Raw genomic sequence first — 56,239 nt, 5'->3', positions numbered from 1 at the left:
CGGGCAGCCCGACAGGCGGATGCACGAGTGGTCGCCGGTGCAGGTGTCTTCGTCCACGCCGTAGCGCGTGCGCACCACGCGCAGGCCTTCCTTGAGGCGCTTCGCACGCAAGGGCTTGAGACGCCGCTGGCGCTCGAGCTGGCACTCACCTTCGGCGATCACCACCTTCAGGCCCGTGAACGGCGAGGTGATCGCTTCCTTGAGCACCTTGCGCACGCTGGCGACGCGGTAGTTGTGCACCGTGCGCATCCACTTCACGCCCATGCCCTTGAGCGTGTTCTCGATGGTGACCTCGTCGCCCGTGGCGCTCGACCCTTCGGCCACGCGCTTGGCTTCGGACGCCGGCGTGGACATCGTCTCCTGCGTGCCGGTGGCCGAGGTGTAGCCGTTCTTCATGATCACCAGCACGCCGTCGCCCTTGTTGAGCAACGCGGACGACACGCCCGACAGCAGGCCGTTGTGCCAGAAGCCGCCGTCGCCCATGATCGCCACGGGGCGGCGCGCGGAAAAGTTCTTCACCGCCGCGCTCGACGCCATGCTCATGCCGTAGCCGAGGATGGAATTGCCGAACGAGAACGGCTCGAAGGTCGCGAACGAGTGGCAGCCGATGTCGGCCGAGATGTGCAGCTTGCCGACCTCGCGCTCCACGAGTTTCAGCGCGGCGAACACCGGCCGCTCGGGGCAGCCCGTGCAGAAATTCGGCGGGCGCGGAGGCACGGGGCCGCCGAGCGCTTCGGCCGCCTGCTGGCGGGCGGCGGCAAGTTCGCCGTTGAAGTCATGGCCGGCCTGCACATCGGCCTGCGGCAGGTAGTCGCGTGCGAAAGACAGCACACCGTTCAGGATGACCTCGGCCGTGTACTCGCCGCCCATGATGAGGCGGTCCTTGCCGTGCAGCTTCGTCTGCAGGTCGGCACGGCGCAGGAGGGTGGCGACGTCCTGCTCGATGAATTCCGGCTGGCCCTCTTCGAGCACCATCACAGCCTTCTTGCCGGCGCAGAACTTCGAGATCTGCTCGGGCACGAGCGGATATACGACGTTCAACACCAGCAGCGGGATCTGGCTGTTGCCCTCGGTATCGGCCAGGCCCGCACGTTGCAGCGCACGGATGGTCGTGTTGTAGAGACCACCCTGCACGATCAGGCCCACGTCTTCATGCCGACCGTCGAACAGTTCATTGAGGCCCTCCGCTTCGATGAAGCGGCGCGCGGCCGGCATGCGCGAGTCGTACTTGAGCTTCTCGTGCGCATACGTGGCGGGCGGATGCGCGAGCCGCGCATAGCTGAAGCCGGCCGGCTCCTGCTGCAGGTTGCGGCTGGAAATGGCGGGCGCGACGTTGTCGCTGGCGGTGAAGCTGCCGCGCACGTGGCAAGTGCGGATTCGCAACTCCATCATCACCGGCGTGTTCGACGCTTCCGACAACTCGAACCCCTTGTGCACCATGCGCACGATGGTCGGCAGGTTGGGACGCGGGTCCAGCAACCACAGTGCGGACTTCATCGCGAAGGCATGCGTGCGTTCCTGGATCACACTCGCACCCTCGCCGTAGTCCTCGCCCACGACGATGAGCGCGCCACCCATCACCCCGGGCGACGCGAGGTTGGACAGCGCGTCCGACGCAACGTTGGTGCCGACCACCGACTTCCATGTCACTGCGCCACGCACCGGGTACATGATCGAGCCGGCCAGCATCGCAGCCGCCGACGATTCGTTGGTACAGGCCTCGACATGCACGCCGAGTTCGTCGAGGTAGTCGCGCGCCTGCACCATCACATCCAGCAGGTGCGAGATGGGCGAGCCCTGGTAGCCGCCGACGTAGGTCACGCCGGACTCGAGCAGGGCCTTGGTCACGGCGAGGATGCCTTCGCCGTGGAATGTTTCTCCGGCGCCGAGTTTCAGCGCCTCGATTTCATCGTGGAATGAGCGCTCCAAGAGCCGTCTCCTTCGTCGTCGTACCGGGGAGTACTGGTTTGAGGTGCGCCAATCTAGGGCGTCGCGCCCTGCTTGACCAATGGATATTCTGGATGTCCTCCATTCACGGCATGGATAATCAGGGTCAACCCTGATATCGTTTCCGAATACCCCGGGACACCGCCCGCATGAACTTCCGGCAACTCGACCTCAACCTGCTGCGCGTGCTCGCAGCCATCCACCGCACCGGCTCGGTCACGGCCGCCGGCAAGGCGTTGTCGCTGTCGCAGCCGGCCACCAGCAACGCACTGGCGCGGCTGCGCGACTATTTCCACGACGACCTGTTCGTGCGTGCCCCGGATGGCCTCAAGCCCACGCGCCTGTGCGAGCGCATCGCGCCCGAGGTACAGGAGCAGCTTCGCGCACTGGAAGGGCTCGTCACCGGGCGCGAGGAATTCGAAGCCGCGACCAGCGAGATGCGCTGGCGTCTTTCGCTCTCCGACCTCGGCGAGATGATGTTCCTGCCGCCCCTCGCAGCCGCACTGCGCGAGCAGGCACCCAATGCGCATCTCTACAACGTGGCCGTCGCGGCGGCCGACGTGCCCGCCGCGCTCGAGGCGCGCGAGATCGATCTGGCCATCGGCATCCTGCAGCCGCGCCATCAGGGCGTGCGCGCCGAGCTGCTGTTCCGCGAGCACTACGTCGCCATGACCTCGGCGCACTGGCGGCCCGCCACCGGCCGCGCGGGTTCGCGCCTGACCACGCAGCAACTCGCGGGTGCGTCCATCGTCGTCGCCGCCCCCACCGCGACCTTCCACCACACAGTGGACGACATGCTCGCGCGCCTGAAGCTCTCGGACCGCATCGTCGTGCGTGCGCGCCACTTCGGCGCGCTACCCGACCTCGCGATGAACACCGACCTGCTGGCCATCGTGCCGCAGATGTACGCCGCCAACCTGCACGAGCGCCATGGCCTGCGCGTGTGGGACCTGCCCGAGCGCGCGTCGCCCGCGTATGAAGTGCGCCTCGTGTGGCATGCGAGCACCGCGCGCGACGCGGCGCACCAGTGGATGCGCCAGCAGGTGCACCGGCTGTTCGGCCGCGCGACGGCCGGATAACCCCCCGCGCACGCCAGGCGGCAAAACCGGGAAGAATGCGGGTTTACCCGCAGTACCGTCCCGGTTTCCTTTTCATGCATCCGACTTTCCTGACCGTCGTGCTTGCCCTGATCACGATGGTCGGCCCCCTGGGCATCGACACCTACCTTCCCTCGTTCCCCGCCATCGGCGCGGAGTTCGGCGTGCCGCCGGCCGTCGTGCAACAGACGCTGTCGATCTACATCATGGGTCTGGCCGTGATGATGCTGTTCTACGGCACACTGTCCGACTCGTTCGGCCGCCGCCGCGTGATGCTCGTCTCGATGGCGTTCTTCACGCTGTTCTCGGCCTGCGCCATCTTCGCGCCGAGCGCGGGCGCGCTGATCTTCATCCGCGGCCTTCAGGGCCTGGCCGCCGGCGCAGGCATCGTGATCTCGCGCGCCATGGTGCAGGACCGTTTCAGCGGCAGCGACGCGCAGCGCATCACCTCGATGATCATGATGGTGTTCGGCATCGCGCCGGCACTCGCGCCGCTGATCGGCGGCTGGCTGCAGGCGCACTTCGGCTGGCGCGCCAACTTCGTCTTCCTCACGGCGTTCACCGCACTGCTGCTGGTCGCGGCGCTGAAGGGGCTGCCCGAAACGCTGCCGGTGTCGCAGCGCCAGCCCTTCCACCTGAAAAACATCCTGGCCAACTATGCGAAGACGCTGCGCCACGCGCGCTTCATGACGATGGCGCTGTCCATCGCACTCGTCTTCGGCGGCCTGCCTTTGTACGTGGGCTCGGCCGCGGCGTTCGTGATGGGCATCCTGCACCAGCCCGAGACGGCGTTCGGCTGGCTGTTCCTGCCACTGGTGGGCGGGCTGGTCAGCGGCTCGGCGGTGGCGGGGCGGCTCGCACATTCGGTGCGCATGGAAACGCTCATCAAGTCCGGCTTCGTGGTGATGGCATTGGCCGTCACAGGCGGCGTGGTCTACAACCTGCTCTTCACCGCGTCGGTGCCCTGGGCCGTGGTCCCGCTGGGCGTGTACACCTTCGGCGTGGCGCTGGCCACGCCCGGCATGACGGTCCGCACCATGGAAACTTTCCCCGAGATGCGCGGCATGGCGTCGTCGATGCAGGGCTTCGTGCAGATGATGCTGTTCGCCATCATCACCGGCGTGGTCGCGCCGCTCATCTTCGACAGTGCGCTCAAGATTGCTGTTGCCCATGCTGTCGTGGCATTTGCGGGCATTGCGCTGTGGCTGGCCGTGTCCAGTCGAAAAGCTGTTGCTGAGGTGCAGAGCGCCTGAATCGGGTGGCCCCGGCCCAGTCCGGAAGTGCAGGCCCTTCGGGCTGCCTTGCGCTGCTCACGACGCGGGGGGAGTCGCTGAACTCGCTTCGCTCAGACAGACGCGACTCCTTTTTCCCCGCGTCGCTCCGCTGCTCAGCTGCACTTACGGACTGGGCCGGGGCCACCCGATTCAGGCTGGTGGAGTATCGACCAAGTTTCCTGTTGCGCTGGCAGCTAACATCGCCGGAAACCAAGCCCCCAACCGACCGGTGGCGCAAGGTTTCGCACGAACGGCCCGGCCCGCGCGGAACTTCGGCCCATCCGGTACGCTCCCAACCTGCCATGAACCTGCGTCGCGCCGCCGCCTCCCTGATCGTCTCGCTCGCCGGCGCGGCGGGCCTCCTGGCCAGCCTGCCGGCCCACGCAGCCGAGCCGAACGTGGTCACCACCGAACGCGTGCGCGCCGAACTCATGGCCTACGCACCTGACGGCGTGGAGCCGGGCAAGACAGTGTGGGTGGGTCTTCACATCGCGCACAAGCCCGAGTGGCACACCTACTGGAAGAACTCCGGCGACTCCGGCCTGCCGACCGACCTGCGCTGGACGCTGCCGGTGGGCGTGCTGGCCGAAGACATCGCCTGGCCCGTGCCGCGCAAGATCCCGATCGGCACGCTGGCCAACTACGGCTACGAAGACAAGGTGCTGCTGCCGGTGCCGCTCATCATCACGCCGGACTTCAAGCCTTCGGTGCTGCGCAGCGAACTCGAGGTCAAGCTCAGCGCGTCCTGGCTGGTCTGCAAGAAGGAGTGCATTCCCGAAGACGGCGAATTCACCCTGAAGATTCCCACCCGCTCGTCCACCGCCTTCAACAAGGCCGAGTTCGACGATGCATTCGCCTCGCAGCCCAAGGCGCTGCCGCCGGGCAGCAAAGTCCAGGTGGAAGGCACGCTGCTCAAGGTGTCGGTGACCGGCCTGCCAGCCGCCTTGCAGGGCAAGGCGCTCGAATTCTTCCCCGAGACGCCGGAAGTCATCGAAACCTCCGGCCAGTGGACGCAGGCCTGGAAGGGCGGCGTCTGGACGGCCGACGTACCACTGTCCCCGCAGCGCAGCCAGAGCCCGAAGGTCATGCCGGTGGTGCTGGCGCTGCAGGACGCGAAGGACCGCACCGGCTGGCGCGCCGAAGCGCCGGTGTCGGGTGACTGGCCCGCGGCAGCCGCTGCCGGCAGCGGCGTTTCGCCCGCGCTGGCACAGGCACTCGCGCAGAACGCATCGGGCGGTGGAACGGCAGGTGGCTCGGGTGGTTCAGGCGGCGCGGGTCTGACGCTCTGGGCGGCGCTCTTCGGCGCGCTGATCGGCGGGCTCATCCTCAACCTCATGCCTTGCGTGTTCCCGGTGCTGGCCATCAAGGTGGTGGGGTTCGCGCAGCATTCCACCAATGCCGCGGCGCGCCGCACGAGCGGGCTGGCGTACACGGCGGGCGTGGTGCTGTCATTCCTTGCACTGGGGGCGCTGTTCCTCGCGCTGCGCGCGGCGGGTGAGCAGCTCGGCTGGGGCTTCCAGCTGCAGTCGCCGCTGGTGGTGGCGCTGTTGGCCGCCCTCTTCACCGTCATCGGCCTCAACTTCGCGGGCGTGTTCGAGTTCGGGCGGCTCGTGCCGTCGGGCCTCGCGTCGATGCAGGCCCGCCATCCGGTGGCGGATTCGTTCATTTCCGGCGTGCTGGCGGTGGCCATCGCGTCGCCCTGCACCGCGCCGTTCATGGGCGCATCGGTCGGCTTCGCGGTCGGCCTGCCGGCCTGGCAGGCGCTCACCGTGTTCGGCGCAGTGGGCCTCGGCATGGCGCTGCCCTATCTCGTGGCCAGCCTCGTGCCCGCCGTGGCAGGCTGGATGCCGCGCCCCGGCCGCTGGATGGAAACCTTCCGCAAGCTGATGGCCTTCCCGATGTTCGCCACCGTGGTGTGGCTGGTTTGGGTGCTGGGCCAGCAAACGGGCATCGACGGCGCGGGTGCGCTGCTGGCGCTGCTGGTCGCCATGGCCTCGGTCATCTGGGCGTTCTCGCTGCGCGGTGCGGGCCGGCTGGTGCTGGGCGGCGTGCTGACGGCGGCACTGGCAACGCTGGTCGGCATGCTGGGCCCGACCGTCACGCGGCAGGTCGACATGGTGGCCGCTGCCCCCGCAGGCACGACCGACCGCTGGCAAGCCTGGGCCCCCGGCAAGGTGGACCGGCTCGTGGCCGCAGGCCAGCCGGTGTTCGTCGACTTCACCGCCGCCTGGTGCGTGACCTGCCAGTACAACAAGAAGACCACGCTGGCCAATGGGGATGTGCTTGCCGACCTCGCGGGCAAGAACGTAGCATTGCTGCGCGCCGACTGGACGCGGCGCGACCCGGCCATCACCGCCGCGCTGGCGCAACTCGGGCGCAGCGGCGTGCCGGTCTATGTGTTCTATCGCCAGGGCAGCGCGCCGGTCGTGCTGTCCGAGATTCTGGGGGTGGACGAGGTTCGCTCGGTCATCGCGAAACTCTGACGCCGAAACCTGAAGCATTCCGCCGTTCCCGCCGTTCCATGTTCATCCGTGTTCATTTCTGATCCGACCTGAAAGGAATCCACATGCTGCGCCGTTCCGCTCTCCAATCTGCTCTTCACATCGCCCTCGCCGTCACGACGCTGGCCTTCGCTGCCGCATCGCCTGCCGCTTTTGCATCGGCCACGGTCGGGCAACCCGCGCCCGACTTCACCGTGAAGGACGCAACGGGCAAGACCGTGAAGCTGAGCGACTTCAAGGGCAAGCACGTCGTGCTCGAGTGGACCAACCCGGGTTGCCCGTTCGTGCAGAAGCATTACAACTCCGGCAACATGCCGGCCACGCAGAAGGAAGCCATGGCCAAGGGCGTCGTGTGGCTGTCGGTGAACTCCACGGAGAAAGCGGCGGGTGACTACCTCGAACCCGCCAAGCTCACGGCATGGGCGAAGGACAAGCAGTCGGTCCAGACCGCCATGCTGATGGACGAAGAAGGCACCGTCGGCAAGGCTTACGGCGCGCGCACCACGCCGCACATGTACATCGTCAATCCGCAGGGCGTGCTGGTCTATGCGGGCGGCATCGACAGTATCGCGTCGGCACGCGCAGACGACATCAAGACCGCGACGAACTACGTCCGCCAAGGTCTCGATGAAACACTCGCCGGCAAACCGGTGAGTCAGGCGAATACCCGGCCCTACGGCTGCAGCATCAAGTACAAAAGCTGAACCGGGGCCGGTCAGGCTCAGTTCGCTGGCGGCAACGGTGTCACGACCGGGCCGCCGTTCACGGCCGGCGCCGTGGGTTCTGCCGGGATCGTGATCACCTGCACGCTCTCGCGCAGGATGCCGCCCTCGTTCACGCTGCCGCTCGTCACGGTCGCGCCTTCCTGCGAGCCGTGACCCACGATGCGTGCACGGCAGGCGCTCAGTTCCTCGCCCATGAAGACGTTGCAGCGCGCCAGCGCGTTGCCGTCATAGGACGCGACTTGGGTACTCTGGTCCAGTTGACCCTGACGGGCGGCCTGCAACGCGGCACCCGCTTCGCGCAGGCAGGTCTGCTTGTCCTGCTGCGTCTGGCCGCTGTTGCAGGCGGCCACTTCCTGGCGGTAACGCTCCTGTGCGTCCTGGCTGGTTGCGTTGTCGGCCGCAAACGCGGCACCGCCACAAAGCAGGCCGGCCAGCACCAGGGAAGAAGTCAATGAAGATCGTTGCATGGTTCAACTCCTCAAGAGGTTCGTTGCAATGGATGGTTCAAGACTAGTTGCCGCATGACGCCGTGTTTGCAGGTCCGTGCCTATTCGCTTGTAGGACTTGTTCGATGCAGGTCATAAGCACTACAGCCACGCGCCGGTGCAGACGCCCGGGGCTGCGACAATTCGTGTCATGCCCGCCCCCCTGAAAAACGACACCTTCCTGCGCGCCTGCCTGCGGCAGGCCACCGACTACACCCCCTTGTGGCTGATGCGACAGGCCGGCCGCTACCTGCCCGAATACCGCGCCACGCGTGCGCAGGCCGGCAGTTTCATGGGCCTGGCCACCAACAAGGACTACGCGACCGAAGTCACGCTGCAGCCGCTCGAACGCTTCGACCTGGACGCGGCAATCCTCTTCTCGGACATCCTCACCGTGCCGGACGCAATGGGCCTCGGCCTGTCGTTCGCCATCGGCGAAGGCCCGCGCTTCGCGACACCGGTGCGTGACGAAGCCGCGGTCGACGCGCTGGCCGTGCCCGACATGGAAAAGCTGCGCTATGTGTTCGACGCGGTCACGTCGATCCGCCATGCGCTGGACGGCCGCGTGCCGCTCATCGGCTTCTCGGGCAGCCCGTGGACGCTGGCCTGCTACATGGTGGAAGGCGCGGGCTCGGACGACTACCGCCTCGTGAAGTCCATGCTCTACAGCCGGCCTGACCTGATGCACCGCATCCTGCAGGTCAATGCCGACGCGGTGGCCGCGTACCTGAACGCGCAGATCGAGGCCGGCGCGCAGGCCGTGATGATCTTCGACAGCTGGGGTGGCGTGCTGGCCGACGGCACGTTCCAGGCCTTCAGCATGGCCTATACCGCGCGCGTGCTGGCGCAACTCAAGCGCGAGCACGAAGGCGCGCGCATCCCGCGCATCGTGTTCACCAAGGGCGGCGGCTTGTGGCTGGAAGAAATGAACGCGCTGGACTGCGACGTGCTCGGCGTGGACTGGACGGTGAACCTCGCGCGCGCCCGCGCGACCGTCGGCCACGGCAAGGCGCTGCAGGGCAACCTCGACCCGAACGTGCTCTTCGCAGGCGCGGCGCAGATCGAGGCGCAGGCCATCGCCGCACTGGAGAGCTTCGGCACGCCGCACACCGGGCCGGGTACGGGGCCGACCCACATCTTCAACCTGGGCCATGGCATCAGCCAGCACACGCCGCCGGAAAGCGTGGCCGTGCTGGTGGACGCGGTGCACGGGCATTCGCGCAAGATGCGGGCGGCTTCCGCGGGGTAGTTCCCCACGGCCCGCAAACCACGGCATGGCTCAGGAATCACCCCCTTGCGACGCGCCTGTCAAGCGGAAAAACTTGCATGCGGCCACTTGGGCGCGCTTGACTTATGCACAAAAGTTGTGTTGCGGCGCGCAAAAAATCCGATGGCTGGCGCACTGTTGCTACAAAACGAATAGCGAACCTAAGTCATTGATTCATATGGATTTAAAAGGCTGCTCTTTTTGAAGGCAATCCAGTGAAAGCCTTGATTTTCAAGGCTTTGGCGCGCGTGCCTGCAACATATCAACAAAGTTATCCACAGATTGTTTGAATGGCCTGCAAAGCACTTTCAAATCAACGACTTAAACGGCTTTTCGCCAAGCTTCTTTAAGAAGAACTCTCAACATGGAAGGTGCATGACCTGCTGGCTGTCCATTGCGGTGCAAACGCCCGCGCACAGCGCGCTTTCGGGGCTGCTTACTTACAGGAGTGAGTTGCCACTCGCGCCCGGCACCTTGGTACGCGTACCGCTGGGCAAGCGCGAGACGCTGGGCGTGGTGTGGGCGGTGCCGGAGGAAGCGGCGGACGGGCGGCTGGAGCTCGAAACCCGTCCGGTGACGAGCGTGTTCGACGCGATCGCGCCCCTGAACGAAACATGGCGCGAGCTCGTGTCGTTCAGCGCACGCTACTACCAGCGTTCCATCGGCGAAGTGGCACTCGCGGCGTTGCCGCCGCAACTGCGCGAGCTCGACGCCACGCAGCTCGCACGCCGCCTGCGCCGCGCAAAGCCGGGCACTGCAGACGAAGAAGACGCGTCGCCGCCGTCCCGCGCCGCACCCCTGCTCACGCCCGAGCAGGCCGAAGCGCTGCGGCGATTCGAATCCGAATCCGGGCCGTTCCTGCTGTTCGGCGCCACCGGCAGCGGCAAGACCGAGGTCTATCTGCAAGCCGTGGAGCGCATGCTCGCGCGCGACCCGGACGCCCAGGCGCTGGTGATGGTGCCCGAGATCAACCTCACGCCGCAGCTGGAAGCGCGCTTCCGTGAGCGCTTCGTGCCCCGCTACGGCGAAGCGAGCGTGGTCTCCATGCACAGCAGCATGACGCCGCCGCAGCGGCTGCGCGGCTGGCTGGCCGCGCACGCGGGCAACGCACGCATCGTGCTCGGCACACGCATGGCGGTGTTCGCGTCCATGCCTGCGCTCAAGCTCATCGTGGTCGACGAGGAACACGACCCGAGCTACAAGCAACAGGAAGGCGCGCGCTACTCGGCCCGCGACCTCGCCGTTTGGCGCGCCCGGCAGGAAGGTGCGAAGGTGCTGCTGGGCTCGGCCACGCCGTCACTCGAGAGCTGGCACCACAGCCGCGATGCCACCATCCATGCGCCCGGCGCGGAAGGCAGCGATGACGGCCATGCGCGCGCGCCGCGCTATGCGCGCCTGACGATGCCCACGCGTGTGGGCGCGCAAGGCGAAGCGCCCACGCGCGTGTTGCTGGTGGACATGAACCATCAGCCGAAGAAGACCGTGTTCTCGCCGCCGCTGCTGCAGGCCATGGCCGCACGCGTGCAGCGTGGTGAGCAATCGCTCGTGCTGCTCAACCGGCGCGGCTATGCGCCCGTGCTGCACTGCGCCGACTGCGGCTGGAAGAGCGAATGCCCCTACTGCAGCGCCTACCGCGTGTTCCACAAGATCGACCGCACGCTGCGCTGCCACCACTGCGGCTTCACCGAACGCGTGCCGCGCGCGTGCCCGTCGTGCGGCAACGTGGACATCACGCCGCTGGGCCGCGGCACCGAACAGATCGAGGAGCAACTCGCCGCGCTGCTGCAGGATTTGCGCAGGCCCGATGGCGGCCCCGTGCGCATTGCGCGCATCGATGCCGACACGACGCGCCTGAAAGGCGAGCTCGAAGCGCAGCTCGCGCAGGTGCATTCGGGAGAAGTGGACGTGCTCGTCGGCACGCAGATGATCGCCAAGGGTCATGACTTCCGCCGCGTCACGCTCGTCGCGGCGGTGAGCCCCGACAGCGCGCTGTTCTCCAGCGACTTCCGCGCGCCCGAGCGTCTGTTCGCGCTGCTGCTGCAGGCCACCGGCCGGGCCGGCCGCGACGCCGCCTACCTGGCTGCACAAGGTTCCGCCAGCGAGATGTGGGTCCAGACCTTCCATCCGCAGCATCCGCTGTTCGCGGCATTGAAGAAGCACGATTACCCGGCATTCGCAGAACAGCAGCTCGCGGAGCGCGAGGCCGCTGCCATGCCGCCTTTCGCCTTCCAGGCGCTGGTGCGCGCCGAAGCCCGCACGCAGGAAGCCGCGCAGGCTTTCCTGAATGCCGCGAGCGCAGACGCGCAGGCGCAGGAAATCGGCGGCAGCGACATGGTCACGCGCTTTCCGGCCGTGCCGATGGCGATCCAGCGGGTGGCCAACATCGAGCGCGCGCAGATGCTGGTGGAAAGCGGCTCGCGCGCCGCGCTGCAGCGCTTCCTGTCCGAGTGGCAGCCGCTGCTGCATGCGCGCCGCGACCGCAGCGTGATCCGCTGGGCAGTGGATGTGGATCCGCTGGCGATCTAGTGGCGCTGCGCATCAGCGCATCAGCGCGACCGCCCCCGAGAACGTGAAGAATGCCACCACCGTCGAGACGAGGATGATGCGCGCCACACGGCCGTTGTCTGCGCCATAGCGCTCGGCCAGCATCGAGACGTTGCTCGCGCTCGGTAGCGCAGCCACCAGCACCATCACGGTGATGGTGAACGGCTCGATCGGCACGCCGAGGTAGCGCGCACCGCTGGCCACGGCCAGCACCAGCAATGGATGCACGAGCAGCTTGATCAGCGCGACGAGGATGTAGTCGCGCGAATCCGGCGTACCCTGCCCTGACGCGCGCTTGTCGGCCGCCAGCTTCTGCGAACGCGCGATCACCGCGCCGATGGTGAACAGCGCCACCGGCGACGCGGCCTCGGCCAGCAGCGCAATCGTCTTGTCCACCGGGCCGGGCAGCTTCAGGCTGGCGGCCGATGCGGCCGCACCCAGCAGGATGGACCACGGCAGCGGGTTCACCAGCATGCCGGCCAGGGCCTTGCGCGCGGCGATCGCCATGCCATGCTGGTCAGCCGCGTCCAGCCGCGACAGCGCGATGCACAGCGAGGTGGTCACCACCATGTCCAGCAGGATGGTGAGGATGGTCGGGCCCGCTGCCTGCGCGCCCAGCAGCGCGACCAGCAGGGGCACGCCCATGAAGCCGGTGTTGGGAAACGCCGCCACCAGCGCGCCGAACGATGCGTCGTTCCAGCGGATGCGCTCGTTCAGCGTGAGCGCGATGGTGAGGCCGACGATGGCCAGCGCGCACAAAAGGTAGAGCACCACCAGCGTGCCGTCCAGCAGTTGCGCGATCGGCGTGGCCGCGCCGAAACGGAACAGCATGCACGGCAGCGCGAAGAACAGCACGAAGCCATTGAGACCTGGGATTGCCTCGAGCGGCAGCATGCGCCGCGTCGCGGCGAGATAACCGCAAAGCACAAGGGCGAAAAAGGGAAAGGTGACGGAGAAAATCTGCAGCACAGCGCCGGGATTGTCTCATTCCCCTCCCCGGTTCATTCCGCCCGCGCGCCCGTCGACTTCGCGATGACGGCCCAGCGGTCGGAGTCCTTCTTCACCATGGTGGCGAGATCTTTCGCGGGCGCGTACTGGATCTCCGCGCCGCGCTGCCACATCTGGCCGCGCATCAGCGTGGCTTCGGTGACCGACTTCACGTCTTCCTCGATCTTGCGCACGATGGCGGGTGGCGTGCCCACCGGTGCGAACAGGCCGTACCACTGGTCCGCCGCGAAGCCGGGGTAGCCGCCCGATGCAACGGTGGCGACGCCGGGCAGCCGCGTGGTGGGTTGTGCGCCCGTCACCGCGAGCACGCGCAGGCGTCCGCCTTCGACCAGCGGCAAGGCGGAGACGATGATGTCGAACATCATCGTCGTGCGGCCCGCGACGAGATCGGGCAAGGCCTGCGCGCTGCCCTTGTAGGGTACGTGCGTCACCTTGAGCTTCGCTTCGCTGAAGAACCATTCGGCCGTGAGGTGCGGCAGCGAGCCCGCACCGTTGGATGCATAGCTCAGCTTGCCGGGCTCGGCGCGCGCTGCGGCCACGAGGTCCTTCATCGTCTTGTACGGCGAATCCACCGGCACCACGACGACCAGCGGCGAGGTCGCGAAGCCGGCAATGGGCACGAGGTCGGTGATCGGGTTGTAGCCGAGCTTCGGATAGATGTGCGGCGCGATGGTGATGCCGGCGGGGATGCCCATCACCAGCGTGTAGCCATCGGGCGCGCTCTTCACACCGGCTTCGGTGCCGATGGTCGAGCCCGCGCCCGCGCGGTTCTCGAACACCACGGGCTGCTTCCATTTTTCCGCGAGCGCAGTGCCGATGGCGCGCGCGGCGTAATCGGTCGCCCCGCCGGCAGGAAAGGGGATCATGAGCTTCACCGGCTTTGCGGGGTACGCTGCCTGCGCCATCGACGGCAGCGCGAGAACTGCGGGTGACAGCGCGGCGGCTTGCAGCAGCCGGCGCTTCGTGGCGACGAGGTCATTCACGGGCTTGCTCATGTTCGTTTTCCTGTACATGGTTGTGCATTTATTCGTACATGTTTTCTGCAAGCTCCGTGCCACCACTGCATCGTGAAATGCCGCGCCGTTATGATTCGACGCGCGGTCTGTCTTCTCCGGCAGGCCGCTTCTTTTTCCTCCACCCGCCCTCCGTTTTCCCCGCAGTCCCTTCATGTCGTCAGGTCTGAATCTCGCCCAGCAGGAAGCCGTCAATTTCATGCACGGTCCCTGCCTGGTCCTGGCGGGCGCGGGCTCGGGCAAGACGCGCGTGATCACGCACAAGATCGCGCGGCTCATCCAGTCGGGCGTCGCGCCGGCGCGCATCGCGGCCATCACCTTCACCAACAAGGCCGCCGCCGAAATGCGCGAGCGCGCGAAGGACCTCGTGGGCAAGCAGGCGAAGGAGGTGCTGATCTGCACCTTCCACGCATTGGGCGTGCGCATGATGCGGCAGGACGGCGAGGTACTCGGTCTCAAGCCGCAGTTCAGCATCCTGGACAGCGACGACGTCACGAGCATCCTCAAGGACGCGGGCGGCACCACGGATGCCGCCACGGCGCGCACCTGGCAGTGGACCATCAGCCTGTGGAAGAACATGGGTCTGAACGCCGCGCAGGCCGAAGCCCAGGCGAAGGACGACAACGAGCGCGTCACCGCGCGCATCATGGCGCGCTATGAAGAACGGCTCACCGCCTTCCAGAGCGTGGACTTCGACGACCTGATCGGCCTGCCGCTCAAGCTGCTGCGCGACTTCCCCGAAGTGCGCGGGAAGTGGCAGGCGCAGCTCGGCCATGTGTTGGTCGACGAATACCAGGACACCAACGCCACGCAATACGAACTGCTCAAGCTGCTGGTGGGTGAGCGGGGGCGCTTCACTGCCGTGGGCGACGATGATCAGTCCATCTACGGCTGGCGCGGCGCGACGCTGGACAACCTGCGCAAGCTGCCGCAGGACTACCCGCAGCTGAAGGTCATCAAGCTCGAGCAGAACTACCGCTCCACCGGTGCCATCCTGCGCGCGGCCAACAACGTGATCGGCCCCAACCCCAAGCTCTTTCCCAAGACGCTGTTCAGTGAACTCGGCGAAGGCGAGCCCGTGCGCATCGTCGACGCCGACAACGAGGAGCATGAGGCCGAGCGCGTGGTGGCGCGCATCCAGTCCAGCCGCGCGAATTCGCAGTGGAAGGAATGGAAGGACTTCGCCGTGCTCTACCGCGCCAACCACCAGGCGCGCGTGCTCGAGCAAGCGCTGCGAAAGGCGCAGATCCCGTACAAGGTGTCGGGCGGCCAGAGCTTCTTCGACCGCGCGGAAATCCGCGACCTGTGCGCGTGGTTCCGGCTGTGGATCAACAACGACGACGACCCGGCATTCCTGCGTGCGGTGACGACGCCCAAGCGCGGCATCGGCCACCAGACGCTGCAGCAGTTGGGCGTGTTCGCCAGCCAGTACAAGCTGAGCCTGTTCGAGGCGCTGTTCGCCAGCAGCCTGCCCAGCGTGCTGTCGTCGCGCGCCGTGGGCAGCCTGCACGAGTTCGGCCGCTATGTGAACGACCTGGAATACCGTGCGCGCCAGACGCTCGGCGCGGAGGACGCGCGCGCGTTCCTGACCGACTGGCTCAAGGAAATCGGCTACGAGAAGCACCTGTACGACAGCGAAGACAACGAGCGCCTGGCCGCTTCGCGCTGGACCAACGTGATGGAGTTCTGCGACTGGATGGCGCAGCGTTGCGGCGGGCAGATCGACGACACGGCGGGGGTCATCCTCGCCAACGAGACGAAATCGCTGCTCGAAGTGGCGCAGACCATCTCGCTGCTGTCCACCATCAGCGAGCGCGAGAAGGACCAGAACGTGGTGACGCTGTCCACGCTGCACGCCTCCAAGGGCCTCGAGTGGCCGCACGTGGTGCTGGCCGGCGTGACGGAGGGCATGCTGCCCTTCAAGCTCGACGAGGACGGCCCCGACGGCCTGGAAGGCACGATGCTGAAGCTGCAGGAAGAGCGGCGCCTGATGTACGTGGGCATCACCCGCGCCCAGCGCACGCTGGCCGTGAGCTGGACCCGCAGGAAGAAGAAGGGCCGCGACATGGTGGCTGCGCAGCCCAGCCGCTTCATCGGCGAGATGGCGCTGGACAAGGCAACCGTGAAGGAAGACCCGCGCGAGAAACTCAAGGCGCTGCGCGCCGAGTTCGCCCGCAAGGCGCAGGAGTCGGCGGCGGCTCAGGCTGCGCAGGCGGCCGACGGAGAGCGCGCATGAAGCTGCGCCTGTTCTGCGCGCTGGCCCTGATGCTGGTGCAAAGTTCGCAAGCAATTGAAAAAGCCGCGCCGGTGGCTGGCGCACATCCTGCATGCACGGCGACAATGCCCATCGCGCTGCCGCAGCTGTACGGCCTGTGGCGCGCGCAGTTCGAGGGGCTGGACCAGGGAGCGCTGGTGCTGCTGGAGGCGCATCCGGAATATCCGGGCTTCACCGGTGGCGTGTCGCGCAGCGGTGTGAAGTCGCTGCTCGCCGGTGACCTGGATCAGGGCGTCGTGGGGCTGGAAGAGTCCGACGACGGGACGCGCATCAGCGCCAGTTGGCAGGGCGAACTCGTGGAGCAGTCGTGCGGCAAGGAAATACGCGGAACATGGACCAACGAAATCACCGATCGCAAATACCCGTTCGTGCTGCGCAAGCTGCCGGGCTGACACTGCTCGCGTTCAGCTTTCCGGCGCTCGCGCAGACGTCCGCCACGCCGCAACCGGCAACGTGGCAGCAATGCGCCGCCGTGCCCGAAGGCTCGGCGCGGCTGGCGTGCTTCGACAACTGGGCGCGCACGCAGGCTTCCGGCGTTCCGGCCGCGTCCGCATTGACGACGCCCGCCGCACCCGCCCAGCCCGCCGAACCGGTCAACGCGCAATTGCCTGCCACGCGAGTGATCGAAGTCGCCAGCACCGAAGGCTGCAAGGACACGCAGTACTCCGCGCTCTCGCGCTTCTGGGAACTGGAGGAAGGCAGCGATTGCGGCACCTTCAACTTCCGCGGCTACCGCCCCATCAGCCTGTCGTGGATCGCGTCGGACACGGTCAACACCGCGCCGAGCTCGCCCTCGCCCGGCCACACCGCCGCCTTCACGCCCTACCAAACCAACGAGTTGCGCCTGCAGCTTTCCGTGCGCACCAAGATCGCCCAGGGCCTGCTGACCGGCGGCGACCCGTCGCGCAAGGACTCGCTGTGGCTCGGCTACACGCAGCAGTCGTACTGGCAGTTCTTCAACGGCGAGATCTCGCGCCCGTTCCGCACGACCGACCACGAGCCGGAAATCGTCTACGTCTACCCGCTGGACCTGCAGTTCGGCAACGGCCTGCGCTTGCGCTACGGCGGCGTCGGCCTCGTGCACCAGTCCAACGGGCAGACGCTGCCGCTGTCGCGCAGCTGGAACCGCGTGTACCTGATGGCGGGCCTCGAGTCGGGCAACAAGTGGAACGTCAACGCCCGCATCTGGCGCCGCATGAGCGAGAGCAGCGGCAACGACGACAACCCGGACATCAGCAGCTACATCGGCCGCGCCGAACTCAACGGCAACTGGTTCGTCAACAAGGACAACACGCTGTCGGCCACGCTGCGCACCTCGCTGGGCAAGGATTCCAACGGCTCCGTGCGCCTCGAGTGGCTGCGCGCCCTCGGAAGTACGGAAGGCCGCAGGAGCGGCCTTCATTTCCATACCCAGTTCTTCAGCGGCTACGGCGACAGCCTGGTGGACTACAACCGCCGCCGCAACGTGCTGAGCGTCGGGCTCAGCCTGCTGGACTTCTGATCGCGCAGGCCTCTCCGTTCACTGCGGCGTGTAGCCCGCCGCCTTCATCATCGCCAGCGAAGCGGCCGACGAGGCCTGGATGCGCTGGCCCAGCGCTTCGGGCGTGCTGCTCACGAGCGTGATGCCCAGGCTGCTCAGGCGCTCCTTCATCTCGGGCGCTGCCACGGCAGCCGCAATGGCCGCGTTGTAGCGCGCAATGATGTCGGCGGGCGTGCCGGCCGGCACGATGACCGAGGTGAAGATCTGGTCGTCCAGGCCCTTCAGGCCGAGTTCGGCGTAGGTCGGCACGTTGGGAATGCTCGACACGCGCTGCGTGCCGTTCACCGCCAGGATCTTGACCTTGCCCGTGGCCACTTGCGGCAGCATCACGCCGACCGAGCCCACGCCACCGGCGATCTGGCCCGCAACCAGGTCCTGCGCGACCGGGCCGTCACCTCGGTACGGTGCGGATTTCAGGTCGGCAGCGAGTGCCTTGGCGATGCCCGAGACCACGAAGTCCGGTGCGCTGGCAGGTGCCGGCACGCCGACGTTGCCCTTGCCCGCGTTCTTCTGGGCCCAGGCCGCGAATTCCTTCAGGTCGGCCGGGTTGCCGGCAACCGTGGTGCTCACGGCGAACACGTCGGGGTTGAACGCCACCAGGCTCACGGGGGCGAAGTCCTTGGCCACGTCGTAGCCGGGCGCCTTCAGCGTGTGCGGGATCATGGTGATCGCGTGGCTGTTGGTCAGGAAGATGGTCAGGCCGTCGGGCTTGGAGCCCTTGAGCACCTGTGCGGCGATCTGGCCACCTGCACCGGCCCGGTTCTCCACCACCACCGGACGGCCTAGCGACTTTTCCATGCCCAGCGCGAGGCTGCGGGCGATGGCGTCGGTGCTGCCACCGGCGGGGAAGCCGACCAGCATCTTGATGGGCGTGGTGTCCTGGGCGAAAGCAGGGGCAGTGCCCAGTGCGCCGACAGCCAGCACGGAAACCGCCAGCGCACGGCGCAGCGGGGAAGCAAGGAATCTGACAGAGTTCATGGAGAAGCGTCCTTTCTTGATCGCGTGGCATGCCTGTTGCAAAAAGCATGCGCATGCGACGGAAGATACAGCACTCTACTGACGCCGGACAATTGCTAATCGAGCGCCGGGCGCATTCACCAGGGAATCAGCGCCAGAAATAGCGCCAGCCGACCGAGGCTTCCGTCTCGCTGCCCAGCGACCTGTGCTCCACCGCGAACACGATGGCCTGGCGCGTGGCGATGGGGTAGACCAGCCGCGCGTGGATGCTGGTGTTGTCCGGGTCGGGGCTGTAACCCACGCCGACGTTGAACAGCATGCCCAGTGCACCGGTGTCGCGATACAAATCCAGCGACAAGGCCTTGCTCGTGCCGCCCAGTCGCGAATCACCCGAATACAGGGTGCCGGTCACGCTCCAGTAGCGGGCGATGTCCACCCCCAGGCCCAGATGGGTGAGCCGGTTGTGCCACGCGTCGGCACCGAAGCCCTGGCGCACGCCGCCGTACCAGCGCACGCCGTTGGCGATGGGTGAACCGAGCGCCAGCTCGACGCGATGTTCTTCGGGATTGAACCGGCGTTCGCGGTATTCATAGGCCACCGACCAGGTCAGCCCGTAGGTGGGCTGCGACTTGTAACCCACGCGCGCCATCCACGAAGGCAGCGGCGTCGGGTCGATCAGTTGCACCGATGGCAACTCGCGACTGTTGCGCGCGAGGCCGAACTCGAGCTGGTCGGTATCGCTCAGGTTCACGCGCAGGCCGGCGTTGGCCGACGTGGCGTTGCCCGCCGACAGGTTGTAGGTGCCCACGCCCAGGTCGAGCTGGTAGCGCCAGCTCTGCTGCAGTTGCAGCAGGCCCTGCTGCGCTTCGGCATTGCCGGGTTGCGCGGCCAGCGCCGCGTCGAAGCCGCGTTGCGCGTCGTCCAGCCGCAGGCCGGCCAGGTTCACCCAGGCCAGGCCGTTGATCGCATCGACGTCGCGCGCATCCCGCGCGAGCATGCCTTCGTAGATGGCGCGCGCATCCTGCCGCCGGCCTTCGGCGCGGGCCACGCGGGCGCTGCCGAGCAACGCGGGGCGCGAAGCGGGATCAGCGCGCAGCACCTGTGCGTACAGCGCGCGCGCGCGGGCAGGTTCGCCGTCCCACTCATGCACGACCGCCAGGTCGAGCGCGGGCGAGGCTTCGTCCGGTGCGAGTGCACGCGCGCGCTGCAATGCGGTGCGCGCTGCGTCCAGTTGCTGGCGGTCACGCGCGTGCACACCTTGCAGCCAGTACACGCGCCAGTCGTCCGGCGTGGCGCGGGCGCAGTCGGCCAGCAGGGCGGTGATGCGCGCGTGCGGCGGCGACGGCTGACCCATGAGCTGTTGCGCTTCGCCGATCCGGCATTCCGGCGCCGGTTGCGCATTCGCTGCGACGGCCGCCAGCAGCAAGGCGGAAACGAGGAGGGTGGACTTCCTTTTCTTCATAGGTACATCGCAATCAAATGGCACACCACCACGATGCCCACCGCCGCGACCAGCGTGAGCACCTCCATCCGGGCGAGTCGTTTCTCGGCTTTGCGGTCCTGCGACAGCATCATCTCGAACTCGACCTGCTGGATTTCCTTTAATTGAGTATGCGGGCCTTTCCGGATTTTTCTGTCTTCTGCCATTGCAGTCCTGTCTTGCGGAATTCCGCGACATAAGAAGCGAGGGTGATGGCGCACAGCACGGGGCCGTAGCCGATGATCAGCAGCAATGCGTCACGTAGCCAGCCGGGAATGCCGGCCTTGTCCAGCCGGTACAGCAGCCATGCGGCGAACATGCTGAGGCTGGTCCACGAATAGACGAAGAGCATCACGAAATCGGTGCGGCCGAGTTCGGTGCGCGGGCCGCTGCTCAGCATCTCCGGCGGCAGCCTCGTCTCGGGGACGAACGAGAGCGCCATGATCACCAGTGCGACGAGCCCGGGGAAGGTGAGCCCCTCGAACCACGCACGGCGCGCAGTACCGGGGTCGATGGCGAACGAGAAGAACGCCACGAAGAAGTGCGTTGCCACGTTGATGCCCCAGAAGGTGGACAACGCCGTCCATGCCCACGCGGGGTTGAGCAGGTACAGGCCGATCAGCCCGACCGTGGCGAGGATCATGTACACCGGCATCAGCATGATGCTGAACCAGATGAGCCCGAACAGCGGCGACGCGAGCCCGGTGCCCAGCTTCCGCCGGAACCACAGTTGCCGGAAGATCCGCGTGAGCTGCAGGTTGCCGCGCGCCCAGCGCAGGCGCTGCCGCCACAGGGCGTCCAGGCTGGCCGGCTCCTCGGCCCACACCACCGCGTTGCCGTCGAACACCACACGGTTGCCCGCGAGTTGCGTGCGGAAGGTGGTCAACGTGTCTTCGGCCAGCGTGGTGGTGTCGATCTCGCCGCCGATGGATTCGAGGTTGGCGCGGCTGTGCAGTTGCGCGCCGCCCGCCAGGCAGGCCATCGCGCCCAGCACGTTCTGCGCGCGCCGCGACGCGGCCTGCGCGGTGATGTATTCGAACGCGATGAACCGCGACACCAGGTTGCCCGGATGGCTGCCCTCCTTGATGTACGCGGTGACCGCACCGACCTCGGGGTCGGCGAGGTGGCGCGCCATGCGGCGCAGCGTCGGGCGCTCGAACAGCACGTCGGCGTCCATGATCATCACGGCCTGCGCCCAGTCGTCTGCCAGCACGGCGCGCAGGCCGTGGTTGAGGGTGTGGGCCTTGCCCTCGCCGCCGCGCTCGCGGCGCAGGTGGAACACGTTGCCGGGAAACTGCCGCTCCTTGGCCTGCACCACATCGGGCGTGTTGTCGGTGCTGGCATCGTCCACCACCACGATGCGCAGCGACTCGCGCGGATAGTCCATGCGCATCAGCATGTCGATGCTGGCCTCGATGACGTTGCCCTCGTTCCACGCCGGAACGACGATGGCCACGCGGGGCATGTAGTTGGCGCAGCGGGCGTAGTGGTCGTTGCGGCTGTGCCAGCCCACCATCAGGAACTGGATGAGCGAGCCCACCACGGGCATGGCGCCTGTGATGACGAGGGTGACGAAAAAAGTTCCCAGTATTTCGGCGGACAGGCTCATGACTGCGTGGGAAGCGAGGCTTCGGGCGAGGCTTCGGATATACCACATGAACCCGGAACGGCTCTGCTTCATCCAGGCTTTACGCATTCGTTACACGAACGACAGGCGAGCCGAGCACAATGCTGCCGAGAGTTTCGGAAGAAGCCTTGGAAGAAGCCCCGGAGCCCATCAACGACAAATGAAAATCATGCTCACCGGCGCGGGAGGCCCCGCCGCCATCAGTGTCTGGAAAAGCCTGGACGCTGCCCACACGCTGTATATGGCCGACATGGACGCCAGGGCACCCGGCCTGTACCTCGTTCCTGCCGACCGGCGCCTGGTAGTGCCGCGCGGCGACGACGCATCGTTCCCGTCTGCCGTGTTGAAAGCGTGCCGGGAACGCGGCATCGAGGCACTCATCTCCACCGTCGATGCAGAGCTGGTGCCGCTGGCGCTGGCGCGCACGGAATTCGAGGATGCCGGCATCCGCCTGCCGCAGGCTTCGCTGGAAACGCTGCGCCTGTGCCGTGACAAGCTTGCACTCCTCGAACACCTGAAGTCCGTCGTGCCGGTGCCCGCGTATGCGGTGCTGACCGAAGCGACACCTGCCCTGCCCGCACCATTCCCCTGGTTCGCCAAGCCGCGCGGCGGTTCGGGCTCGCGTGACTTGACGCTCATCGAAAACGCCGACGCGTTGAACGCCGTCCCGCGCGACGGTTCGATGCTGATCCAGGAATACATGCCGGGCGAGGAATATTCGGTCGACGTGTTCGTGCGCGCCGACGGCCGCTGCATCGCCGCCGTGCCGCGCGAACGCATGAAGACGGACTCGGGCATCGCCATCACCGCGCGCACGGTGCACGCGGCGGACGTGATCGACGTCGCGGTGCGCGCGGCGCAGGGCGCGGGCATCCGCGGTGTGGCGAACGTGCAGTTCCGCCGCGCCGCCGACGGCGTGTTCAAGCTGCTTGAAATCAACCCGCGCTTTCCCGGCACGCTGCCGCTCACCGCAGCGGCGGGCGTCGACATCCCGAAGTTGCTGGTGGACGAGATCGAGGGCAAGCCGTTGCCGGACACGATGATGCCGTTCAGTGAGCTGATGTCCGTGCGCTACCTGACCGAAAAATTCGTGGACCCGCAGGAATGGCGGGACCTGGCGGCATGAAACCGGACATGAAGGTCTGGCTGGTACGCCATGGCGAGAGCACGGCCAATGCCGGCCTGCCCTCCACGAACCACGCCGACGTGCAGCTCACGCCGCGCGGGCGCGAGCAGGCCGAAGCGGTCGCACAGCGTATGCAGGAGCCGCCGGGCCTGCTGATCGTCTCACCCTTCCTTCGGGCGCGCGACACCGCTGAAACCATCCGCCGCCGCTGGCCGGCCGTGCCGGTGGAGACCTGGCCCATCGAGGAATTCACCTATCTCAGCCCGCAACGCTGCCGCAACACCACGGTGGAGATGCGCAAGCCCTGGGTCGCCGAATACTGGCAGCGTGCAGACCCGGCGCATGTGGACGGTCCCGGGGCCGAGTCGTTCGCGCAGTTCATGCAGCGGCTGCGCGAATTCCGCACGCGGCTGGTCGAGCGCAGCGAAGATCCCAAGGAAGAGCTGGTGGTGGTTGTGGGCCACGGCCAGTTTTTCCGCGCGCTGCTGTGGGGCGCACCGCACGACTTCGAGTCCAGCCCCGCGCGCATGGTGGAGTACCGCAGTGCCGAAACCGCGCGTCCCATGGCCAATGGCGAAATCATCGAATGGCGACCGACGACATGAACAATCCGCCGCACCTGGAACGCCTGGACGGCCTGGACGTCCCCCGCGCGCTCGAATTCCTAGACGGCGACGCAGCGCTGTTGTCCGAGCTGTTGGCCACCTTCATGGTGGACGCGCCGGGCGAACTGCGCAACTTCCAGGAGGCTTTGCAATCGCGCGATGAAACAGCCGTGCAGAAGTACCTGCACCGCGCCGCACCCACGCTGGCCATCATCGCGAGCGAAGGCCTGGCCAACGACGCACGCAAGGCCCACGAGCAATTGCGCGCCGGCAAACAGACGCTGGAAGAACTGGCCCCGTCGCTGGGCGCGCTCGCGCTGTGCATGGACAAGCTGCTCACGCAAGCGCAGGCGTGGCTGGCGCAGAACCCCGGCACCCCTTTCCAGGGATCGCGCTGAAGGCTCAAGAGTCGCGCTGGCGCACCACTTCCATCGGCTCGGCCAGCACATAGCCGGCGAAGCGGCCCCAGTAGCGGGCCGTGGCGCGGATCAGGTCTTCCTTCAGGTAGGCGCGCTGCGACGTCTGGCTGCGGTACGCGGCGATGGCGGCGAGCTTGGCATCGATGTGGTTGCTGATATCGATGAACAGGTGGGGCCGGAACTCCACCATGCTCGACGGTGACTGGTAGCAGTACAGGTTGGGCACGTCCCGCGCCGCGACGATGGTGGCGTGGTGTGCGTTGCGATGGTCCTGGTGGCTGTCGTACTGGGAGTGCGTGTAAACGTGCGTCGGCCGCAGCTGGCGGATCACGTCCTCGATGACGGAGATGGTCATCGCGCCCTCGGGAATCTCGGTGTCCAGCAGACCGCCCCAGCGCAATTGCGCCCCCAGCAGTTCGGCAGCGTTGCGGGCTTCCTGGTTGCGCGTCTTCGGGTCGCCGCCGGACATGCCTTCGCTCAGCGTGAGGATGATGATCGAGTCGCCCTGCATGCGGTGCTTTTCCAGCGTGCCGCCGCAGCCGATCTCCACGTCGTCCGGGTGCGCGCCGATGGCCAGCACCAGCTTGCGCTCGCGCGCGCGGCGGGCCAGCGCAGAGATGACCAGTTGCATGGCCGTCGTCAGGAATTCATTGCGCGGGAAGGGTTTGAAGAGCAGGCCGTCGGCGCGGTTCTGCAGCGCCTTCTGCGCGTACTCGACGCTCTTGTGCGCTGTGATCACGAGCACCGGCGTCCACGGATCGCCGGCCTTCACGGCGCTGAGCAGTTCGAGGCCGTCGAGCCCCGGCAGTTCGACGTCGGTGACCACCAGATCCCACACACGCGAGCGGGCCAGCGTGGCCCCGCTGGTGCCGTCGGCCGCGTGGGTGACGGCGATCTTTCTGTCTTCTTCGAGCCAGCGCCGCATCATGAGCGCGTATTCGGGGCTGTCCTCGATCAACAGGACGTGCAGTTGTGAAGATTCTTCGCCGGTTGCCATGCGGCAACGATACACGACGAAGGGAACGGTCCATGTAGGATGTCTCCATGAATGGACCCGACCTCGACGAACTCCAGCGCTTCGCGGTGGAAGCCGCAGGCCTGGCGCCGTGGGAATGGGACATCACCACACAGCGCGTGTATCTGAGCCCTCAGTGGCGGAACCTGATCGGCGAGCAGGACGCGGGGCGCGACTGGCTCATGGACGAACTGCTCGCGCGCATCCACCCCGATGATGTCGAGGGCGTGAAGATCCGCATGGAGGAGGTGCTGCTGGGCTTCAAGTCGCGCTACATGGCCGAGTTCCGCATCCGCTCCGGCCGGGGCGACTGGCTGTGGACCGAGGGCCTGGGCGTGGTGACGCAGCGCGACGCCGACGGTACGGCCCTGCGCATGGTGGGCACCAACTCCGACATCTCCACACGCCGCCGCGCGCAGGAAGCGCTGGTCACCGCGCGGCAGGCCGCCGAGGACAGCAACCGCGCCAAGGGCGACCTGCTGGCCAATGTGTCGCACGAATTGCGCACGCCGCTCAACGCGATCATCGGGCTCAACAAGCTGCTGCTGCAGTCGCCGATGAACGACGAGCAGAAGAACTTCCTGCACCTCATCGACAGCTCGGCTGTGTCGCTGCTGATGCTGCTGAACGACGTGCTCGACTTCTCGAAGATCGAGGCCGGCAAACTGCTGTTCGAGAACGTACGCTTCGACGTGCGGCGCTGGGCGCAGGAAGCTGTCGCGCCGCACGCCGTGGCCGCCGAAAAGAAAGGCCTGCAGGTCAAGCTGAACATCGCCGACGAACTGCCCCGCACGCTGGTGGGCGATCCGGGCCGCCTGCGCCAGATCGTCTCGAACCTGATGGCGAACGCGGTGAAGTTCACGCAGCGCGGCGGCATCTCGGTGTCCCTGCGCCCGTCGCCCGACCAGGACGACGTGGGTACCGAAAAACTGCGCCTGCTGATGGAGGTGCGCGACAGCGGCATCGGCATTCCGAAAGAGAAGCAGTCGGCCATCTTCGAAGCCTTCACGCAGGCCGATGCATCCACCACGCGCCAGTACGGTGGCACCGGCCTCGGCCTTGCAATCTGCGCCAAGCTCGTGGCGCTGATGGGCGGCGGCATCTCGGTGGCGAGCGAGCCCGGCAAGGGCAGCGCGTTCCGCGTGTCGGTGGTGCTGAGCCAGGTGGACGACAACGACGGTCCGCACACCGTTCCCATGACCGCCGAGGACATGCCGCTCACCGGGCTGAAGATATTGCTGGCCGAGGACAACGCCGTCAACGAACTGCTGATGCGCCGCATGCTCGGCCAGATGGGCTGCGACGTGGACGTGGCGCACGACGGCGAGGAGGCGCTGCAGATGTGGCGACAGGGCCACTACGACCTCGCGCTCATGGACGTGCAGATGCCCAAGCTCAGTGGCTTCGACGCGACCGCGCACATCCGCAAGATGGAGCAGCGCACCGGCGCGCACCTGCCCATCGTTGCGCTCACCGCGCACGCGATGGTGGGCGACAGGGAAAAATGCCTCGCCGCCGGCATGGACGCCTACGTGTCCAAACCCGTCTCCGCCGAAATGCTCACGCAGGCCATGCGCGACGCGTTGCGCACCGCCGCTGCGACCAGCGAGCGCCCGCAGGAAATGCTGGCCGATGTGGACATGAGCGCCAGCGGCAAGTTCACGCTGCCCCTGCCTTCAGCAGCACCGGCAGCACCGACATCGCCTGCGGCTCGACTGCTCGCACGCCTGCAGACAGCGGTGGCCGCACATGACGGCGACGGCATCCTCGTCAGCCTGCTGGAACTCAGGCCGCTGCTGCAGGCACAGGGGCTGGACACCGCACTCACGCTGGCCGGTAGCCTGGAATACGCCGCGCGGCAGGAACGCTGGGCTTTGCTGGAGCGCGCCTTGCCGCTGTTCATGAAGGAAGCGGAGCGGCCAAATTCATCGTCATAAGTTGCGTTCGCCTATGGCGAGTGGCTGGCAGGGTTGCCATAGGTGGCCAGCCACGCCAGCAAAGGCTCGCGCACGGGTGTGAGCCCCCGATAATCCAGCACCTGCGGGCTCATGCTCGCGATGGCTGCATGCAACTGCGTAGCGCGCGCCGGCGTATCGATGGCTTCGGCCAGCGGGCACACCTCGACGTGGATGGTGAACACCGCCTGACGCATCTGCGGCACCGGAATAAAGGTCTGCCGCTCGGTGCGCCACCAGGCATGCGCCACGTCCACGCCTTCCCAGCGTCGCGCGGCCAAGCGGCGCGGGTGTGCGTCGAGGGCTCCGTGCGGGCTGACGGTCCAAACGAAACGCTCCCAGCGCTCGTCGCCCGTCACCAGTTGCGCCAGCCCTTCGGCGGCGCGCAACAACATGGCGTTGTCGGCAACGGGCGCGTGCACCTCGGTGAAAAGACGCCCCACTTTCTCTTCGGGCGCCCAGTGCGAGGGCAAGGCCACGGCCAGCCAGGGAATGCGCGTGCTCCGGCCATCGAGCACGGCGAAGTCTTGCGCGAACGCCAGGCTCAACAAGCCGGCGAGACGCCACGCCGCAGGCAAAGCTTCAAGACAGGCCACGAGTTCATGCGACGCTGAAGGGCCGGCGTGCACATGCCCCTCATCGCCTGCAAGGCCTTCTTCGACCGCCATGTCCAGCAGCGCGGCCCGTGCCACGCGCCCGTCCCATTGCCATGCATGCGGATGCTCGGCCGCCGCGTGACTGCACAACGCGTGCACGGCCGGCAACGCGTTGAAGCCCGCATCGCAACACAAGGCCTGGTTGGCATGCGACGCCAGCACGGCGAGCTTGGCGTGCTGATGCGGCGCACCGACGGCCAGCGGCGTCAGGTGCGTGGCACCGGCTGCCACACGCCGCAAACCCGGCTGCATGCGGAACGGGGCCTGGACTGCGGCGTCGAAATCGAACGACATCGGCGCATTGTGGGGCTGGCGACTCAGTGGCGCCGCATCTCACCCCATTGCGGTGGAGAGAATCGCTGCGGCGCGCCGTTGCACATCCATTTCGGCGCTGGTGATCGAGCGCGCGACGATATCGAAATGACAGAGCGTGCCGATGAAGCTGCTGTCGGCGGACAGCATCGGGAACCCCACGTAGCTGGCAATCAAGGATGACATCACCGGCGGAAGCGGCGTGCGTGAGATGCGGATGTCGTTCCTCGACTCCTCGACATAGAAGCTGCCGTCACGCAAGGCAAACTGGCAGAAGCTGTCGCCCAGCGGAATGTGTTCGAGGATGGCGAGCGGGCGATTGCCGGACGCGTCGAAGTAATGCGTCAGGTGCAGCTTACTTCCTGCAAGCCGGTAGATGGCGCTGGAACGATGCTCCACGCGGGTATTCAGGAAAGCGAGCGCAGCGTCGATGCCACCGACAGCGAGAAGCTCCTCGGTCCAGCCGATCGGATCGACCTCTGGAAGTGTCGCGGAGCGACGCCGGTCGCCATAGCTGAGGACGGGGCCTGATGCGTGCATGTCTGAAACCATTCATCGAACGCCGCGGTCGCCATTGCCGCCGGCTGCCAAGAGAGCATCAGGGACCATCCACAGCGCCGATGTAGGAGAAGAGGAGGTGTCACGGTAGGCGGAACGATGGGGTCGTCGTCCCTCAGCCTGTAAAGACCATGTAGATTCCAAGCGCCAGCAGGCTCAGCAGGAAACACCGCTTGAACATCGCCGGTGACGGCCGTGATGCCGCCCGTCACCACGCCACCATCGCGCCGACAACGCCTTCCCTGCGTACGGGCACGGACAAGGTGGCGCCGCCTCGCCCCACGACGCTGACGCCACCCCCTTCACCAGCCCCGCCAGCACAAACACCAGTACTGCAAACCACAGATCAGTCATGGGTGCACTCTGGCTGTACGCCGCACACCTTGCGTCGGCCAGATGCGAAGCCGCGACGTAGCGCAGGGAGCGGTAGCGCAAGGGAGCAGGTGGAGAAGGTGCAGCTGGATTTTGTGAATCGGAGGGACGAGCCGAACAACAAGATCACTTGCCGCGCGTGAGGCTAGTTCAGATGACTCGCCTTTCGAGAACTTGCTTCAACGATTCGACACTGACCCACCTTTTCTCCGCAACCATCAGGCGGTGAAGTAACCGATGGCAGTTCGCGCATAACAACGCCACATCTGCAAGCTTGGTCGCCACGATGCCCGTTGTTGCCAAAGGCCGAACGTGATGACATTCAAACTCTGCATCCTCTAGGTTGGGCAGCGAAGGCGCGTGCCCACATGCCTCGCAGCACAAGTGCCCAACTTTGCGTCGATTTGCGATGACTTTGTGTCGCAGGCTTGCTTTGCGCTCCCGCCGCAAATGCACGGCGGTCACGGTGCGACCCTCCCAAAACTCGATGTCTTCCGGTTCTGCAGCCACTTCATCTTTCAACTCTTCAGCGCCGGATTTGATTGCCTCTACCAACTGCTTGACGAGATCTGGTCGTTGCCCAAAGTCACGCCACACCTCGCGATCGACTGTCGAAACGTTCTTTAGCCCGCCTTCGCCATCTACGGCCTTTAAGTTCTTCATTTTGAAAGCCACGCCCGCAGCATTTCTGAAGGTTTCTAATTTCTGATTCTCAGCATAGATCGGTAGTGCCCGAAGCAACTGTGAAAGCTCTTGGACATCAGGGTCCTCTGGACCCGGTGCATTCATTCCTCGTCGCTGAAGCAAATCCAGCGCAAGGATAGTCTCGTCCCTTGTCCATGGCGGGTTGCCATGACCTAACGTTTTCGCCATTCCATTCCCCAATTTTTTGGGGACGATAGCAGTCAGCCCGGAGAAATGCCAGCCGACTCACGCGAACACGGTTCGCTTACCGGTCCGCAACCTTGCCAGAAGGGAAAAGGAGCTCGTCGGCACGCAACTCCAACGCTTGCGCGATACGTTCGAGGTTGTCGAGGGAGATATTGCGAGCTTGCCGCTCAACGTGAGCAATAAATGTCCGATGAAGACCTGCGGCAAAGGCCAACTCTTCTTGAGACCAGCCCCGCTCGGCCCTGAGCCGGATCATGTTAATGGCCAACACCTCCCTCGCATTGGGTACGCGTTTCTTGGGCGTGGCTGCGGCGCGAGACATCTGAAAGAAGTCTCGACAAATGATGCATTTGAGTCAGCCGCTTTTACGTCACAATGTAGCGAGAATTGTTATCCGACCATGGATTGAGGAAGTTCAATGAACAAGGCCACATGTCAAACGCGCTACGGACCAGAGAAAATTTTTCAAGACGCCCTCGCGCACGCAGTTGAAGTCAGAGGATGGATTCCCGAAAGCTCTTCAGTTGAACGATGTCCAGCCGTCATTGTCAATCCGGATGCCAACCCGCTTTCACTGCTCTCCTGGGGGATCGATCAGCTTCAGCAATGCAATGCGCTTCTGAAAATGCTGGGCGATGTCGAGGAATCGCCCGCTCATGTGGGCAGGCTTGCCGATAGCGCTTTACATTTCTTGCTGCAAGCAGAGACTGTGCTGCATGCGGGCATCGAGATGCTGGTCGCGCAGCAGTCTATGAGTGCCCCGGTGAGCGAGTACGGAAAGTAAATGAGCGGCGTGCAATTTGAGGGGTTCGGCTCCCGGCGCAGCATCCGTTCGATCGATTCGCCCTTCCTCGCGCCTCGTCACGGACTGCGCGGCCGGCCGCTCACGATTTGATGTCGACGACCGCCTCGAAGCCGCCAAAGATCATGCGCTTTCCGTCAAAGGGCATGGGCGGGTTGCCGGGTTTGGACGGATCCATGCGCGGGTCTTCCATCATCTTCTTCATGCCGGCGTCGCGCGTTGCCTTGTCCGGCCACTCGACCCAGGAGAATGCAACCGTCTCTTCGGCCGTGGCCTGTACCGCGCGGCGAAAGTCGGTCACTTTGCCGTCGGGGACGTCGTCACCCCACCCCTCCACCACACGAATCGCGCCCAGTTCGAGGAATATCGGGTCCAACTGGCGGGCGTGTTCGATGAACTTCTCACGGTTGGCCGTGGGAACAGCCATGACGAAACCATCGATGTACGACATTCCTTGTCTCCTGAAAAGTTGACCTGTCTGTGCGCCGGGCAACTGCGCTGGTCGACTGGCACTTGCATTCCGGCTGCCGGCCATCGCCTGAGGAGCGAGCATGCACGCCGCGGCGGGTCCGGTGTGTAGGACAGACTCCAATCCTCCAGACGCGCTTAACCGCGGTTAAGGACAAGCGTGGTGAATTTCTGGGCCTGTTCACCCTTGAATTCAAGGGCGAGTTGCAGTTCTCAACGGCTCCATGCCTGTCACGCTGAAGCTGCTGGAGACGGTGAAATGACGCGGCCTCTGATTTAACCTGCGTTAATGCGTTGCGGCAGCAATGCGCGCAACATCGGGCCAACCTCCGCGTGACAGCAGAGCTGCCTCAGCCCGTGCAGTTCCGGCGGGCTGGGGCATTTTTTCTGGTCGGTCTGGAGGAGTCATGCACTACAACGACACCCGCACTGGCACTGCGACGCTCGGCTCATGGACTCTCGAGTTCTTCGAGACAACGGGCGTGGCAGGCTACCTGTGCTCGTCGGTCGAGATTTCCTTGAACGACGAGCGCAAAGCCAGACTGTCTTTGACACGCCCCAACCTGCCCGTGGACGATGTCAACCGTCAGCTGACGACGCGCGCAGAGCAATGGATCACGGAGTACCAGGAACGCAAGGGCGAAGCTTCCACCGGCTTCGGTTTGCTCTGAGTCATGCACCGCCGGTGGCGCGCCGCGCGACACGTTCGCTGAGATACAGATAGTCGGGCTGGAAATTTCCGGCCGCCACCAAGCCTTTCAGATTCGATATTTCCACCCTTGAAGAACGGAAGGTGCAAAGCCCGAGCTCGCGGAGCTGCCTGAGCACACGACAGACGTGCACGTTGGTCAGGCTGCAAACTTCACCGATTTCAAGCTGCGTCAATGGCAGGGAGAATCCGCTCTCATCGGCCGCGTCGATGGCCAGCATGCGAGCATTCATCTCGCAGAAGAAATGCGCGACGCGCGCCAGCGCGTTGAGGCCGGACACCCTGTAGAGCCACTGCCGGTGCATGGCAGCGTCCAGCAGCGACAGGAACCAGAGCCGCTTGGTGATGCCGGGGTGATCCACAAGAATGCGATCGAGCTCTTCGTGAGGAATCAAGCCGACAGTGATGTCGGTCAAGGCGCCCACATCGTGGTCCAGCTTCCTGAGTGCGTAGGCGTGAAGATCGACGAAGTCGCCCGGAAGATGCACACCCACCAGATGCCGCTTTCCATCGCGCGTGTCGATATGGCGCGACATCAGGCCATCGATCAGCAGTGTGCTGATGCTCACCTCGACGCCATGGCGCACCACGGTGTTTCCGGCCCGGAACGTACGGGTTTCAGAAATCGCAGTTTCCAGGATGTCTCTTTCGGCATTCGACAGCTCGCCGATGGATCGGTTTCGCAAAAGGTTTCGCGTGATGCGAGGTGCAGTTTTTGTAACCGGCGATGATGCGTGAAGCACGGTCATGCCTGCATTAACCTGTGTTAATCCAGAGAGGCGCATGACCCGTGCTTCGTTTGGAGAGGGTCAGGTCAAGCCGCAGACGCGACCTCGCCCATGAGCTCCTCCTTGCGGGCTTCGAGGTCGCCGCGCATGGCCACCAGGTCGAGCTTGCGGGACGAGCGGGCCTTGGGAAAGATGTCGTTGCGCTCTTCCTTGACATGGTGGTCGATGTACTCGCCGAGCACCTTCACCTTCGCGTCGAATGCTTCATCGAGTTCGCCGGAAGACAGGCCTTCCTCGATCTGTGCGATCAGGTCTTTCGCGCTGGCATGCTCCACTTCCGCCTCGGCAAGCAGGTCCGTTTCCTTGATGGCTTCGCGCAGCGCAGGGTAGAAGATTTCCTCTTCGATCTGCGCGTGCACGGTCAGCTCGGCGCAGATCTGCTGCGCGATCTCCGTTTTTTGCGCGACGGCCGTTCTGGCCCGGGAGCCGGAAAGTTCGTCGTAGGCCTTGAACAGTTTTTTGACAGCGCGGTGATCGGCGTCGAGCAGGTCGCAAGCGTCTTTTTCTGTCTTGGTGGTCATGGTGTTTTCCTTCGTGGGTTTTGACTTGGGGATTCCGATTTCACGCTTTACGCGGTACGCCCGAAGTAGGACAACGTCACGATCGCCACCGCAATGGCGACAGGATGTTATCGGCCCGCGGGTAACGCTTTGTTCGCTTCATGCTGTCCTACGCCGTCCACGAAGCGCGGCGCTGCACGATGGCGCTTTCGCCATCTGCCCCGGAGCAAATCATGAAGAAAGTGAACGACCGTTCCACCGACCGCAGCGACGCCGCACGCGCTGAGGAGACCGCGCGCAAGCAGCAGCGCATCCAGCAAGATCAAGACAGAAAAGATCGCGCAGCGAAAGACGCCGCAAAGCCCGAAGCCAAGGGCGAGCCGAAGACAGCAAAGGCGAGCGCCCGAAAAGAACCGATGCCACCGCTGCCGCGCCAGCACCTGATCAAGCCGGGACTGGAGGCAGACATGGAGTTGAAGCCGAAGTTCGCAGCACCCGACTACCGGGGCAGCGGCAAACTCCAGGGCTTTTCCACACTCATCACGGGCGGCGATTCGGGCATTGGCCGCGCGGTGGCGGTCTTGTTCGCGCGCGAGGGCGCGGACGTCGCGATCGTGTACCTCGACGAGCATGAAGATGCGCAAGAAACGAAGCGCTGGGTCGAGAAGGAAGGCGGGCGCTGCCTGCTGATTCCCGGTGATGTCAAGGACGCGGCATTCTGCCGCCGCGCCGTGGCCGCGACCGTGAAGGAGTTCGGCACGCTCAACGTGCTGGTGAACAACGCGGCATTCCAGGAGCACGCGAAGTCGCTGGCCGACATCACCGAAGAGCGCTTCGATGAAACATTGCGGACCAACGTCTATGGCTACTTCCACATGGCGCAGGCCGCGCTGCCTCACCTGAAGGCAGGCGACTGCATCGTGAACACCGGCTCGGTGACGGGGCTGCACGGCAGCAAGCAACTGCTGGACTATTCGACCACCAAAGGCGCGATCCACGCGTTCACCAAAGCGCTCGCCGCCAACCTGGTGGACAAGGGCATCCGCGTGAATGCAGTAGCGCCCGGCCCGGTATGGACGCCGCTGAATCCCGCCGATCGCGAGGGCGAAGAAGTAGCACAGTTCGGCGCGCAGACCGATTGGGGACGCCCGGCACAGCCGGAAGAACTCGCGCCGTCGTATGTGTTCCTCGCAGCGCCGTGCTGCTCGAGCTACATCACCGGGATCGTCCTGCCGATCACGGGCAAGGCAGGTGACGGCGCCTAGGTCCATGCGGGTGATGCTGGCATCAGAAAATACCGCCTATGCCAGTAAATGAAATTTACCGCTCATTCCGGTATTGCAAATTTACTGGATAAACCACTACAATTTGTTTACCGGAATAGGCGGTAAACATGCTCAATCGAACCCAACCCATCGTCACCTCCGCTCAGCTTGGAGCGCTGCTCGTGAACGTGCGCAAGAGCCGCAAGCTCACGCAGGCTCAGTTGGGTGCCCGCCTGGGCCTGAGCCAAAAGCGCGTGTCCGAGCTGGAGCTCGCCTCAGGTACGCTGAGCGTTGACCAGCTCCTGGCAATTTGCGCCCAGCTCGGGTTACAGCTGAACCTGCAACTCCGCGATGACACCCCGCCTGCGCGGAGCTCGGCAACGGCTTGGTAAGCCATGGGACGACGCGCGCACTCTCGCCCGCTTTCCATCTGGACCAATGGTGAGCTCGTCGGCCACTGGACTCCGGCCGGCAACCAGCCCATGCGGCTGGCCTATGCCGACAGCTGGCTCAAATCCGACACCGCGCGGCCGCTATCGCTCTCCCTCCCGCTGCCGCTGCTCGACAACAACCCAGTGCGCGGCGAGCTTGTAGAAAACTTCTTCGAGAACCTGCTGCCGGAAGGCAGTGCTATCCGACAGCGCCTGGCGCAGCGGTACGCTGCGGGTTCTGAGGGCACCTTTGACCTGCTGGCGGCCATCGGTCGCGACTGTGCGGGCGCCGTGCAGCTGCTGGACGCAGAAGAGGAGCCCAAGGGCTTCGACCGCATCGAAGGCGAGCCCTTGAACGATGAGGCCGTTGCAGCCGCGCTTCGCAGCGCGGTGACCGTGGCCCAGTTCGGCAAGTCGGATCACGAGCAGGACTTTCGCATCTCCATTGCCGGCGCCCAGGAAAAGACGGCAGTGCTGTGGCACCAGGGCCAGTGGATGCGCCCGCTGGGCGCCACTCCGACGACGCACATCATCAAGCTGCCGCTGGGGCTCGTGGGCAACATGAAGGCCGACATGCGCACCTCGGTTTACAACGAGTGGCTGTGCCTGAAGCTGATGGGGGCACTCGGGTTCGACGTGGCCCACGCAGACATTGTCACGTTTGCAGACCATGCTCCAGTGCTTGTGGTCGAGCGATTCGACCGCAAGCTACACCCGTCGGGAGAGTGGATTCTTCGCCTTCCTCAAGAAGACTTCTGTCAGGCCTACGGGGTGAACCCGGCCATCAAGTACGAGGCCGACGGGGGCCCAGGCATCGAGCAACTGGCGCAGGTGCTACACGGCTCGCAGTACGCGCGCGCTGATTTGCGCACGCTACTGGCCAGCCAGATCGCCTTCTGGCTGATGGCCGCAACCGATGGTCACGCGAAGAACTTCAGCATCCGGCTGCACGCCGGCGGTGTGTACGCTCTGACACCGTTGTACGACGTGCTCTCAGCCTGGCCCATCATCGGCAAAGGCAAGAACCAACTGGCCTGGAAGAACGCCAAGCTGGCCATGGCAGTCTCCGGAAAGAACCGCCACTACCACTTGGCAACCGTCATGCGACGCCACTTCAACGCGACCGCCGCGAAGTGCGGTTGGGGCGACAACGCCGAGGACATCATCGGCGAGTTGCTTTCCAGAGTGGAAGGAGCTGTCGAGTCCGTCGCCAAGCAACTGCCACCCGGCTTCCCGGAAGATGTGGCCGCCGCGATCTTCGAGGGCATGCGCAACCAGGCCAGACGCCTGCAGGAGCAGCCTGCGATTTAGTGTTTGCGTCTGCGAGGTATCCGCCCACAGACGTTCGAAGCATGGTTGAGCAGTCATGCTGCCCATGCGACTGACTCTGTGGCACCTGCAAACGCCATAGCCCGCACTGCCGCTGTCCAGATTATTTTCTCCAGGATGCAGGAAGGAATGATCGAGTTCGTTCTGACCTATACTTTTTGCAAAATGGCTTTTTCTGCAAAAAGTAAATGGCAACGAAGATGCGAATGCGTCAACCCAGATGGCACATACTTTAGACAAAAGGGTGATTTTTGCCTAAGATATATGGCAAATGGCTCGCACATTTCAACGCCCCTTTCCGTCAGTCACCAAGCAAGCTCAAGAACTCGGTGAGCGGATGAGGCTTGCCCGCTTGCGCCGCAAGCTATCAACCGTAATGTTCGCGGAGCGCATGGGCATCTCGCGCGAAACACTGCGCCGGCTCGAAGCGGGCGATCCCAATATCGCCTTGGGCACCTACATGCGGGCTCTGCGCGTCCTCGGGCTCGACAAGGACATCGACACCATCGCGAGCGATGATGCCCTCGGCCGCAAGCTGCAGGACGTCGCGGCATTGGCGGCGACGCCGCGACCGCGAGGCTCGACAAGCCGTCCGGCCAATACAACCAAGGGGGCCAAGGACCACCCTCCTCCGGGAAAAGATGATGGCCCCAAAGCGTGAAAGGCCCACCATCGAGGTCTATCTCGATGCACCGGAGTTGGTCCCCTCGCAGCAGGTCGGCACCCTGTACCGGCACGATGTGCGTACGGATCTGGGCTTTTCCTTCGAGTACGCCCCCTCCTGGCTGAAAGAAGAGAACGCGTTCCTGCTGGACCCGCGCCTGGAGCTTTGGGCTGGAGAACAGCACCCGCCACATCCAGCGAGCGCTTTTGGCATTTTCCTGGACTCCGCCCCCGACCGCTGGGGCAGAGTCCTCATGGAACGCCGTGAGGCTGCGGCCGCCGAACGTGAGCAACGGCCGATGCGCGCACTGCAGGAGGTCGACTTCCTGCTGGGCGTCCATGACTTCACCCGCATGGGCGCGCTGCGTTTCAAGGAACCAGGGGCCGGCCACTACCTGGACAACAGCGCCAACGCCGCGCCGCCCGTGACGGACCTTCGTGAACTGGCCGCTATCAGCCGACGCATCGAGGAGCCGGGCGTCGAACGACTCCCGGAATACGAGCGGTGGCTTGCGATGCTCATCGCACCGGGGACCTCACTGGGAGGTGCCCGCCCTAAAGCCAACTTCCGCATGCCGGGCGACGAACTGTGGCTCGCGAAATTCCCTGCCAAGGACGACCGATACGACGTCGGCGGGTGGGAGTTTCTCGTCCACCAACTGGCCCAGCGGGCAGGCATCTGGGTGCCTGCAGCCCGGCCCGAGCACCTCACGGATCGCTACACGACCTTCTGCGTGGCCCGCTTCGACCGCCGCCGCGAGTTCAGGCGCATGTACGCCTCCGCCATGACGATGCTCGAGCATCAGGATGGGGAAGACGGCGCAAGCTATCTGGGGCTGGCTCTGTTCCTGCAGGATCAGGGAGCCCAGGGGCACATCGACGGGGACCTGGAGCAGCTGTACCGCAGGGTCATCTTCAACGTCATGGTGGGCAACCGGGACGACCATCTCCGCAACCACGGCTTCATCCGCGAGCCATCAGGATGGCGCCTTTCGCCCGCATTTGATGTCAACCCGAACCTCGCGAAGGCCGACCATTCGCTCACCTTCGACGGCAAGAGCGCCGCCCCCAGCCTCAAACTGGTGAAGGAAACGGCGGACTTCTACCGCTGCGAGGATAGGGCACAGCAAATCATCGACGAAGTGCACACGGTCGTTCGCGAGTGGCGCCAAGAAGCGCAGCGTCTTGGCTTGCCCGCCATCGAAATCAAACGCATGGAATCCGTGTTCCAGCAAGCCTGAACCTCTTGCCGCTTGTCCCACATACCCATGAAAGAAGCCCGCACGTGCCGGGCTTGTATTTGGAGGTGATCTCGCCCATTCGCAAAGGCTGCTGGCGCACAAGAATCGAAAGATGACCGAGCACTACATCAAGGCACGGATCGGCGAGCGCGTAAAGCTGTTGGATTACGCTGAACCCTGATCCATCTTTGTACCCAAATCGACGAGATATAGATGCGCCCACAAGCAAAAAGCCCTTGAATCCGTTAAGAATCAAGGGCTTGCATTGGTGGTGGCCTGGGGCGGAATCGAACCACCGACACGCGGATTTTCAATCCGCTGCTCTACCAACTGAGCTACCGGGCCAGAGCCAGCGATTATACATCACCCGCCGTTGCGCTTTCCGCGGGACAGGTCGACGCCCAGTTGCTTGAGTTTCCTGTAGAGGTGGGTACGTTCCAGGCCGGTCTTTTCGGCCACGCGGGTCATGGATCCGCCTTCCTTGGCCAGGTGGAATTCGAAGTACGCCTTCTCGAAGCCGTCACGGGCGTCGCGCAGGGGCTTGTCCAGGTCGAAGCTCTGGCGGGCGACGGGGCCGGTTTCCTGCAGCGGGGGCAGCGGTTGCGCGCCGGTCATGGCGGCTTCCACGGTCAGATCTGCGGCGGGGGCAGCCATGACGGTGGCGGGGGCTGCTGCGCGGCGGGCGTCGCGGGCGAGACCGTTTTCCACGGCCTTCAGCAGCTTCTGGAGGGTGATGGGTTTTTCAAGGAAGGCGTGGGCGCCGATCTTGGTGGCGTCGACGGCAGTGTCGATGGTCGCGTGGCCGCTCATCATGATGACGGGCATGGTGAGCAGGCCGGCGGTGGACCATTCCTTGAGCAGGGTGACGCCGTCGGTGTCGGGCATCCAGATGTCCAGCAGCACGAGGTCGGGCCGGCTTTGCGCGCGGGCGGCGCGGGCCTGGGCGGCGTTCTCGGCCAGGTCCACGGTGTGGCCTTCGTCGTTCAGGATCTCGGAGAGCAGGTCACGAATGCCGAGCTCGTCGTCGACCACCAGGATGTTTGCCATAGATATTAGATAAAGCCTGGAATGCGCTGGCTCCCGTGGGAGGGAGTCAGATGTGTTGTGAAACCGATACGGTTTTGTCCAGCGCGAATGATAACGATACTTGGGCACCCTGAATCACCCCATCCGTAACACGGTTGGACAGGTCGACGCGGGCGCCGTGTTCGTCGGCAATCTTCTTGACGACGGCCAGGCCCAGGCCGGTGCCTTTGGCCTTGGTGGTCACATAGGGTTCGAAGGCGCGCTTGAGGATGTTCTCGGCAAAGCCGGTGCCGCAGTCCAGCACGGCCAGGCGCACGCGCTGCCCGGTTTCAGACAGGCGTGTGCGAATGACCACTTCGCCACGCGGCTTGCCGCCGTCTGCGGTGGATGCGGCTTCGGTGGCGTCCTGCGCGTTCTGCAGCAGGTTGTGGATGACCTGGCGCAGTTGCTGCGCGTCGCCGCGCACGGCGGGGCAGCGCTCGTCCAGTTCCATGCGCACGGGTACGACGGCGTTCTCTGCGTTGTAGAGCTGCATGACGTCGGCCACCAGCGCGTTCAGGTCCACGGGTTTGAGCTCGGCGGCGGGCAGGCGCGCGTAGTCGCGGAACTCGTTGACCAGCCGCTTCATGGCGTCCACCTGCTCGACGATGGTCTTGACGGACTTGGTGACGATGGCCTGCTCGGGCGGCGCCACCTTGCCGGCGAGCTTGAGTTCCAGCCGCTCGGCCGACAGCTGGATGGGCGTGAGCGGATTCTTGATCTCGTGCGCCAGCCGGCGGGCCACCTCGCCCCACGCCTGCGCACGCTGGGCCGAGACGATTTCGGAGATGTCGTCGAAGACGAGCAGGCGGGCGGGGCCGGAGGTCTGGTCTGGCAGTTGCGCGCCGCGCGCGACGACGCTGATGGCGTCCTGCCCTGCGTCGGGCTGGCCGCCGAACTGCGAGTTGCCGTTCTGGCCAGCGCCGAGTTCGAAGGCCTGCTGCCAGTGGTCCACCCGGTGCAGGCCCTGCTCGCGCTCGGCGTCGAAGTTCTCGAACTGCGCCTGCACCGCTTCGCCAAAGTCCGTGAGGCCTGGCACGTCGGCCAGCAGTTGCCCTTCATACACGGCCAGCGGCGCACGCAGGATGCGCGTGGCCCCGGGGTTGCTGGAGACGATGCGCCCCTGCGCGTCGAGCACGATCACGCCGGCGGTCAGGTTGTCCAGGATGGTCTGCAGGTTGGCGCGGGCTGCATCCACCTCGCCCATGCTCTTTTCGACCGCGCCGCGTGCGTCGGCCAGTTGCTGCGTCATGTCGGCGAATGACCGCGTCAGGCCGCCGAGTTCGTCCTTGCCCTGCAGCACGGCTTTGGGCGTGAGGTCGCCGGCGGCCACCTGGCGCACGCCGTCGGCCAGCAGCAGCAGCGGCCGCGCGAGCTGGTTGCCCAGCAGCACCGCCAGGATGACCGCGCCGAACACCGCCAGGAACAGGCTGAGCGTGAGCGTGCCGATGTACATGCGCTGCAGCCCGGTGCGGGCAAGCGCGCGCTCCTGGTATTCGCGATACGCCTCTTGCACGGCGATGGCGTTGGCCACGAAGCTGGGCGGCAGCGCCTGCGTGACCTGCAGGTAGCGCGGCTCGGCCAGCAGCCCGAAGCCCGGGCCGGGCACGACGGCAATGGCCTTGATGCGCCCGTTGGTCACGGCGCTCAGCGGGTTGTCTTCCAGCCCTTCCACCTGCGCGACGACGCGTTCGGCACGCACGGTACGCAGGAACTGCGCCGTGGGCCGCTCGGGCGTGATCTGCAGGCGCGACGCGCCGGTGCTGGCCAGCAGCTGGCCGCCCGGGCTCCAGAGAACGGCGTCGTTGGCAGAGAGCTGGTCGCGCACGCGTTCGAGCACGAGGCCGGCGCCGGCATCCGACACCTCGGCCAGCTGGCCGGCTGCCACGCGCGTCTTGTTGGCCAGGTCACGCGTGAGTGCATCCAGCGTGGCGCGGCCCAGGTTCACGCCGGCGTCGAGCGCACCTTCGACCTTCACGTCGAACCAGCTTTCGATGGAGCGCGACACGAACTGGTAGGACACCACGTAGATCAGCATGCCGGGCACGAAGCCCACCAGCGCGAAGATGGCCGCGAGCTTGACCAGCAGCCGGCTGCCGAAGCGCCCGCGCTTCAGGCGCAGCACCAGCCGCACGACGATCCAACCGATCACGCCGAGCAGCAGCAGCGCCACCACCATGTTCACCACGAACAGGTAGAGGTAGTTGCGCTCGTACATCTCGCGGTTGTTGGTGGCCTGCGCCAGCAGGAACAGCAGCACCAGGCCGATGGCCGACATGGCGGCAACGCCCACGCCCACCGCCCAGCGCAGCGAGCGCGCACGCGCCTGCGCGGGGGTCTTGGGGGCGGAGGTCATCGCGGCGTTCCTACCTGCAGGCGCTGGCCGCGCACGACGGAGATGTTCCAGTCCGCCTTGCCGACCACGCCGATCTGGAACGGGCGCGGCAGTTGCGACACGTCGAGCCGGAAGCGGAATTCGACGTTGTATTGCGTGTCGGCCTCGACGTCGGCGGCGTCGGCGATCTTCCAGCGCGAAATGCGCTGCACGGCGGCCAGCGCGTCGGGCAGCGCGTCGAACGACTGGCCGAGCGACAGGCCCAGGCCCGTGTTGGTGATGGGGCCGGGCGCCATGTTCAGCCGCCAGCGGCGGGTGAGCGGCTGGTAGGCCAGGCGCATGTGGCGCGCGGCTTCGGCCACTTCCTTGTCGTACCAGTACCAGCGGCCGCGCAGCACGGACGCCTCGGCCACGAAGTGCATGGGCACGCCCTTGAGCAGCGCGTCTTCGACGATGGCGGGCAGGTCGAACATGACGTTGGTCGACAGGAAGACGCCTTCGTCGTTGCGCTCCAGGCGCAGGGCATCGGTTTCGACGGGGGTGTCGGCGCGGACGGCGGGGGCCATCAAGCCGATGAGGATGAGGACGGCGGCCTGGGCGATCAAGGCCAGCAGGCCGGCAGCCCAGGCCCGGCGGCGGGCGGGATCAGGGTGCCTGTTTCTGTAGCACTGCGTAGAAGAAGCCGTCGTGATCACCTGACTGATTGTCCCGGACGGCGTCATCCTTTGCCCCGGTATGGGGCTTTAAATGCCCCGGTGCAGGCCGGATTGAGGCATCTTTGTTGTGTGCAACAAACGTTTGTATCTGGCTTTCGCCCTCTGAACGGAACACCGAGCAGGTGCAATAGACCATACGTCCGCCCGGTTTGAGCAGCGGCCACATGGCGGCCAGCAGGTTGGCCTGCACGACGGTGAGCTGCTCGACGTCGCTCTCGCGGCGCAGCCAGCGCACGTCGGGGTGGCGGCGCACGATGCCCGACGCGGTGCACGGCGCGTCCAACAGGATGGCGTCGAACAGGTGGCCGTCCCACCAGCCGGCGGGGCGCGATGCGTCACCGGTGACGACGCGGGCGCGCAGTTGCAGGCGGTCGAGCGTCTGCTGGATTCGCTGGGTGCGCTGCGGGTCGATCTCGAGCGCGGTGACGTCGGCGTCGACCAGCTCCAGCAGGTGCGCCGTCTTGCCACCGGGGGCGGCGCAGGCATCGAGGATGTGGAGCTTGCCGCTTTCAGGCTCTGCCAAGTCGTGCAGCAGCAATGGCGCGGCGAGTTGCGCGGCGGCATCCTGCACCGAAACCACACCATCGGTGAAGCCGGGGATCTGCTGGACCGGCACAGGCCTGTCGAGCACGACGCCATGCGCGCCCACGGGGGATGCGTCGATGCCGGCATCGTCCAGTTGCTTCAGGTAGTCCGCCACGCTGGCGCGCCGCACGTTGACGCGCAGCACCAGCGGCGGTTGCGTGTTGTTGGCGGCGAGGATGGATTCCCAGTCGCGCGGCCAGTCACGGCGCAGGCGCTCGATCCACCAGCGCGGGTGGTTCCAGGTGGCGACGGGCTCGCCTTCGGTTTCGGCCACGAGGTCGTCGCGCTCACGCAGGAAGCGGCGCAGGCACGCGTTGACGAAGCTCGACTGCATGCGCGTGGTCGGGTTGCGCTTGGCGGCTTCCACCGCCTGGTTGACGACGGTGAAGGGTTCGTAGGTCTGCTCGTCATTGCGCCAGAGCAGTGCGAGCGCGGTGCACATCAGTGCATCGACCTGCGGCGACGGCGTGCGTTTGGCGAGGTGACGGCGCAGCGCCTCGGCCATGCCGAGCCAGCGCAGCACCTGGAACACCAGCGCCTGCACGCCGGGGCGCAGCTCGGCTTCCACACGCGCGAGCGCAGGCGTGGCCGACTCGCCGCCGCGAATGGCCACCAGCACGGCGGAGGTGGCCTGCAATTGCCGCCAGAGGGGAACCGGTGTGTTGCTCAAGTCAATGTGTCTCGTGTGTTCACAACTTGCTGGCAAGGCGCATGCCAAACAGCCAGGCAAGCAGCACGGCGGGGAACTGCCGCACCGCTGCGTTGTATGCGCCGACAGCGGCGTTGAACTGCTCCACGGAAGTGCCCACGATGCGCGAGAGTTCAGCCCAGCGGGCCTGGACGGCTTCGGGCATGGGTGCGCCGGCCAGGTCATGGCCCTCGCGCAGCACGCGGGCCCAGGCGTGGTCCACCACGCTGCGGGCAGTGTTGAGCGCGGCCACGGCTTCACCGTCGAGCCCACGCCCGCGCGTGGCGGCGAGCACGGCGTCGAATTGCGAGAGCGCGGAGCGCAGGCTGCGCCATGCGAGCGCGGGCGCATCGAGCAACGCGCCAGCCTCGGTGAGACCTTCGTCGAGAACGCTGTCTTGTGTGGGGAGTGCGGAGGCGGCAAGCTCGGCCTGCCGCACGAGCTCGACATCGAGCGCGGCGTAAGCCTGGTGCACGGCCGCACGCAGGCGCACGAGGCGGTTGTACGCGCCCACACTCCAGAAGATGAGCACGGCGGGCAACAGCCAGAGCAGGATGTCAAACCAGGTCATGGGTTGCCATCATCACGCAAAAGAAAAGGCGCCCCGCACCGTTGAGGGTGCGGGGCGCCTGGCCAGGGCATGAAGACCCTGGGTGGTCACTCGGCCTCGGGGGCGTCAGCGGCGGGCGCTGTGCTCTCGGAGGCTTCGGCCAGTTCGGCAGCTTCGCTGTCGGCGATGGCACGGCGCTCGGCGTCGTCCATCTGTTCCTTCACCTTGCGGGCCTGGTGGTAAGCCATGCCGGTGCCGGCGGGGATCAGGCGACCCACGATGACGTTTTCCTTCAGGCCACGCAGCTCGTCGCGCTTGCCCATGATGGCAGCCTCGGTGAGCACGCGGGTCGTTTCCTGGAAGGAAGCGGCAGAGATGAACGAGTCGGTGGACAGCGATGCCTTCGTGATACCCAGCAGCAGGTTGCTGTAGGTCGCGGGGATCTTGTTGTCCTTGCGCAGCGCATCGTTGGTGTCCAGCATTTCCGAACGCTCGACCTGCTCGCCCTGGATGTAGCCCGACTCGCCCGGGTTCTCGACCACGACGCGGCGCAGCATCTGGCGAACGATCACCTCGATGTGCTTGTCGTTGATCTTCACGCCTTGCAGGCGGTACACGTCCTGGACTTCGTCGACGATGTAGCGGGCCAGTTCTTCCATGCCCAGCAGGCGCAGGATGTCCTGCGGATCGGCCGGGCCGTCCACCACGGATTCGCCCTTGTTCACCACCTGGCCTTCGTGCACCAGGATGTTCTTTTCCTTGGGCACGAGGTCTTCCCAGACCTTGCCATCCGGATCGGTGATCTGCAGGCGGATCTTGCCCTTGGTCTCCTTGCCGAACGACACGGTACCGGTCATTTCGGCGAGCAGGCCCTTGTCCTTCGGCGAACGGGCTTCGAACAGCTCGGCAACACGCGGCAGACCGCCGGTGATGTCGCGGGTCTTCTGGCCTTCGACCGGGATGCGGGCCAGCACTTCGCCGGGGCCCACGTCCTGGCCGTCACGCACCTGGATCAGCGCACCGACCTGGAAGCCGATGGTCACCGAGTGGTCGGTGCCGGGGATCTTCACTTCGGCGCCGGAGGCGTCGATGAGCTTCACCTGCGGGCGAACCACCTTGGCGGAGCCGCGGCGCTTCGGGTCGATCACGACGAGCGTGGACAGGCCGGTCACTTCGTCCACCTGCTTGGCGACGGTGAGGCCTTCCTCGACGTTCTCGAACTTCGTCTGGCCTGCGAATTCCGTGATGATCGGACGGGTCAGCGGATCCCAGTTGGCCAGGATCGTGCCGGCCTTGATCTGCTGGTCGGCCTTGACCGTCAGCGTCGCGCCGTACGGCACCTTGTGGCGCTCGCGCTCGCGGCCGTGTTCGTCGTGGATGACGATTTCGCCGGAGCGGGCGATCACCACGAGGTCGCCCTTGCTGTTGGTCACGTAGCGCATCGTGGCGTTGAAGCCGATGATGCCGCTGGACTTGGCTTCCACGCTGGAGGCGATGGCCGCACGCGAAGCAGCGCCACCGATGTGGAAGGTACGCATCGTCAGCTGTGTGCCGGGTTCGCCGATGGACTGCGCGGCAATCACGCCGACAGCTTCACCGTTGTTCACCAGGCCGCCGCGGCCGAGGTCGCGGCCATAACAGAGCGAGCACAGGCCGAAGCGGGTCGCGCAGGTCAGTGCGGTGCGCACCTTCACTTCGTCGACGCCGGCGGCTTCGAGCTCCTCGATCACGTCTTCGTCCAGCATCTGCGTGGCCTTGACCAGCACGGCGCGGGTTTCGGGATGCAGCACGTCTTCGGCAGCGGTGCGGCCGAGGATACGGTCGCGCAGCGATTCGATGACTTCACCGCCTTCGACGATGGCGCGCATGAGTGCGCCGTCGGTCGTGCCGCAGTCCTGCTCGACCACCACCAGATCCTGCGTCACGTCCACCAGGCGGCGGGTGAGGTAGCCGGAGTTGGCGGTCTTCAGCGCCGTGTCGGCCAGACCCTTGCGGGCGCCGTGGGTGGAGATGAAGTACTCCAGCACGTTCAGGCCTTCGCGGAAGTTCGCGGTGATGGGCGTCTCGATGATGGAGCCGTCAGGCTTGGCCATCAGGCCACGCATGCCGGCCACCTGGCGGATCTGCGCGGCAGAACCGCGGGCACCCGAGTCGGCCATCATGTAGATCGAGTTGAAGGATTCCTGCTCGACTTCCTTGCCATGGCGGTCGGTGACCTTTTCCTTGGACAGCTTGGCCATCATGACCTTGGACACTTCGTCGCCGGCCTTGCCCCAGATGTCCACCACCTTGTTGTAGCGCTCGCCAGCGGTCACGAGACCGGAGACGTACTGCTGCTCGATCTCCTTCACTTCCTTGGCCGAGCGATCGATGATGCCGTGCTTTTCAGCGGGCACCAGCATGTCGTCGATGGCGATGGAAATGCCGGCCTTGGTGGCCAGGCGGAAGCCGTTCTGCAGCAGCTTGTCTGCGAAGACGACGGTTTCCTTCAGGCCGCACTTGCGGAACGAGACGTTGATGAGCTTGGAGATTTCCTTCTTCTTCAGCGCCTTGTTGATGTTCGCGAAGGGCAGGCCCTTGGGCAGGATCTCGGACAGCAATGCACGGCCCACCGTGGTGTCGACCAGCTTGGTCGAACCGGTGAACTCGCCGGTGACCTTGTCCTTGGTGTACTCGGTCAGGCGCACGGCGATCTTGGCCGTGAGTTCGACCACGTTGGCGTCGAGCGCGCGCTGCACTTCACCGATGTCGGAGAAGACCAGGCCTTCGCCCTTGCCATTGATGCGCTCGCGCGTCGTGTAGTACAGGCCCAGCACCACGTCTTGCGACGGGACGATGGAGGGCTCGCCGTTGGCGGGGAACAGCACGTTGTTGGAGGCCAGCATCAGCGTGCGGGCTTCCATCTGCGCTTCGACCGACAGCGGGACGTGGACGGCCATCTGGTCGCCGTCGAAGTCGGCGTTGAACGCCGCGCAGACGAGCGGGTGCAGCTGGATCGCCTTGCCTTCGATCAGGATGGGCTCGAAAGCCTGGATGCCCAGACGGTGCAGCGTCGGAGCGCGGTTCAGCATGACCGGGTGCTCCTTGATGACCTCTTCCAGGATGTCCCAGACCACCGGCGTGCCGGATTCGACTTCCTTCTTGGCGGCCTTGATCGTCGTCGCGATGCCCATGGCTTCGAGGCGCGAGAAGATGAAGGGCTTGAACAGTTCGAGCGCCATCAGCTTGGGCAGGCCGCACTGGTGCAGCTTGAGCGTCGGGCCCACCACGATGACCGAACGGCCCGAGTAGTCGACGCGCTTGCCCAGCAGGTTCTGGCGGAAGCGGCCGCTCTTGCCCTTGATCATGTCGGCCAGCGACTTCAGCGCGCGCTTGTTCGCACCCGTCATGGCCTTGCCACGGCGGCCGTTGTCCAGCAGCGAGTCGACGGCTTCCTGCAGCATGCGCTTTTCGTTGCGCGCGATGATTTCAGGCGCCTTCAGTTCGAGCAGGCGACGCAGACGCGAGTTGCGGTTGATGACGCGGCGGTACAGGTCGTTCAGGTCGGAGGTCGCGAAGCGGCCACCGTCCAGCGGCACCAGCGGACGCAGGTCCGGCGGCAGCACGGGCAGCACGTCCATCACCATCCAGTTGGGCTTGATGCCGGACTTCTTGAAGGCTTCCAGCACCTTCAGGCGCTTGGAGTTCTTCTTGACCTTGACTTCGGAGCCGGTCAGGTCGCCACGCAGGCGTTCGATCTCGGTGTCGAGTTCGATGCCTTCGAGCAGGTCCTTGATGCCTTCGGCGCCCATCTTGGCGGTGAACTCGTCACCGTATTCCTTGCGCTTGGCGTCGTAGTCGTCCTCGGACATGATGCTGAACTTCTTCAGCGGTGTCATGCCGGGGTCGGTGACGACATAGGCCTCGAAGTACAGCACGCGTTCGATGTCGCGCAGCGTCATGTCGAGCACGAGGCCCAGGCGCGACGGCAGCGACTTCAGGAACCAGATGTGCGCACAGGGAGCGGCCAGGTCGATGTGACCCATGCGCTCGCGGCGGACCTTGGTCTGCGTGACTTCAACGCCGCACTTCTCGCAGATGACACCGCGGTGCTTGAGGCGCTTGTACTTGCCGCACAGGCATTCGTAGTCCTTGATCGGGCCGAAGATCTTGGCGCAGAACAGGCCGTCGCGCTCGGGCTTGAACGTGCGGTAGTTGATCGTCTCGGGCTTCTTCACTTCGCCGAAAGACCACGAACGGATTTTCTCGGGCGAAGCCAGGCCGATGCGGATGGCATCGAAATGCTCATCCGGCGTGAACTGCTTGAACAGGTCGAGTAGTGATTTCATTTAACTCTTTCCCCTTTTCAATTACGAGCGCTCGAGCTCGATGTCGATACCGAGCGAACGGATTTCCTTGACCAGCACGTTGAACGACTCGGGCATGCCCGCGTCGATGGCGTGCTCGCCCTTGACGATGTTCTCGTACACCTTGGTGCGGCCCTGCACGTCGTCGGACTTGACGGTGAGCATTTCCTGCAGGGTGTACGAAGCGCCATAGGCTTCCAGCGCCCACACTTCCATTTCGCCGAAGCGCTGGCCGCCGAACTGGGCCTTGCCGCCCAGCGGTTGCTGCGTGACCAGCGAGTACGGGCCGGTGGAGCGGGCGTGCATCTTGTCGTCCACCAGGTGGTGAAGCTTGAGCACGTGCATGTAGCCCACGGTGACCGGACGCTCGAACTGGTCGCCGGTGCGGCCGTCGAACAGGTGCGCCTGGGTACGCGTGGCGGTGAGGCCCTTGAGCGCGGCGATGTCGTCCGGATAGGCAAGCTTGAGCATGGCGCGGATTTCATCTTCCGACGCGCCGTCGAACACCGGCGTGGCGAACGGGACACCCTTGGACAGGTTGTCGGCCATTTCGATCACGTCTGCGTCGGACAGCTGGGTCAGGTCTTCCTTGCGGCCAGTGCTGTTGTAGAGCTGGTCCATGAACTTGCGCAGCTCGGCCACCTTGGCTTCCTGCTGGAGCAGGTCGCCGATGCGCTGGCCGATGCCCTTGCCCGCCCAGCCCAGGTGCACTTCGAGCACCTGGCCCACGTTCATGCGCGAAGGCACGCCCAGCGGGTTGAGCACGATGTCGCACGGTGTGCCGTCGGCCATGTGGGGCATGTCTTCGACCGGGACGATCTTGGACACGACGCCCTTGTTGCCGTGGCGGCCGGCCATCTTGTCGCCGGGTTGCAGGCGGCGCTTGACGGCCAGGTAGACCTTGACCATCTTGAGCACGCCAGCCGGCAGCTCGTCGCCTTGCGTGAGCTTCTTGCGCTTTTCCTCGAACGCGAGGTCGAAGCTGTGGCGCGTCTGCTCCAATGAGTTCTTGATGGACTCGAGTTGCGTGGCGACTTCGTCGTCGGCCGGGCGGATGTCGAACCAGTGGTACTTCTCGACGGAGGCGAGGTACGCCTTGTCGATCTTCGTGCCCTTGGACAGCTTGGCGGGGCCACCGTTGGCGACCTTGCCATTGAGCAGCTTCTCGATACGGTCGAAGGCGTCGGCCTCGACGATGCGCAGCTGGTCGTTCAGGTCCAGGCGGAAGCGCTTGAGTTCGTCGTCGATGATCTGCTGGGCGCGCTTGTCGCGCACGATGCCTTCACGGGTGAAGACCTGCACGTCGATGACGGTGCCCTGCGAACCCTGGTCCACGCGCAGCGAGGTGTCCTTCACGTCGGACGCCTTCTCGCCGAAGATCGCGCGCAGCAGTTTTTCTTCCGGCGTGAGCGTGGTCTCGCCCTTGGGCGTGACCTTGCCGACCAGCACATCGCCCGGCTGCACTTCGGCGCCGACGTAGATGATGCCGGACTCGTCCAGGCGGTTGAGCTGCTGTTCCGACAGGTTCGGGATGTCGCGCGTGATTTCTTCCGCACCGAGCTTGGTGTCGCGCGCCATGACCACGAGTTCCTCGATGTGGATCGAGGTGTAGCGGTCTTCGGCGACGACGCGTTCGCTGATGAGGATCGAGTCTTCGAAGTTGTAGCCGTTCCAGGGCATGAACGCGACCAGCATGTTCTGGCCGAGCGCGAGCTCGCCCAGGTCGGTGGAAGCGCCATCGGCCACCACGTCACCCTTGGCCAGCACGTCGCCCTTCTTGACGATGGGACGCTGGTGGATGTTGGTGTTCTGGTTGGAACGCTGGTACTTGATGAGGTTGTAGATGTCCACACCCACTTCACCGGCAACGGCTTCGGCGTCGTTCACGCGCACCACGATGCGGGTCGCGTCGACATAGTCGACCACACCGCCGCGGGTTGCCGTGACCACGGTGCCGGAGTCGACTGCGGAAACGCGCTCGATGCCGGTGCCGACGAAGGCCTTCTCGGGACGCAGCACAGGCACGGCCTGACGCTGCATGTTGGCGCCCATCAGCGCGCGGTTCGCGTCGTCGTGCTCGAGGAACGGCACGAGCGAGGCGGCCACCGACACGATCTGCGCAGGCGACACGTCCATGTACTGGATGCGCTCGGCGCCGACGAGGATGGACTCACCCTTTTCACGGGCGGAGACCAGTTCACCGGTCAGCTTGCCGTCCTTGTCCAGCGCCGCGTTGGCCTGGGCGATGACGTACTTGCCTTCCTCGATGGCGGACAGGTAATCGATCTGCATCGTCACCTTGCCATCCACCACGCGACGGTACGGCGTTTCGATGAAGCCGTATTCGTTCAGGCGGGCGTACAAGGCCAGCGAGTTGATCAGGCCGATGTTCGGGCCTTCCGGCGTTTCGATCGGGCAGACGCGGCCGTAGTGGGTGACGTGCACGTCGCGCACCTCGAAGCCGGCGCGCTCGCGGGTCAGGCCGCCCGGGCCGAGGGCCGAGACGCGACGCTTGTGCGTGATTTCGGACAGCGGGTTGGTCTGGTCCATGAACTGCGACAGCTGCGACGCACCGAAGAACTCCTTGAGCGCCGCGGAGATCGGCTTGGAGTTGATCAGGTCGTGCGGCATCAGCGGCTCTTGTTCAGCCTGGCCGAGGCGTTCCTTCACGGCCTTCTCGATGCGGGCGAGACCGGTGCGGTACTGGTTCTCGGCCAGTTCACCGACGCAACGCACGCGGCGGTTGCCCAGGTGGTCGATGTCGTCGACTTCGCCATTGCCGTTGCGCAGGTCCACCAGGATCTTGACGACCGCCAGGATGTCCTCGTTGGTCAGCACCATCGGGCCGGTCGCTTCGTTGCGGCCGATCTTGGCGTTGAACTTCATGCGGCCCACACGCGACAGGTCGTACGTGTCCGGGTTGTAGAACAGGCGCTGGAACAGGGCCTGCACGGCGTCTTCGGTCGGCGGCTCGCCGGGGCGCATCATGCGGTAGATGGCAACGCGGGCAGCGAATTCGTCCACGGTTTCGTCGATGCGCAGGGTCTGCGACATGTACGCGCCCTGGTCGAGTTCGTTCGTGTAGATGACCTGCAGGTCCTGCACGCCGGCGGCGCGCAGCTTCTTGAGCAGCGCTTCGGTCAGCTCGTCGTTGGCCTTGGCGATGATTTCACCGGTGTCGGCATCGACGATGTTCCTGGCAACCACGCGGCCGACCAGGAAGTCTTCCGGCACGCTGATGAAGTTGGTGCCCGACTGCTCGAGTTCACGCGTGTGACGTGCGGTGATGCGCTTGTCCTTGGCCACGACGACCTTGCCCGACTTGTCGGTGATGTCGAAGCGCGCCACTTCGCCGCGCAGGCGTTCGGAGACGAATTCCATCTGCGCGCCGCTGTCCATCAGGCGGAAGTTGTCGTTGACGAAGAAGTTCGCCAGGATGGACTCGGGGTTCAGGCCGATGGCCTTGAGCAGGATGGTGACCGGCATCTTGCGGCGGCGGTCCACGCGGAAGTACAGCACGTCCTTCGGGTCGAATTCGAAGTCGAGCCACGAACCGCGGTAGGGAATGATGCGAGCGGAGAACAGCAGCTTGCCCGAGCTGTGGGTCTTGCCCTTGTCGTGTTCGAAGAATACGCCAGGCGAACGGTGCAGCTGCGACACGATGACGCGCTCGGTACCGTTGATGATGAACGAGCCCTTTTCAGTCATCAGGGGCACTTCGCCCATGTAGACCTCTTGCTCCTTGACTTCCTTGACCACCTTGGATTGCGAGGTGGAGGACTCACGGTCATAGATGATGAGCTGCACGCGTGCGCGCACGGCGGACGCGAAGGTCAGCCCGCGCGTCTGGCATTCACGGACGTCGAACGCAGGCTTGGCCAGCGTGTACTCGACGAACTTCATTTCCACGAAGCCGTTGTGCGAGACGATGGGGAAGGCAGAGTCGAATGCGGCTTGCAGGCCCTCGATCGTGCGTTTTTGCGGGGCGGAATCTGCCTGCAGGAACGCGGTATAGGCGTCCTTTTGCATCTGAAGCAGGTAGGGAACTTCGAGCACGCTTTCGCGGCTCCCGAAACTCTTGCGGATTCGCTTGCGTTCGGTATAGGTATAGGCCATGAGAACTCCGGGCTATGAGGTCCTAGGCGACTGATCCATTGAGCACCACACTCAACAATCTTGGTGGTTGGCCACTACCAACCATGGCGGACGGCTGCGCATTGCACGCAGCCCGAACCAAGGCATCTTCTGCAGTCGGGGGCCAGAAGACACTCAAAAGCATCGTATCGAACGGCGCTTTTGGGTGCTCTCTGTAAGCACCAAAGGCTGGAGGCCCCTGGGGACACTCCAGCCTTCAGGAAAAAACCCAATTACTTGAGTTCTGCCTTTGCGCCGGCTTCCACCAGCTTCTTGACAGCAGCTTCGGCGTCGGCCTTGGGGATGGCTTCCTTGACGGGCTTCGGAGCGCCGTCCACCAGGTCCTTGGCTTCCTTGAGGCCCAGGCCGGTGATTTCGCGCACGGCCTTGATGACGGACACCTTGTTGGCGCCGGCTTCGAGCAGAACGACGTTGAATTCGGTCTTCTCTTCAGCGGCCGCAGCAGCAGCACCGCCGCCGCCACCAGCAGCGGGAGCAGCCATGGCGGCTGCGCTCACGCCAAACTTCTCTTCGATGGCTTTCACCAGGTCGTTGAGTTCCAGGACCGTCATGCTGTCGAGCGCGGTCAAAAATGCGTCTTTGTCGAATGCCATTTTGATTTCCTAAAAATTGATGTCGGTTGATTGGCCGCGCTCAGGCAGCCGCTGCCTCAGGTGCCGCTTCGGGTGCCGCAGCACCTTCGCCCTTCTTTGCCGCCAGGGCGCCCAGCACGACGGCCGTACGCGAAATGGGCGACATCAGCAAGCCACACAGCTGGGCCAGCAACACTTCCTTGGACGGGATGTTGGCCAGTTGCTTCACGCCATTGACGTCCAGGGCCTTGCCACTGAATGCACCACCGCGAATGACCAGCTTGTCGTTGGTCTTCGCAAAGTCAGCCACCACTTTCGCGGCAGCCACTGCATCCGTGGAGAAGCCATAGATCAGCGGGCCGGTCATCTGGTCTGCCACCACTTCAAACGCGCTACCAGCGACAGCACGGCGGGCCAGGGTGTTCTTCAGAACACTCAGGTTGACGCCCTTGCTGCGCGCTTCGTTGCGCAGTTTGGTCATGTCAGCGACCGTGATGCCGCGGTATTCCGCCATCACCAGCGTTTGAGCTTGAGCGGCGAGGCCGGTCACTTCGTCAATGACCGCTTGTTTCTCACTGCGATTCAGACTCAAGGTCTACTCCTTAAAATGTGTCTTCGGGTTGCCCCTGCGACACGCCTTTCTTGCAGCGACCGACTGTTTTCAGAAATCCGGAAATTTCTTCTGCAGCGGGATCGCCATCTGCGTTGGCTTTCACTGATTAAGCATGGTTGCCCATGCACCAACGGTCCTGGATGGCCTGCCGCAGTCTTGCGGCTGCGACAGCCCACCACACCGGGTCCGCTTTGCAGCAGACCCAATTCTTTCGTCAGGCCGACAGGGTTTGCGTGTCCACACGGACACCGACACCCATGGTCGACGAGACAGCCACCTTGCGCAGGTAGACACCCTTGCTCGAAGCAGGCTTGGCCTTGTTCAGGGCTTCGACCAGCGCAGCGAGGTTGCCCTTCAGCTTGTCGGCGTCGAACGAACGACGGCCGATCGTGCTGTGCACGATACCGGCCTTGTCGACGCGGAACTGGACCTGGCCGGCCTTGGCGTTCTTCACGGCGGTCGCGACGTCGGGCGTCACGGTGCCGACCTTCGGGTTCGGCATCAGGCCGCGCGGGCCCAGGATCTGGCCCAGCGTACCGACCACGCGCATGGCGTCGGGCGCGGCGATGACCACGTCGAACGGCATGTCGCCAGCCTTGACCTGGGCAGCCAGATCGTCCATGCCGACGATGTCGGCACCGGCGGCCTTGGCTTCTTCAGCCTTGGCGCCCTGGGCGAACACAGCCACGCGCTTGGTCTTGCCGGTGCCGTTGGGCAGCACGACCGCACCGCGAACGACCTGGTCGGACTTCTTGGCATCGATGCCCAGTTGCACCGCAACGTCGATGGACTCGTCGAACTTGGCCGTGGCGGCCTCTTTCACGATGGCCAGTGCGTCAGCCAGCGCATACAGCTTGTTGCTGTCGACCTTGCCTTCGAGGGCCTTTTGCTTCTTGGTGAGCTTGGACATTTACACGCCCTCCACATTCACGCCCATGGAACGGGCAGAGCCGGCCAGCGTACGGACGGCAGCGTCCACGCTGGCAGCGTTCATGTCCTTCAGCTTGGTCTTGGCGATCTCTTCGAGCTGCGCGCGCGTGATCTTGCCGACCTTGTCGCTGTGCGGCTTGGAAGAGCCCTTGTCCAGCTTGATGGCCTTCTTGATCAGGACCGTCGCGGGCGGGGTCTTGATGATGAAGGTGAAGCTCTTGTCCGCGAACGCGGTGATCACCACCGGCAGCGGCAGACCCGGCTCGACGCCTTGGGTCTGGGCGTTGAACGCCTTGCAGAACTCCATGATGTTCAGACCGCGCTGGCCCAATGCGGGACCGATCGGCGGGGACGGGTTGGCCTTACCAGCTGGCACTTGCAGCTTGATGAAGCCGACGATTTTCTTCGCCATGCTTGACTCCTTGCGGGTTCTAACGCCTTGGCCTTCGCCAGGGCTCCCCGGGGTTAACGGCTCTCCTCAACGCCTGCGCACCGAGCCGGAACGCGCACAGGCCAGAACGGGAACTGGACGCTCAGGTCTTCTCGACCTGGGCGAACTCGAGCTCGACAGGCGTCGCTCGGCCAAAGATCATGACCGACACGCGCACCTTGCTCTTTTCGTAGTTGACTTCCTCGACCGTGCCGTTGAAGTCCGTGAACGGGCCTTCCTTGACGCGCACGTATTCGCCGACAACGAACTCCACCTTGTGGCGGGGCTTGTCGGTGCCTTCCTGCATCTGGTTGACGATCTTCATGACATCGTCTTCCGAGATCGGGGCCGGGCGATTCTTGGCGCCGCCGACGAAGCCGGTCACCTTGTTGGTGTGCTTCACCAGGTGCCAGGTGTCGTCGTCCATCACCATTTCCACCAGCACATAGCCGGGGAAGAAACGGCGCTCGGTCGTGCGCTTCTGGCCGTTCTTGATTTCCACCACTTCTTCTGTGGGAACCAGGATGCGGCCGAACTTGCTTTGCATGCCGGCGCGGTTGATGCGCTCGGTGATGTTGCGCTCGACCGCCTTCTCCATGCCCGAATAGGCATGCACGACGTACCAGCGCAGATCGGGGTTGGTCGGCGCGGGCGCCGCGCCTTCGGCGGAGGGAACTTGCACTTCTTCAGTCATCATCGTTTCCATCCGAGCAACAGGTCATAGAACACCCACTCCAGCGTCTTGTCGGTCAGCCACAGGAACAGGGCCATGACCACGACGAAGGCGAACACGTACAACGTGATCTGGATGGATTCCTTGCGGGTGGGCCACACCACCTTGCGCACTTCACGCCAGGCATCGCGGCCGAAGGCGATGAACTGGCGACCGGGTTCGGAGGTCAGGAACACGCCCACAGCTGCGGCCAGCGCCACGATGAGCGCCCCCCACTGGGCCACAGCACCCTGCTTGCCCAGCATGTAGAAAGCCGCAACGGCACCGATGACCAGAGCGATCGCGAGACCGATCTTGGCCTTGTCGGCACCCGTACTGACTGTTTCAACCTGAGATGTCGCCATGTGGCTGTAATCCTGCTTGCAATTCAACGCGCCTTCTCAGACGCCAAACCCGCCGTGCTGCGGCGGGTTTCTGGAAGCCCTGCGCGGACTGCTGCGCGGGGCTTTCGGGGGCCACTCTTTAAGTGGCAGGGGCAGTAGGAATCGAACCTACAACCTTCGGTTTTGGAGACCGACGCTCTGCCAATTGAGCTATACCCCTGTGGCTTTACTCCATGATCTTGGCGACGACGCCGGCGCCCACGGTCTTGCCGCCTTCGCGGATGGCAAAGCGCAGGCCTTCTTCCATGGCGATCGGGGCGATCAGCTTCACCGTGATCGTCACGTTGTCGCCA

The 56,239-nt window shown here is 65.1% G+C and carries 49 protein-coding genes, 2 tRNA genes and 1 pseudogene (1 of these 52 cut by a window edge); 20 read left to right on the top strand and 32 right to left on the bottom strand.

The genetic code is table 11. The features are described from left to right. Positions 1-1,929: the 5' portion of a thiamine pyrophosphate-dependent enzyme gene (locus ACO2Q9_RS11350; protein ID WP_423311349.1), read on the bottom strand. 219 nt of this gene lie to the left of the window's left edge; only the first 1,929 of its 2,148 coding nucleotides appear in the window; the start codon lies at positions 1,927-1,929; its stop codon lies off the left edge, out of view. Positions 1,930-2,096: 167 nt separating this feature from the next. On the opposite strand from ACO2Q9_RS11350, the gene ACO2Q9_RS11345 reads away from it, so the two are divergent. The 4 genes from ACO2Q9_RS11345 (at position 2,097) to ACO2Q9_RS11330 (ending at position 7,523) form a co-directional block, all read left to right on the top strand. Next, positions 2,097-3,026, top strand: a complete 930-nt coding sequence (locus ACO2Q9_RS11345) for a LysR family transcriptional regulator (RefSeq protein ID WP_423311347.1) — start codon at positions 2,097-2,099, stop codon at positions 3,024-3,026. Positions 3,027-3,100: 74 nt separating this feature from the next. Next, positions 3,101-4,297, top strand: coding sequence for a multidrug effflux MFS transporter (locus ACO2Q9_RS11340; protein WP_423311345.1), 1,197 nt, complete (start codon positions 3,101-3,103; stop codon positions 4,295-4,297). A gap of 323 nt (positions 4,298-4,620) precedes the next feature. Further along, entirely contained in the window at positions 4,621-6,801 is a 2,181-nt protein-coding gene (locus ACO2Q9_RS11335) for a protein-disulfide reductase DsbD family protein (protein ID WP_423311343.1), read from the top strand. Between the two features lie 83 nt (positions 6,802-6,884). Continuing rightward, positions 6,885-7,523, top strand: a complete 639-nt coding sequence (locus tag ACO2Q9_RS11330) for a thioredoxin family protein (RefSeq protein WP_423311341.1) — start codon at positions 6,885-6,887, stop codon at positions 7,521-7,523. Positions 7,524-7,540: 17 nt separating this feature from the next. Here ACO2Q9_RS11330 and ACO2Q9_RS11325 read toward each other — a convergent pair whose 3' ends face one another. After that, positions 7,541-8,011: a hypothetical protein gene (locus ACO2Q9_RS11325; protein ID WP_423311339.1), complete on the bottom strand. Its 471-nt coding sequence runs from the start codon at positions 8,009-8,011 to the stop codon at positions 7,541-7,543. A gap of 169 nt (positions 8,012-8,180) precedes the next feature. On the opposite strand from ACO2Q9_RS11325, the gene hemE reads away from it, so the two are divergent. Continuing rightward, positions 8,181-9,278, top strand: coding sequence for a uroporphyrinogen decarboxylase (gene hemE, locus ACO2Q9_RS11320; RefSeq protein ID WP_423311337.1), 1,098 nt, complete (start codon positions 8,181-8,183; stop codon positions 9,276-9,278). Positions 9,279-9,671: 393 nt separating this feature from the next. Continuing rightward, positions 9,672-11,822 carry a replication restart helicase PriA gene (gene priA, locus ACO2Q9_RS11315; RefSeq protein ID WP_423311335.1) on the top strand — a complete coding sequence of 717 codons (2,151 nt, stop codon included), beginning with the start codon at positions 9,672-9,674 and terminating at the stop codon, positions 11,820-11,822. A 12-nt stretch (positions 11,823-11,834) separates the two neighbouring features. Here priA and ACO2Q9_RS11310 read toward each other — a convergent pair whose 3' ends face one another. Further along, a complete protein-coding gene (locus tag ACO2Q9_RS11310; RefSeq protein ID WP_423311333.1) occupies positions 11,835-12,809 on the bottom strand; it encodes an AEC family transporter in 975 nt (324 codons plus the stop codon). A 32-nt stretch (positions 12,810-12,841) separates the two neighbouring features. Further along, the gene (locus ACO2Q9_RS11305) at positions 12,842-13,843 is read right to left on the bottom strand and encodes a Bug family tripartite tricarboxylate transporter substrate binding protein (protein WP_423311331.1); all 1,002 of its coding nucleotides are present in this window, start codon (positions 13,841-13,843) and stop codon (positions 12,842-12,844) included. Between the two features lie 172 nt (positions 13,844-14,015). Between ACO2Q9_RS11305 and ACO2Q9_RS11300 the strand changes: the two genes are divergently transcribed. The 3 genes from ACO2Q9_RS11300 to ACO2Q9_RS11290 are packed head-to-tail and all read left to right on the top strand — an operon-like array spanning position 14,016 to position 17,637. Further along, on the top strand, positions 14,016-16,097 hold the full coding sequence (locus ACO2Q9_RS11300; RefSeq protein ID WP_423311329.1) for an ATP-dependent helicase: 2,082 nt from the start codon (positions 14,016-14,018) through the stop codon (positions 16,095-16,097). Then, the gene (locus tag ACO2Q9_RS11295) at positions 16,094-16,528 is read left to right on the top strand and encodes a hypothetical protein (protein ID WP_423311327.1); all 435 of its coding nucleotides are present in this window, start codon (positions 16,094-16,096) and stop codon (positions 16,526-16,528) included. Before ACO2Q9_RS11300 ends, ACO2Q9_RS11295 begins: the two co-directional genes overlap by 4 nt. Continuing rightward, positions 16,468-17,637 carry a phospholipase A gene (locus tag ACO2Q9_RS11290; RefSeq protein ID WP_423311325.1) on the top strand — a complete coding sequence of 390 codons (1,170 nt, stop codon included), beginning with the start codon at positions 16,468-16,470 and terminating at the stop codon, positions 17,635-17,637. The genes ACO2Q9_RS11295 and ACO2Q9_RS11290 overlap by 61 nt, the downstream gene beginning before the upstream one ends. Positions 17,638-17,655: 18 nt before the next feature. Here the strand turns inward: ACO2Q9_RS11290 and ACO2Q9_RS11285 are convergent, their stop codons facing one another. The 4 genes from ACO2Q9_RS11285 to ACO2Q9_RS11270 form a co-directional block, all read right to left on the bottom strand. Further along, positions 17,656-18,654, bottom strand: a complete 999-nt coding sequence (locus ACO2Q9_RS11285) for a tripartite tricarboxylate transporter substrate-binding protein (protein ID WP_423311323.1) — start codon at positions 18,652-18,654, stop codon at positions 17,656-17,658. A gap of 127 nt (positions 18,655-18,781) precedes the next feature. Further along, the gene (locus tag ACO2Q9_RS11280) at positions 18,782-20,095 is read right to left on the bottom strand and encodes a tetratricopeptide repeat protein (protein ID WP_423311321.1); all 1,314 of its coding nucleotides are present in this window, start codon (positions 20,093-20,095) and stop codon (positions 18,782-18,784) included. Continuing rightward, positions 20,092-20,280: a hypothetical protein gene (locus ACO2Q9_RS11275; protein ID WP_423311319.1), complete on the bottom strand. Its 189-nt coding sequence runs from the start codon at positions 20,278-20,280 to the stop codon at positions 20,092-20,094. The genes ACO2Q9_RS11280 and ACO2Q9_RS11275 overlap by 4 nt, the downstream gene beginning before the upstream one ends. Then, entirely contained in the window at positions 20,235-21,722 is a 1,488-nt protein-coding gene (locus ACO2Q9_RS11270) for a glycosyltransferase (protein WP_423311317.1), read from the bottom strand. The genes ACO2Q9_RS11275 and ACO2Q9_RS11270 overlap by 46 nt, the downstream gene beginning before the upstream one ends. 178 nt (positions 21,723-21,900) lie before the next feature. On the opposite strand from ACO2Q9_RS11270, the gene ACO2Q9_RS11265 reads away from it, so the two are divergent. From ACO2Q9_RS11265 to ACO2Q9_RS11255, 3 genes are read left to right on the top strand one after another with little or no spacing between them, the layout of a single operon-like run. After that, the gene (locus tag ACO2Q9_RS11265; RefSeq protein ID WP_423311315.1) at positions 21,901-22,866 is read left to right on the top strand and encodes an ATP-grasp domain-containing protein; all 966 of its coding nucleotides are present in this window, start codon (positions 21,901-21,903) and stop codon (positions 22,864-22,866) included. Continuing rightward, positions 22,863-23,471 (top strand): histidine phosphatase family protein, encoded by a 609-nt coding sequence (locus ACO2Q9_RS11260; protein ID WP_423311313.1) that lies wholly within the window; start codon positions 22,863-22,865, stop codon positions 23,469-23,471. The genes ACO2Q9_RS11265 and ACO2Q9_RS11260 overlap by 4 nt, the downstream gene beginning before the upstream one ends. After that, positions 23,453-23,869, top strand: coding sequence for a hypothetical protein (locus ACO2Q9_RS11255; protein WP_423311311.1), 417 nt, complete (start codon positions 23,453-23,455; stop codon positions 23,867-23,869). Before ACO2Q9_RS11260 ends, ACO2Q9_RS11255 begins: the two co-directional genes overlap by 19 nt. Positions 23,870-23,873: 4 nt before the next feature. Here the strand turns inward: ACO2Q9_RS11255 and ACO2Q9_RS11250 are convergent, their stop codons facing one another. Beyond that, on the bottom strand, positions 23,874-24,887 hold the full coding sequence (locus tag ACO2Q9_RS11250; RefSeq protein ID WP_423311309.1) for a PIG-L family deacetylase: 1,014 nt from the start codon (positions 24,885-24,887) through the stop codon (positions 23,874-23,876). Positions 24,888-24,934: 47 nt separating this feature from the next. Between ACO2Q9_RS11250 and ACO2Q9_RS11245 the strand changes: the two genes are divergently transcribed. Next, a complete protein-coding gene (locus tag ACO2Q9_RS11245) occupies positions 24,935-26,842 on the top strand; it encodes an ATP-binding protein (RefSeq protein WP_423311307.1) in 1,908 nt (635 codons plus the stop codon). A gap of 11 nt (positions 26,843-26,853) precedes the next feature. Here the strand turns inward: ACO2Q9_RS11245 and ACO2Q9_RS11240 are convergent, their stop codons facing one another. The 4 genes from ACO2Q9_RS11240 to ACO2Q9_RS11225 all read right to left on the bottom strand — a co-directional run bounded on the left by ACO2Q9_RS11240 (position 26,854) and on the right by ACO2Q9_RS11225 (position 29,971). Beyond that, the gene (locus ACO2Q9_RS11240; protein WP_423311305.1) at positions 26,854-27,810 is read right to left on the bottom strand and encodes a heme-dependent oxidative N-demethylase subunit alpha family protein; all 957 of its coding nucleotides are present in this window, start codon (positions 27,808-27,810) and stop codon (positions 26,854-26,856) included. Between the two features lie 39 nt (positions 27,811-27,849). After that, positions 27,850-28,380: a hypothetical protein gene (locus tag ACO2Q9_RS11235; RefSeq protein WP_423311303.1), complete on the bottom strand. Its 531-nt coding sequence runs from the start codon at positions 28,378-28,380 to the stop codon at positions 27,850-27,852. A gap of 528 nt (positions 28,381-28,908) precedes the next feature. Then, positions 28,909-29,631, bottom strand: a complete 723-nt coding sequence (locus tag ACO2Q9_RS11230; protein WP_423311301.1) for an HNH endonuclease — start codon at positions 29,629-29,631, stop codon at positions 28,909-28,911. 76 nt (positions 29,632-29,707) lie between these two features. Next, complete coding sequence (locus ACO2Q9_RS11225; RefSeq protein WP_423311299.1) at positions 29,708-29,971, bottom strand: helix-turn-helix domain-containing protein; 264 nt, start codon at positions 29,969-29,971, stop codon at positions 29,708-29,710. Between the two features lie 96 nt (positions 29,972-30,067). On the opposite strand from ACO2Q9_RS11225, the gene ACO2Q9_RS11220 reads away from it, so the two are divergent. Continuing rightward, positions 30,068-30,433 carry a hypothetical protein gene (locus ACO2Q9_RS11220; protein WP_423311297.1) on the top strand — a complete coding sequence of 122 codons (366 nt, stop codon included), beginning with the start codon at positions 30,068-30,070 and terminating at the stop codon, positions 30,431-30,433. Positions 30,434-30,533: 100 nt separating this feature from the next. Here the strand turns inward: ACO2Q9_RS11220 and ACO2Q9_RS11215 are convergent, their stop codons facing one another. Continuing rightward, positions 30,534-30,902 (bottom strand): DUF1428 domain-containing protein, encoded by a 369-nt coding sequence (locus tag ACO2Q9_RS11215; RefSeq protein WP_423311295.1) that lies wholly within the window; start codon positions 30,900-30,902, stop codon positions 30,534-30,536. 424 nt (positions 30,903-31,326) lie between these two features. Between ACO2Q9_RS11215 and ACO2Q9_RS11210 the strand changes: the two genes are divergently transcribed. Continuing rightward, the gene (locus ACO2Q9_RS11210; RefSeq protein ID WP_423311293.1) at positions 31,327-31,590 is read left to right on the top strand and encodes a hypothetical protein; all 264 of its coding nucleotides are present in this window, start codon (positions 31,327-31,329) and stop codon (positions 31,588-31,590) included. Position 31,591: 1 nt separating this feature from the next. Here the strand turns inward: ACO2Q9_RS11210 and ACO2Q9_RS11205 are convergent, their stop codons facing one another. After that, on the bottom strand, positions 31,592-32,377 hold the full coding sequence (locus ACO2Q9_RS11205; protein WP_423311291.1) for a Crp/Fnr family transcriptional regulator: 786 nt from the start codon (positions 32,375-32,377) through the stop codon (positions 31,592-31,594). A 65-nt stretch (positions 32,378-32,442) separates the two neighbouring features. After that, positions 32,443-32,937: a hemerythrin domain-containing protein gene (locus ACO2Q9_RS11200; protein WP_423311289.1), complete on the bottom strand. Its 495-nt coding sequence runs from the start codon at positions 32,935-32,937 to the stop codon at positions 32,443-32,445. Positions 32,938-33,149: 212 nt separating this feature from the next. Here ACO2Q9_RS11200 and ACO2Q9_RS11195 point away from each other — a divergent pair, with 212 nt between their 5' ends. The 5 genes from ACO2Q9_RS11195 (at position 33,150) to ACO2Q9_RS11175 (ending at position 37,845) form a co-directional block, all read left to right on the top strand. Then, positions 33,150-34,181 (top strand): SDR family oxidoreductase, encoded by a 1,032-nt coding sequence (locus ACO2Q9_RS11195; RefSeq protein ID WP_423311287.1) that lies wholly within the window; start codon positions 33,150-33,152, stop codon positions 34,179-34,181. A 128-nt stretch (positions 34,182-34,309) separates the two neighbouring features. Then, a complete protein-coding gene (locus ACO2Q9_RS11190) occupies positions 34,310-34,573 on the top strand; it encodes a helix-turn-helix domain-containing protein (protein ID WP_423311285.1) in 264 nt (87 codons plus the stop codon). Positions 34,574-34,576: 3 nt separating this feature from the next. Continuing rightward, the gene (locus tag ACO2Q9_RS11185; protein ID WP_423311283.1) at positions 34,577-35,923 is read left to right on the top strand and encodes a type II toxin-antitoxin system HipA family toxin; all 1,347 of its coding nucleotides are present in this window, start codon (positions 34,577-34,579) and stop codon (positions 35,921-35,923) included. 289 nt (positions 35,924-36,212) lie between these two features. Next, positions 36,213-36,602 (top strand): helix-turn-helix transcriptional regulator, encoded by a 390-nt coding sequence (locus ACO2Q9_RS11180; protein WP_423311281.1) that lies wholly within the window; start codon positions 36,213-36,215, stop codon positions 36,600-36,602. Continuing rightward, positions 36,583-37,845: a type II toxin-antitoxin system HipA family toxin gene (locus tag ACO2Q9_RS11175; protein ID WP_423311279.1), complete on the top strand. Its 1,263-nt coding sequence runs from the start codon at positions 36,583-36,585 to the stop codon at positions 37,843-37,845. The genes ACO2Q9_RS11180 and ACO2Q9_RS11175 overlap by 20 nt, the downstream gene beginning before the upstream one ends. Positions 37,846-38,114: 269 nt before the next feature. Here ACO2Q9_RS11175 and ACO2Q9_RS11170 read toward each other — a convergent pair. The 16 genes and pseudogenes from ACO2Q9_RS11170 to tuf all read right to left on the bottom strand — a co-directional run. After that, positions 38,115-38,190: transfer RNA gene (locus ACO2Q9_RS11170), tRNA-Phe, on the bottom strand. A gap of 18 nt (positions 38,191-38,208) precedes the next feature. Next, on the bottom strand, positions 38,209-38,892 hold the full coding sequence (locus ACO2Q9_RS11165; protein ID WP_423311277.1) for a response regulator: 684 nt from the start codon (positions 38,890-38,892) through the stop codon (positions 38,209-38,211). 46 nt (positions 38,893-38,938) lie between these two features. Beyond that, a complete protein-coding gene (locus ACO2Q9_RS11160) occupies positions 38,939-41,266 on the bottom strand; it encodes an ATP-binding protein (RefSeq protein ID WP_423311275.1) in 2,328 nt (775 codons plus the stop codon). Further along, positions 41,263-41,811, bottom strand: a complete 549-nt coding sequence (locus ACO2Q9_RS11155) for a DUF4390 domain-containing protein (RefSeq protein ID WP_423311273.1) — start codon at positions 41,809-41,811, stop codon at positions 41,263-41,265. The genes ACO2Q9_RS11160 and ACO2Q9_RS11155 overlap by 4 nt, the downstream gene beginning before the upstream one ends. A gap of 79 nt (positions 41,812-41,890) precedes the next feature. Then, a complete protein-coding gene (gene rsmB, locus ACO2Q9_RS11150) occupies positions 41,891-43,222 on the bottom strand; it encodes a 16S rRNA (cytosine(967)-C(5))-methyltransferase RsmB (protein WP_423312471.1) in 1,332 nt (443 codons plus the stop codon). A gap of 13 nt (positions 43,223-43,235) precedes the next feature. Further along, positions 43,236-43,805 carry a LemA family protein gene (locus tag ACO2Q9_RS11145; protein WP_423311271.1) on the bottom strand — a complete coding sequence of 190 codons (570 nt, stop codon included), beginning with the start codon at positions 43,803-43,805 and terminating at the stop codon, positions 43,236-43,238. 86 nt (positions 43,806-43,891) lie between these two features. Beyond that, positions 43,892-48,112, bottom strand: coding sequence for a DNA-directed RNA polymerase subunit beta' (rpoC, locus tag ACO2Q9_RS11140; RefSeq protein WP_423311269.1), 4,221 nt, complete (start codon positions 48,110-48,112; stop codon positions 43,892-43,894). 21 nt (positions 48,113-48,133) lie between these two features. Next, a complete protein-coding gene (gene rpoB, locus ACO2Q9_RS11135; protein WP_423311267.1) occupies positions 48,134-52,246 on the bottom strand; it encodes a DNA-directed RNA polymerase subunit beta in 4,113 nt (1,370 codons plus the stop codon). A gap of 251 nt (positions 52,247-52,497) precedes the next feature. After that, on the bottom strand, positions 52,498-52,878 hold the full coding sequence (rplL, locus tag ACO2Q9_RS11130; RefSeq protein WP_423311265.1) for a 50S ribosomal protein L7/L12: 381 nt from the start codon (positions 52,876-52,878) through the stop codon (positions 52,498-52,500). Positions 52,879-52,918: 40 nt separating this feature from the next. Beyond that, complete coding sequence (gene rplJ, locus ACO2Q9_RS11125; RefSeq protein ID WP_423311263.1) at positions 52,919-53,449, bottom strand: 50S ribosomal protein L10; 531 nt, start codon at positions 53,447-53,449, stop codon at positions 52,919-52,921. Between the two features lie 235 nt (positions 53,450-53,684). Next, positions 53,685-54,380 (bottom strand): 50S ribosomal protein L1, encoded by a 696-nt coding sequence (rplA, locus tag ACO2Q9_RS11120; protein ID WP_423311261.1) that lies wholly within the window; start codon positions 54,378-54,380, stop codon positions 53,685-53,687. Further along, positions 54,381-54,812: a 50S ribosomal protein L11 gene (gene rplK / locus ACO2Q9_RS11115; protein WP_423311259.1), complete on the bottom strand. Its 432-nt coding sequence runs from the start codon at positions 54,810-54,812 to the stop codon at positions 54,381-54,383. It abuts the gene before it with no gap. A 121-nt stretch (positions 54,813-54,933) separates the two neighbouring features. Next, positions 54,934-55,524 carry a transcription termination/antitermination protein NusG gene (gene nusG / locus ACO2Q9_RS11110; protein ID WP_423312470.1) on the bottom strand — a complete coding sequence of 197 codons (591 nt, stop codon included), beginning with the start codon at positions 55,522-55,524 and terminating at the stop codon, positions 54,934-54,936. Then, positions 55,524-55,907, bottom strand: a complete 384-nt coding sequence (gene secE / locus ACO2Q9_RS11105; protein ID WP_423311257.1) for a preprotein translocase subunit SecE — start codon at positions 55,905-55,907, stop codon at positions 55,524-55,526. The genes nusG and secE overlap by 1 nt, the downstream gene beginning before the upstream one ends. 123 nt (positions 55,908-56,030) lie before the next feature. After that, positions 56,031-56,106 (bottom strand) — tRNA-Trp (locus tag ACO2Q9_RS11100). Between the two features lie 6 nt (positions 56,107-56,112). Then, a pseudogene (gene tuf / locus ACO2Q9_RS11095) lies at positions 56,113-56,239 on the bottom strand (elongation factor Tu); the annotation flags it as partial.

Source organism: Variovorax sp. VNK109 (assembly GCF_049445855.1).
GTDB lineage: Bacteria > Pseudomonadota > Gammaproteobacteria > Burkholderiales > Burkholderiaceae_C > JAGOCV01.
The sequence above is the reverse complement of the archived record's forward strand: the minus strand, read 5'-3'. Positions and strand labels throughout refer to the sequence as shown.

What these genes read in the sequence shown, in the direction of transcription:
- ACO2Q9_RS11345 (WP_423311347.1), top strand. Translation starts at nt 2,097, where the DNA reads ATGAACTTCCGGCAACTCGACCTCAACCTGCTGCGCGTGCTCGCAGCC.
- ACO2Q9_RS11340 (WP_423311345.1), top strand. Translation starts at nt 3,101, where the DNA reads ATGCATCCGACTTTCCTGACCGTCGTGCTTGCCCTGATCACGATGGTC.
- ACO2Q9_RS11335 (WP_423311343.1), top strand. Translation starts at nt 4,621, where the DNA reads ATGAACCTGCGTCGCGCCGCCGCCTCCCTGATCGTCTCGCTCGCCGGC.
- ACO2Q9_RS11330 (WP_423311341.1), top strand. Translation starts at nt 6,885, where the DNA reads ATGCTGCGCCGTTCCGCTCTCCAATCTGCTCTTCACATCGCCCTCGCC.
- ACO2Q9_RS11325 (WP_423311339.1), bottom strand. Translation starts at nt 8,011, where the DNA reads ATGCAACGATCTTCATTGACTTCTTCCCTGGTGCTGGCCGGCCTGCTT.
- hemE (WP_423311337.1), top strand. Translation starts at nt 8,181, where the DNA reads ATGCCCGCCCCCCTGAAAAACGACACCTTCCTGCGCGCCTGCCTGCGG.
- priA (WP_423311335.1), top strand. Translation starts at nt 9,672, where the DNA reads ATGACCTGCTGGCTGTCCATTGCGGTGCAAACGCCCGCGCACAGCGCG.
- ACO2Q9_RS11305 (WP_423311331.1), bottom strand. Translation starts at nt 13,843, where the DNA reads ATGAGCAAGCCCGTGAATGACCTCGTCGCCACGAAGCGCCGGCTGCTG.
- ACO2Q9_RS11300 (WP_423311329.1), top strand. Translation starts at nt 14,016, where the DNA reads ATGTCGTCAGGTCTGAATCTCGCCCAGCAGGAAGCCGTCAATTTCATG.
- ACO2Q9_RS11295 (WP_423311327.1), top strand. Translation starts at nt 16,094, where the DNA reads ATGAAGCTGCGCCTGTTCTGCGCGCTGGCCCTGATGCTGGTGCAAAGT.
- ACO2Q9_RS11290 (WP_423311325.1), top strand. Translation starts at nt 16,468, where the DNA reads ATGGACCAACGAAATCACCGATCGCAAATACCCGTTCGTGCTGCGCAA.
- ACO2Q9_RS11285 (WP_423311323.1), bottom strand. Translation starts at nt 18,654, where the DNA reads ATGAACTCTGTCAGATTCCTTGCTTCCCCGCTGCGCCGTGCGCTGGCG.
- ACO2Q9_RS11280 (WP_423311321.1), bottom strand. Translation starts at nt 20,095, where the DNA reads ATGAAGAAAAGGAAGTCCACCCTCCTCGTTTCCGCCTTGCTGCTGGCG.
- ACO2Q9_RS11275 (WP_423311319.1), bottom strand. Translation starts at nt 20,280, where the DNA reads ATGGCAGAAGACAGAAAAATCCGGAAAGGCCCGCATACTCAATTAAAG.
- ACO2Q9_RS11270 (WP_423311317.1), bottom strand. Translation starts at nt 21,722, where the DNA reads ATGAGCCTGTCCGCCGAAATACTGGGAACTTTTTTCGTCACCCTCGTC.
- ACO2Q9_RS11265 (WP_423311315.1), top strand. Translation starts at nt 21,901, where the DNA reads ATGAAAATCATGCTCACCGGCGCGGGAGGCCCCGCCGCCATCAGTGTC.
- ACO2Q9_RS11260 (WP_423311313.1), top strand. Translation starts at nt 22,863, where the DNA reads ATGAAACCGGACATGAAGGTCTGGCTGGTACGCCATGGCGAGAGCACG.
- ACO2Q9_RS11255 (WP_423311311.1), top strand. Translation starts at nt 23,453, where the DNA reads ATGGCGACCGACGACATGAACAATCCGCCGCACCTGGAACGCCTGGAC.
- ACO2Q9_RS11250 (WP_423311309.1), bottom strand. Translation starts at nt 24,887, where the DNA reads ATGGCAACCGGCGAAGAATCTTCACAACTGCACGTCCTGTTGATCGAG.
- ACO2Q9_RS11245 (WP_423311307.1), top strand. Translation starts at nt 24,935, where the DNA reads ATGAATGGACCCGACCTCGACGAACTCCAGCGCTTCGCGGTGGAAGCC.
- ACO2Q9_RS11240 (WP_423311305.1), bottom strand. Translation starts at nt 27,810, where the DNA reads ATGTCGTTCGATTTCGACGCCGCAGTCCAGGCCCCGTTCCGCATGCAG.
- ACO2Q9_RS11235 (WP_423311303.1), bottom strand. Translation starts at nt 28,380, where the DNA reads ATGGTTTCAGACATGCACGCATCAGGCCCCGTCCTCAGCTATGGCGAC.
- ACO2Q9_RS11230 (WP_423311301.1), bottom strand. Translation starts at nt 29,631, where the DNA reads ATGGCGAAAACGTTAGGTCATGGCAACCCGCCATGGACAAGGGACGAG.
- ACO2Q9_RS11225 (WP_423311299.1), bottom strand. Translation starts at nt 29,971, where the DNA reads ATGTCTCGCGCCGCAGCCACGCCCAAGAAACGCGTACCCAATGCGAGG.
- ACO2Q9_RS11220 (WP_423311297.1), top strand. Translation starts at nt 30,068, where the DNA reads ATGAACAAGGCCACATGTCAAACGCGCTACGGACCAGAGAAAATTTTT.
- ACO2Q9_RS11215 (WP_423311295.1), bottom strand. Translation starts at nt 30,902, where the DNA reads ATGTCGTACATCGATGGTTTCGTCATGGCTGTTCCCACGGCCAACCGT.
- ACO2Q9_RS11210 (WP_423311293.1), top strand. Translation starts at nt 31,327, where the DNA reads ATGCACTACAACGACACCCGCACTGGCACTGCGACGCTCGGCTCATGG.
- ACO2Q9_RS11205 (WP_423311291.1), bottom strand. Translation starts at nt 32,377, where the DNA reads ATGACCGTGCTTCACGCATCATCGCCGGTTACAAAAACTGCACCTCGC.
- ACO2Q9_RS11200 (WP_423311289.1), bottom strand. Translation starts at nt 32,937, where the DNA reads ATGACCACCAAGACAGAAAAAGACGCTTGCGACCTGCTCGACGCCGAT.
- ACO2Q9_RS11195 (WP_423311287.1), top strand. Translation starts at nt 33,150, where the DNA reads ATGAAGAAAGTGAACGACCGTTCCACCGACCGCAGCGACGCCGCACGC.
- ACO2Q9_RS11190 (WP_423311285.1), top strand. Translation starts at nt 34,310, where the DNA reads ATGCTCAATCGAACCCAACCCATCGTCACCTCCGCTCAGCTTGGAGCG.
- ACO2Q9_RS11185 (WP_423311283.1), top strand. Translation starts at nt 34,577, where the DNA reads ATGGGACGACGCGCGCACTCTCGCCCGCTTTCCATCTGGACCAATGGT.
- ACO2Q9_RS11180 (WP_423311281.1), top strand. Translation starts at nt 36,213, where the DNA reads ATGGCTCGCACATTTCAACGCCCCTTTCCGTCAGTCACCAAGCAAGCT.
- ACO2Q9_RS11175 (WP_423311279.1), top strand. Translation starts at nt 36,583, where the DNA reads ATGATGGCCCCAAAGCGTGAAAGGCCCACCATCGAGGTCTATCTCGAT.
- ACO2Q9_RS11165 (WP_423311277.1), bottom strand. Translation starts at nt 38,892, where the DNA reads ATGGCAAACATCCTGGTGGTCGACGACGAGCTCGGCATTCGTGACCTG.
- ACO2Q9_RS11160 (WP_423311275.1), bottom strand. Translation starts at nt 41,266, where the DNA reads ATGACCTCCGCCCCCAAGACCCCCGCGCAGGCGCGTGCGCGCTCGCTG.
- ACO2Q9_RS11155 (WP_423311273.1), bottom strand. Translation starts at nt 41,811, where the DNA reads ATGGCCCCCGCCGTCCGCGCCGACACCCCCGTCGAAACCGATGCCCTG.
- ACO2Q9_RS11145 (WP_423311271.1), bottom strand. Translation starts at nt 43,805, where the DNA reads ATGACCTGGTTTGACATCCTGCTCTGGCTGTTGCCCGCCGTGCTCATC.
- rpoC (WP_423311269.1), bottom strand. Translation starts at nt 48,112, where the DNA reads ATGAAATCACTACTCGACCTGTTCAAGCAGTTCACGCCGGATGAGCAT.
- rpoB (WP_423311267.1), bottom strand. Translation starts at nt 52,246, where the DNA reads ATGGCCTATACCTATACCGAACGCAAGCGAATCCGCAAGAGTTTCGGG.
- rplL (WP_423311265.1), bottom strand. Translation starts at nt 52,878, where the DNA reads ATGGCATTCGACAAAGACGCATTTTTGACCGCGCTCGACAGCATGACG.
- rplA (WP_423311261.1), bottom strand. Translation starts at nt 54,380, where the DNA reads ATGTCCAAGCTCACCAAGAAGCAAAAGGCCCTCGAAGGCAAGGTCGAC.
- rplK (WP_423311259.1), bottom strand. Translation starts at nt 54,812, where the DNA reads ATGGCGAAGAAAATCGTCGGCTTCATCAAGCTGCAAGTGCCAGCTGGT.
- nusG (WP_423312470.1), bottom strand. Translation starts at nt 55,524, where the DNA reads ATGACTGAAGAAGTGCAAGTTCCCTCCGCCGAAGGCGCGGCGCCCGCG.
- secE (WP_423311257.1), bottom strand. Translation starts at nt 55,907, where the DNA reads ATGGCGACATCTCAGGTTGAAACAGTCAGTACGGGTGCCGACAAGGCC.